The 41411-nt window shown below is 57.6% G+C and carries 41 protein-coding genes and 4 pseudogenes; 23 read left to right on the plus strand and 22 right to left on the minus strand.

Annotated features, from left to right (window positions below):
• The 6 genes from PG5_RS26435 to PG5_RS26460 all read right to left on the minus strand — a co-directional run.
• The coding region (locus tag PG5_RS26435; protein WP_042955758.1) for an aldehyde dehydrogenase family protein at positions 1–737 on the minus strand (737 nt) is incomplete at its 3' end.
• Between the two features lie 74 nt (positions 738–811).
• Positions 812–1639, minus strand: a complete 828-nt coding sequence (gene phnX / locus PG5_RS26440; protein WP_020800134.1) for a phosphonoacetaldehyde hydrolase — start codon at positions 1637–1639, stop codon at positions 812–814.
• Between the two features lie 39 nt (positions 1640–1678).
• On the minus strand, positions 1679–3022 hold the full coding sequence (locus PG5_RS26445; protein WP_042955759.1) for an MFS transporter: 1344 nt from the start codon (positions 3020–3022) through the stop codon (positions 1679–1681).
• Between the two features lie 270 nt (positions 3023–3292).
• Positions 3293–4459, minus strand: coding sequence for a 2-aminoethylphosphonate--pyruvate transaminase (locus tag PG5_RS26450; RefSeq protein WP_020800137.1), 1167 nt, complete (start codon positions 4457–4459; stop codon positions 3293–3295).
• Between the two features lie 261 nt (positions 4460–4720).
• Positions 4721–6112, minus strand: coding sequence for an FAD-dependent oxidoreductase (locus PG5_RS26455; RefSeq protein WP_020800139.1), 1392 nt, complete (start codon positions 6110–6112; stop codon positions 4721–4723).
• Between the two features lie 46 nt (positions 6113–6158).
• A complete protein-coding gene (locus tag PG5_RS26460) occupies positions 6159–6509 on the minus strand; it encodes a RidA family protein (RefSeq protein WP_020800140.1) in 351 nt (116 codons plus the stop codon).
• A gap of 134 nt (positions 6510–6643) precedes the next feature.
• Between PG5_RS26460 and PG5_RS26465 the strand changes: the two genes are divergently transcribed.
• The 3 genes from PG5_RS26465 to PG5_RS26475 all read left to right on the plus strand — a co-directional run bounded on the left by PG5_RS26465 (position 6644) and on the right by PG5_RS26475 (position 8741).
• Positions 6644–7519, plus strand: coding sequence for a LysR substrate-binding domain-containing protein (locus PG5_RS26465; protein ID WP_020800141.1), 876 nt, complete (start codon positions 6644–6646; stop codon positions 7517–7519).
• A 132-nt stretch (positions 7520–7651) separates the two neighbouring features.
• Complete coding sequence (locus PG5_RS26470) at positions 7652–8197, plus strand: chalcone isomerase family protein (RefSeq protein WP_033042024.1); 546 nt, start codon at positions 7652–7654, stop codon at positions 8195–8197.
• Between the two features lie 19 nt (positions 8198–8216).
• Complete coding sequence (locus PG5_RS26475; RefSeq protein ID WP_020800143.1) at positions 8217–8741, plus strand: DUF3833 domain-containing protein; 525 nt, start codon at positions 8217–8219, stop codon at positions 8739–8741.
• 1 nt (position 8742) lies between these two features.
• Here PG5_RS26475 and PG5_RS26480 read toward each other — a convergent pair whose 3' ends face one another.
• From PG5_RS26480 to PG5_RS26505, 6 genes are read right to left on the minus strand one after another with little or no spacing between them, the layout of a single operon-like run.
• On the minus strand, positions 8743–9240 hold the full coding sequence (locus PG5_RS26480) for a DUF2878 domain-containing protein (RefSeq protein WP_020800144.1): 498 nt from the start codon (positions 9238–9240) through the stop codon (positions 8743–8745).
• 2 nt (positions 9241–9242) lie between these two features.
• Positions 9243–10508: a cyclopropane-fatty-acyl-phospholipid synthase family protein gene (locus PG5_RS26485; protein WP_042955760.1), complete on the minus strand. Its 1266-nt coding sequence runs from the start codon at positions 10506–10508 to the stop codon at positions 9243–9245.
• Positions 10495–11286: a DUF1365 domain-containing protein gene (locus PG5_RS26490; protein WP_020800146.1), complete on the minus strand. Its 792-nt coding sequence runs from the start codon at positions 11284–11286 to the stop codon at positions 10495–10497. Before PG5_RS26490 ends, PG5_RS26485 begins: the two co-directional genes overlap by 14 nt.
• A complete protein-coding gene (locus tag PG5_RS26495) occupies positions 11283–12530 on the minus strand; it encodes an NAD(P)/FAD-dependent oxidoreductase (protein WP_020800147.1) in 1248 nt (415 codons plus the stop codon). The genes PG5_RS26490 and PG5_RS26495 overlap by 4 nt, the downstream gene beginning before the upstream one ends.
• Complete coding sequence (locus tag PG5_RS26500; protein WP_020800148.1) at positions 12527–13288, minus strand: SDR family oxidoreductase; 762 nt, start codon at positions 13286–13288, stop codon at positions 12527–12529. Before PG5_RS26500 ends, PG5_RS26495 begins: the two co-directional genes overlap by 4 nt.
• Positions 13285–13707, minus strand: coding sequence for a nuclear transport factor 2 family protein (locus PG5_RS26505; protein ID WP_020800149.1), 423 nt, complete (start codon positions 13705–13707; stop codon positions 13285–13287). Before PG5_RS26505 ends, PG5_RS26500 begins: the two co-directional genes overlap by 4 nt.
• A 299-nt stretch (positions 13708–14006) precedes the next feature.
• Here PG5_RS26505 and psrA point away from each other — a divergent pair, with 299 nt between their 5' ends.
• From psrA to phnX (PG5_RS26525), 4 genes are all read left to right on the plus strand, one after another.
• Complete coding sequence (gene psrA / locus PG5_RS26510) at positions 14007–15098, plus strand: iron-containing alcohol dehydrogenase PsrA (RefSeq protein WP_020800150.1); 1092 nt, start codon at positions 14007–14009, stop codon at positions 15096–15098.
• Between the two features lie 190 nt (positions 15099–15288).
• Positions 15289–16584 (plus strand): MFS transporter, encoded by a 1296-nt coding sequence (locus tag PG5_RS26515; protein ID WP_033044693.1) that lies wholly within the window; start codon positions 15289–15291, stop codon positions 16582–16584.
• A gap of 54 nt (positions 16585–16638) precedes the next feature.
• Positions 16639–17511 carry a LysR substrate-binding domain-containing protein gene (locus tag PG5_RS26520; protein WP_020800152.1) on the plus strand — a complete coding sequence of 291 codons (873 nt, stop codon included), beginning with the start codon at positions 16639–16641 and terminating at the stop codon, positions 17509–17511.
• Positions 17512–17597: 86 nt separating this feature from the next.
• Positions 17598–18425: a phosphonoacetaldehyde hydrolase gene (gene phnX, locus PG5_RS26525; protein ID WP_020800153.1), complete on the plus strand. Its 828-nt coding sequence runs from the start codon at positions 17598–17600 to the stop codon at positions 18423–18425.
• Between the two features lie 83 nt (positions 18426–18508).
• On the opposite strand, the gene PG5_RS26530 is transcribed toward phnX (PG5_RS26525), so the two are convergent.
• A complete protein-coding gene (locus PG5_RS26530; RefSeq protein WP_020800154.1) occupies positions 18509–19453 on the minus strand; it encodes a DMT family transporter in 945 nt (314 codons plus the stop codon).
• A 155-nt stretch (positions 19454–19608) separates the two neighbouring features.
• On the opposite strand from PG5_RS26530, the gene PG5_RS26535 reads away from it, so the two are divergent.
• Positions 19609–20478, plus strand: coding sequence for a LysR substrate-binding domain-containing protein (locus tag PG5_RS26535; protein WP_020800155.1), 870 nt, complete (start codon positions 19609–19611; stop codon positions 20476–20478).
• A gap of 147 nt (positions 20479–20625) precedes the next feature.
• Here the strand turns inward: PG5_RS26535 and PG5_RS26540 are convergent, their stop codons facing one another.
• Positions 20626–21075, minus strand: coding sequence for a hypothetical protein (locus PG5_RS26540; protein WP_042955763.1), 450 nt, complete (start codon positions 21073–21075; stop codon positions 20626–20628).
• Between the two features lie 424 nt (positions 21076–21499).
• Here PG5_RS26540 and PG5_RS26545 point away from each other — a divergent pair, with 424 nt between their 5' ends.
• The 3 genes from PG5_RS26545 to PG5_RS34310 all read left to right on the plus strand — a co-directional run bounded on the left by PG5_RS26545 (position 21500) and on the right by PG5_RS34310 (position 25031).
• Positions 21500–22708 carry an MFS transporter gene (locus tag PG5_RS26545; protein ID WP_020800157.1) on the plus strand — a complete coding sequence of 403 codons (1209 nt, stop codon included), beginning with the start codon at positions 21500–21502 and terminating at the stop codon, positions 22706–22708.
• Between the two features lie 334 nt (positions 22709–23042).
• On the plus strand, positions 23043–24539 hold the full coding sequence (locus PG5_RS26550; RefSeq protein WP_020800158.1) for a DUF1254 domain-containing protein: 1497 nt from the start codon (positions 23043–23045) through the stop codon (positions 24537–24539).
• A 171-nt stretch (positions 24540–24710) separates the two neighbouring features.
• Entirely contained in the window at positions 24711–25031 is a 321-nt protein-coding gene (locus tag PG5_RS34310) for a DUF2513 domain-containing protein (RefSeq protein ID WP_141195528.1), read from the plus strand.
• Between the two features lie 520 nt (positions 25032–25551).
• Here the strand turns inward: PG5_RS34310 and PG5_RS26555 are convergent.
• On the minus strand, positions 25552–25782 hold the full coding sequence (locus PG5_RS26555) for a hypothetical protein (RefSeq protein WP_033039294.1): 231 nt from the start codon (positions 25780–25782) through the stop codon (positions 25552–25554).
• 175 nt (positions 25783–25957) lie between these two features.
• Here PG5_RS26555 and PG5_RS26560 point away from each other — a divergent pair, with 175 nt between their 5' ends.
• On the plus strand, positions 25958–27619 hold the full coding sequence (locus tag PG5_RS26560) for a SulP family inorganic anion transporter (RefSeq protein ID WP_042955764.1): 1662 nt from the start codon (positions 25958–25960) through the stop codon (positions 27617–27619).
• 19 nt (positions 27620–27638) lie between these two features.
• Here the strand turns inward: PG5_RS26560 and PG5_RS26565 are convergent, their stop codons facing one another.
• Together PG5_RS26565 and PG5_RS33885 are read right to left on the minus strand one after the other, a co-directional pair.
• The gene (locus PG5_RS26565; protein ID WP_020800162.1) at positions 27639–27827 is read right to left on the minus strand and encodes a ribbon-helix-helix protein, CopG family; all 189 of its coding nucleotides are present in this window, start codon (positions 27825–27827) and stop codon (positions 27639–27641) included.
• Positions 27828–28084: 257 nt separating this feature from the next.
• A pseudogene (locus PG5_RS33885) lies at positions 28085–28201 on the minus strand (VOC family protein); the annotation flags it as partial.
• Between the two features lie 152 nt (positions 28202–28353).
• On the opposite strand from PG5_RS33885, the gene PG5_RS34320 reads away from it, so the two are divergent.
• Positions 28354–28521, plus strand: a complete 168-nt coding sequence (locus PG5_RS34320; RefSeq protein WP_155943750.1) for a hypothetical protein — start codon at positions 28354–28356, stop codon at positions 28519–28521.
• A 59-nt stretch (positions 28522–28580) separates the two neighbouring features.
• Here PG5_RS34320 and PG5_RS35040 read toward each other — a convergent pair.
• Positions 28581–28746: pseudogene (locus PG5_RS35040) on the minus strand (phenylacetate--CoA ligase); the annotation flags it as partial.
• A gap of 398 nt (positions 28747–29144) precedes the next feature.
• On the opposite strand from PG5_RS35040, the gene PG5_RS26575 reads away from it, so the two are divergent.
• From PG5_RS26575 to PG5_RS26615, 8 genes are all read left to right on the plus strand, one after another.
• Complete coding sequence (locus PG5_RS26575; protein ID WP_371106621.1) at positions 29145–30821, plus strand: phosphoethanolamine transferase; 1677 nt, start codon at positions 29145–29147, stop codon at positions 30819–30821.
• Between the two features lie 90 nt (positions 30822–30911).
• On the plus strand, positions 30912–31145 hold the full coding sequence (locus PG5_RS34325; protein ID WP_020800166.1) for a hypothetical protein: 234 nt from the start codon (positions 30912–30914) through the stop codon (positions 31143–31145).
• A 23-nt stretch (positions 31146–31168) separates the two neighbouring features.
• Complete coding sequence (locus tag PG5_RS35045) at positions 31169–31729, plus strand: hypothetical protein (protein WP_231989904.1); 561 nt, start codon at positions 31169–31171, stop codon at positions 31727–31729.
• Positions 31726–33183: an ATPase domain-containing protein gene (locus tag PG5_RS26590; RefSeq protein WP_020800168.1), complete on the plus strand. Its 1458-nt coding sequence runs from the start codon at positions 31726–31728 to the stop codon at positions 33181–33183. The genes PG5_RS35045 and PG5_RS26590 overlap by 4 nt, the downstream gene beginning before the upstream one ends.
• A 10-nt stretch (positions 33184–33193) precedes the next feature.
• Complete coding sequence (locus PG5_RS35050; protein WP_020800169.1) at positions 33194–33487, plus strand: hypothetical protein; 294 nt, start codon at positions 33194–33196, stop codon at positions 33485–33487.
• Positions 33460–34218, plus strand: a complete 759-nt coding sequence (locus tag PG5_RS26600; protein ID WP_256229003.1) for a HAMP domain-containing sensor histidine kinase — start codon at positions 33460–33462, stop codon at positions 34216–34218. Before PG5_RS35050 ends, PG5_RS26600 begins: the two co-directional genes overlap by 28 nt.
• A gap of 600 nt (positions 34219–34818) precedes the next feature.
• Positions 34819–36126: an OprD family porin gene (locus tag PG5_RS26610; RefSeq protein ID WP_020800172.1), complete on the plus strand. Its 1308-nt coding sequence runs from the start codon at positions 34819–34821 to the stop codon at positions 36124–36126.
• 261 nt (positions 36127–36387) lie between these two features.
• Entirely contained in the window at positions 36388–37209 is an 822-nt protein-coding gene (locus tag PG5_RS26615) for a CmcJ/NvfI family oxidoreductase (RefSeq protein WP_042955768.1), read from the plus strand.
• A gap of 32 nt (positions 37210–37241) precedes the next feature.
• Here PG5_RS26615 and PG5_RS35460 read toward each other — a convergent pair.
• Positions 37242–37341 (minus strand): annotated as a pseudogene (locus tag PG5_RS35460) (LLM class flavin-dependent oxidoreductase); the annotation flags it as partial.
• A 15-nt stretch (positions 37342–37356) separates the two neighbouring features.
• On the minus strand, positions 37357–38247 hold the full coding sequence (locus PG5_RS26620; protein ID WP_020800174.1) for a LysR family transcriptional regulator: 891 nt from the start codon (positions 38245–38247) through the stop codon (positions 37357–37359).
• A gap of 110 nt (positions 38248–38357) precedes the next feature.
• Here PG5_RS26620 and PG5_RS26625 point away from each other — a divergent pair, with 110 nt between their 5' ends.
• Together PG5_RS26625 and PG5_RS26630 are read left to right on the plus strand one after the other, a co-directional pair.
• Positions 38358–39365, plus strand: coding sequence for a zinc-binding alcohol dehydrogenase family protein (locus tag PG5_RS26625; protein ID WP_020800175.1), 1008 nt, complete (start codon positions 38358–38360; stop codon positions 39363–39365).
• 90 nt (positions 39366–39455) lie between these two features.
• Positions 39456–39764 (plus strand): putative quinol monooxygenase, encoded by a 309-nt coding sequence (locus tag PG5_RS26630; protein ID WP_020800176.1) that lies wholly within the window; start codon positions 39456–39458, stop codon positions 39762–39764.
• A gap of 54 nt (positions 39765–39818) precedes the next feature.
• Here PG5_RS26630 and PG5_RS26635 read toward each other — a convergent pair whose 3' ends face one another.
• Positions 39819–40802, minus strand: a complete 984-nt coding sequence (locus PG5_RS26635) for an LLM class oxidoreductase (protein WP_020800177.1) — start codon at positions 40800–40802, stop codon at positions 39819–39821.
• Positions 40803–40813: 11 nt separating this feature from the next.
• Positions 40814–41176 (minus strand): annotated as a pseudogene (locus PG5_RS35465) (hypothetical protein); the annotation flags it as partial.
• Positions 41177–41411: the final 235 nt, after the last annotated feature.

Below are 41411 nucleotides of genomic sequence, written 5' to 3' on the forward strand. Positions count from 1 at the left end.
GAGCCGACCGGGGTCGAGCCAGTGAAGGCGATCTTGGCGATGCGCTTGCTGGTGGCCAGGGCTTCGCCGGCTTCTTTGCCGAAGCCCTGCACGATGTTCAGCACGCCGGGTGGCAGCAGGTCGCCGATCAGCTCGACCAGTACGGTGATGCCCAGCGGGGTCTGCTCGGCAGGCTTGAGCACCACGCAGTTACCGGCGGCCAGGGCCGGGGCGAGTTTCCAGGCGGCCATCAGGATCGGGAAGTTCCACGGGATGATCTGCCCGACCACGCCCAGGGGTTCATGGAAGTGATACGCCGCGGTGTGTTCGTTTATTTCGGCCGAGCTGCCTTCCTGGGCGCGGATGCAACCGGCGTAGTAGCGGAAGTGGTCCACGGCCAGCGGGATGTCGGCATTGAGGGTTTCGCGCACGGCCTTGCCGTTGTCCCAGGTTTCGGTGACGGCCAGCAGTTCCAGGTTCTGTTCGATACGGTCGGCGATTTTCAGCAGCGCTAAAGAGCGGTCCTGCACCGACGTCTTGCCCCAGGCATCGGCGGCCGCGTGGGCGGCGTCCAGGGCTTTGTCGATGTCTTCAGCCGTGGAGCGCGGGAATTCGGCAATCGGTTGGCCATTCACGGGCGAGGTCGTGGTGAAGTACTGACCCTTGACCGGTGCGACGAACTCGCCGCCGATGTAATTGCCGTAACGGGACTTGAAGGAAACGATGGCACCGGGGGTGCCAGGATGGGCGTAGTTCATGGTGGCGTTCTCTTGTTTTTTTTGGATGTGGCCGTCCTTGGGACGGCCACTGTCAATTGCGCAAGCCGACAGGGTCAGGAACCCTGAGGGGTTTCCCCACGTGCCAGGCGTGCATTGATGTCTTCGATGACCGCCGGCAAATCAACGATGGTGTCGATCAGGTAGTGCGGGCGCGAGCCTTCGAACATCTTGACGATGCGCGCGCGTTCCTCGGCCAATGCCTCCAGGGACAAATCCTTGAATTGGTCATAGGTCAGGCCCAATGCGTTGCCGGAGCAGGTCAGCGCCACCGTCCACATGCCCGCGCTTCGGCCTTCGAGAATGCCCGGCCAGGTGTCATCGACCTTCACGCAAGCGGCGACGTCGCTGATGCCCAGGGCAATGACGTTGGCCAAGGCTTGCGCCGGGTGCGGGCGGCCATTGGGCACTTCGTCGGTGGCCACCACGTGGTCAGTGACATAGCCGTTCTGGCGCGCCAGTTCCACGACCTTCTCCATGACCACGGCCGGATAGCCGGAGCAGGAGCCGATTTTCAAGCCCTTGTCGCGCAGGCCGTTGATGGTCTCGAGCGCACCGGGAATCAGCGCCGAGTGCAGGGCGATTTTCTCGATCTGCAGCGGCATGAAACGCTCGTAGAGGGCGGTGACATCATCGTCGGTTGGCAGGCGGCCGTAGACAGCGTGGTAGCGGTCGGCAATCTGTGGCTCGTTGCACAGCGTGCGGATGTGGTCCCACTTGCCCATGCCCATCGGCCCGCGAGCTTCTTGCAGGGACACCGCGACGCCGAACTCGGCAAAGGCCTCGACGAAAATCTGCGTCGGTGCGAAAGAACCGAAATCAACGACGGTGCCGGCCCAGTCCAGAACCACGGCTTGCAACTGAGAAGGTTGTTGGTAATTCATGATGATTGCTCCAGTGATAATTGATAGATGGGTTCGGGTTCAGGAGTTGGTGCCAAGTACGACCGGCTGCACCGGCGTCGAGGACAGCACCGGGCTTTCCACGGTTTTCGGGCGGCTGTTCCAGAAGGGCACCAGCATCAGGCTGGCCAGGAGTGCAGCGCCGGTGAACACCAGGAACACGGTGATGGTGTCGAAGTAACCCGGCAGCAAGCCACCGAGTACGGCACCGACCGAGCCACAGCCATTGACGAAGCCTGCGGCGGAGGCCGCGCCGTCCTTGCTGCCGAAGTCGATCGCCGCCGAGCCGCTGAGCATCGAGTCCGGCCCATAAAGCGACAGGCCCATCATGAACAGCAGGCCGACCACGATGTAGAGGCTGCCGCTTTGCATGGCGGGAACGAACAGCGCAAGACAGGCAGTCAGGATCACCAGGCTTAGGACACAGACGGGAATACGACGGGCGCCGAAATACTTGTCCGAGGCGATACCGATGAGGATTGGTCCGATCAAACCGGCCAGTTCAAACGAGGTGGGGACGATGGCGGAGGCCACCTTGCCAATCTCGGGCATGCGCTCGTAGATGATCACCGGCCCCCACAGGAGGATGGCGTAGCGCGCTGGCTTGAGCATGAAGTAGGCGAGGCCGAGCACCAGCACGGTCCGATTTTTCATCACGGTGCGCAAGCCGGCCCACATGCTTTCACGCGGTACCACGACGTTGCTGACGGGCTCGATTTCGATCTCCACCGGCGGCAGGCCGACGTCTTCCGGCTTGTTGCGTTGCAGGAAGAAGAACAACACCGCCACCACCAGGACCACCACGGCGCTGCTGATAAACGCGAGGCGCCAGTCGTGGTAGTGGTTGTAGGCCCACCAGCCGGCAAACGGCGTGGCGACCAGGCCACCGAAGGCGTAGGAGGTGCTCCAGAAACCCAGCACGCGGCCGCGTTCGCTGGTGCTGAAGAAGCTGCCGACGTTCTTGCACAGCCCCGACCAACCGGTGGACTGGGCGAGACCCTGGATCAGCATGCAGGAAGCGAAAATCGGCAGGGTCGCGTAAGTACCCATCAGCAGCGCGGCCAGCGCCGAGATCACGAGCCCGCTCAGGACCACGACCCTGGGGCCGAAGCGGTCGGAGAAGTTACCCCACAGAAACTGCCCCACGGCATACGCGGTCAGGTAGAGGGCGTCGAGATTGGCCATCATGGCCTTTTCGAGCATGAAGTCCGGGTCTTCGCCAATACCCAGCTTGGCAACGGAAAACGCCTTGCGGGTGAAGTAGAAGGCGGCATAGGCCACCCAGGTGATGAGGAAAACTTGTACGCGCCAACGCTGGAGCGATTTCCAGCCAGTGGCGAGAGGACTTGTAGCGTTCTTGTTCATGGTGTTCTGATCCCGTATGTGGTGCCAGACAGCGCAAATAATGAGTTTTGTTTTTGTTTTCGGTACAGAAAGACTGACCACGCACACGGCATCGATCAGATGGCCGTGAGATGGCATCAGGCTTTAAGCATTAAATTGACGCGATCGCTGACGGCTGCCCGGCTCTGCCTGGCGATCAGTCAGCGAATCCATGTTTAAAAAAAGATCCCTGTCCAAAGGTGCTACCCATTGCACCTGTGCTCGAATTGACAAAGACCTTTAAAGGGGCGGTCAGCCTGCCGGTAGATGCATGTCGACGTTCATCGCCACAAGACTGTCGGCGATGGCGCGCAGCAATTGATGGACGATGTATTCGTCGATCTGGCCGATACAGCCGATGCGGAAACTCTCGGCGACGGTCAGTTTGCCGGGGTAGATGATGAACTGGCGGGCCTTGAGTTCATCGTAGAAGCGCTTGAACTCAAAGTTCGGATGTTCCGGACTGAAGAACGTGGTGATGATCGGCGACAGCCAACGGTCTTCCAGCAACGTTTTGAAGCCAAGCTTGCGCATGCCGGCGACCAGTACATCGCGATTGCGCGTGTAGCGGGCAAGGCGGCCATGCACGCCGCCTTCGGCAGTGTGTTGCTCCAGGGCTTTATGGAAAGCCACGACGCTGTGGGTCGGAGGGGTGAAACGCCATTGGCCGGTGCGCTCCATGTATACCCACTGCTCGTACAGATCCAGGCTCAGGGAGTTGGCGCGGCCTTTGGCGGCCTCCAGCACGGAGCGGCGGATGATGACGAAGCCGAACCCCGGAATGCCCTCGATGCATTTGTTGGCAGAAGACACCACCACGTCGAACGCGATGTCCTTGACCGTCAACGGCACGGCGCCGAAGGAACTCATGGCATCGATGATCAGGCTCTTGCCATGGGCCTTCACCACATCGGCGATTTCGCGCAGCGGATTGAGAATGCCGGAGCTGGTTTCGCAATGGACGATGAAGACGTTGGTGACGTCCGGATTGTCCTTGAGCAGGGCGTCGACTTCCTCGGGCTGCGGCGGCAAGTAGTCGCCTTTGTCCAGGGTGATGAAGGCGCGACCGAGGTACTCCAGGGTCTTGGTGGCGCGTTGGCCGTAGGCGCCATTCATCAGCACCAGCGCTTTACCGTCACGGGGGATGGCCGTGGCCAATGCGGCTTCCACCGAGTAGCTGCCGCTGCCTTGCAACGGCACGCAGGCGAAGCTGTCGTCCGCGACGCCGGCCATGCTCAGCAGGCTCTGGCGAACCTCGGCCGTGACTTGATTGAAGGAAACGTCCCATGAGCCCCAGTCGCGCAGCATGGCTTCCTTGGTGGCCTTGGACGTGGTCAATGGCCCTGGGGTCAGCAGGTAGGGTTCACCCAAGACTGGTGTAGCCAGCGCCTGTGTGGTCGGGAATTCAGCTTTGGTCATGATCTTCTCCGGCGGTGTTGTTCTTGTAGGGGAGTGATGCATGTGCTGATCAAAACATCTGCGGAAAAATAACTGAAATCGATTTATCACATGTCACAAACAAGCTGGGCTTATAAGTGGAAACTGGGCGCATTGATCGATATCGGCACGCCGCAAATCTTCGCTCGCGGCTCAATTGAACGGTTGAAACCAGGAAACCCCGCCTGGCAAGCGCCAGGCAGGGTTGATCACCCAAACAAATATCGCAGACCTGACGCTGCGCTATGCCTTGTCCGACTTGCCCGCCGCCGCGGCGAACTTCGCCAGGCGCACGTCCAGTCGACGGGGGCGCAGGTTGCGGTCCTCGGCGTGCTCTTTGCGGCGAATGGCGTTGCGCACCATTAGCGAGCCCAGGTAGCGGATCGGCTCTGGCGGAAACAGGCCGAGCGGTCCTTGCACCAGCGGCGAGCGTGTCCAGGGGTTGTCCTGCCCCAACACCAGCGATGAAAGGATTTGCCCACCCATATGACAGGGACCGACGCCGCTGCCGGAATAGCCGAAGCCATAAAACACGTTGCCGCTTGCGCCCATTCGGCCGAAGAACGGCAGCCCGGTGACGGAGCGATCGGACGGGCCGTTCCACGTGGCGGCAATGCCGACATCGGCAAAGTCCGGGAAGAACTCGGCCAGGGTCTTGCGCAACAAGCCCTTGTAGGGCGAAGGCTGGTCGAATACTGGCAAGATGCGACCGCCGTAGGCGAAGGTATTGCCACCTTTGCCGAGCATGATCCGGCCGTCTGGGGTGTTGTGGTAGTAGTGCACGAAGATGCGCGAGTCGAGTACGGTGACCCCGTTGGTCAGGCCGATTCGTTCCAGCAGGTCGGGGCGCGGTTCGGTAATGATCATGTCGCTGGAGACGATGGCCACCGAGCGCGAAAACTCTGGAAAGGCACGGGCCATCCAGGCGTTGATGGCCATGACTACGCGCTTGGCCACGACTTTCCCGCCCGGCGTGTTGACGGTGGCCGGCAGCCCGTGTTCGAGGCCGGTCATTGGCGAACCCTCGTGGATCCGCACGCCCAGGTCGAGCGCAACCCGGCGCAGGCCACGCACCAGCTTGCCCGGTTGCACACTGGCCGCCGCCGGTGAGAACCAGCCTTCGACGTGACGGGTTGAACCCGACATGCGTTGCACCTCAGGGAGTGCGCGTTTGGTAAAGGAGTTGATGCCATTGCGCTCCAGCGCCGCGATCACCCCGTCCGTCGAACCGACCTGGGCGCGGTTGGTCGCGGTGTAGAGCGTGCCATCGAGGCGGTAGTCGGCGTCCACCGCGTATTTTTTGCAGAAGGCGCCGATGGCGTAGATGCTCTGCTCCGATTCCTTGACCAGGCGCACAGCCTCTTCGACTCCGAACAAGCGCTCCAGGGTGAAGAACTTGGCCGACCAGGACAGCGCACAACCGCCGTTGCGTCCACTGGCGCCGGCACCGCAGATGTCCGCTTCGACGATGACAACGTCCAGTTCGGGGTTCTGTTCCTTGAGCATGATGGCGGTCCACAGGCCGGTGTAACCACCGCCGACGATGCAGACGTCGGCGTGGGTGTCCTGGCGCAATGGTGGGCAGGGCGTATCGGATTGGCTTTTCAGGGCCTGGTCGAGCCAGAAGGGGCGCATGGGGAGTCTCCGTTCGAAAGGTTGCGGGGTGGCATTCAGGACGCAATCAGCCGCAGGCGGCGACCACGATCATTTCCACGCGCCAACCGGGGTCGATCAGGTTGGCCAGGGTACAAGCGCGTGCGGGGGCATGGCCTTCGGGGAAAAATTCGTCCCAGACCCTGTTGAGCCCTTCATAGTCCTCGCGGTGAGCCAGCAGGATGCGCACCGAAAGCACCCGCGTACGGTCGCTGCCGACACTGAGCAACAGCTGCTCGATAGCGCAGAGAACCTCGTGGGTCTGTGCCTCGATATTGCCACTGAGGTCCGTGGCAACCTGACCCCCGATGTAGAGGACGTTGTCATGCCGGACCATGTCCGAACGGCGTTTTATCGTGGCGAAACGTTCGATTTCCATTAGGCATTCCTGATTGATCCAAGCAGCGGCCCGTTGGCCAAGGCATTTGCGAAATCCATCCTTGCAGTTCATTGTTCATAAATAAAATCGATTTATCGTATGCATGAATAAGTTGAAACTATAGGTAGGCCCCCATGACGATCTCCCATACCCAGCTCAAGGCTTTCCACGCCGTGGCAATCAATGGCAGTTTCACGCGCGCGGCCGAACAGCTCTGCCTGTCCCAGCCAGCGGTGTCCGACCAGGTGCGCAAGCTTGAGGAGTACTACGGTGTGATGGTGTTTTTCCGGGATAAACGCCTGGTGCGCCTGACGGAGGTGGGCGAGCGCTTGTTCGGGCTGACCCAGCGCCTGTTCGATATCAGTGTCGATGCCCACGACATGTTGATGGACTACCGCACCCTGTCGACAGGGACCCTGAACCTGGCCGTGGACGCGCCCGTGCATGTGCTGCCTTACGTCGCGCGCTTCTGTGCTCGATACCCGGGCGTGGATGTGAAAGTGGAAACGGCCAATACCGATGAGGTCCTGCAGCGGCTGTTCGGCCACCAGGCAGACATCGCCCTGCTGGGGCGCAATATCGAAGATGACCGACTGCTCAAGCTGCCCCTGCGCAGCGATCCGATGCTCGCCTTCGTCGCCCATGACCATCCCTGGGCACAACGAACTTCCATCTGCCTCGCCGACCTGGACAACACGCCCCTGGTATTGCGCGAGCAGGGCTCGGTGACGCGACTGTCCCTGGAGGAGGAGATGGCGACGGCGGGCTTGCGCATTCGCAAGGCCATCGAGGTGGAGGGGCGTGAAGCGGCCCGTGAGGCCGTCGCCATCGGTATGGGCGTCGGCGTTGTTTCGGCGGCCGAACTCGGTGCGGATTCGCGGATTCGCGGCTTGCCGATCGTCGATTGCCAGCAACGTTTTACCGAGACCCTGGTTTGCCTGCGAGCGCAGAGTTCCCGGCGCATCCTGACGACGTTCTTTGACATTGTCAGGGAGATGGCAGGGGCGTGATATCCGTGAGGGCTTGAGCTCGTCAGATACCGCCTTTCATTGCTGACCGTAGAGGTTATTAGCTGTACAAAATAAAAATTTGGTATAGCTTTTAAAGGCGTCCCTTGAGTCTTATCGAGGCCTTTGCACGATATGCAGACAGACCGCTTTATCCGCCACGTTGTCTGTCTTGTTCTGATGCTCCAGAGCCCAGGACTGTTGGCTGATTGGCGCGAGGCCCTGCCCGATGCTCGTCGGATAGGGGGCGGCGAGATGCGAATATTCGGTTTTTCCATCTACAGCGCGCAATTGTGGAGCCCACGCCTGCTTGCCGGTGATCTGCCAGGCGCGGATGTGCCTTTTGCGCTGGAGCTGACCTACCGACGCGCGATCAGTCGCGAGGATCTGGTCGAGGCCAGCATCAAGGAAATCCGCCGCCTGTCGCGCACCCCGCCGAATTCGCAATTGATGGCCCGTTGGGAGCGGGAGATGCTCAAGGCCTTTGTCGATGTGCGCGCCGGTGACCGCATCACAGGCGTCTATGTGCCTGCAGAGGGCGCACGTTTTTACGTCGGCGAGAATCTGCGGCATGTGGTGAAGGACGAGGCGTTCGCCGAAGCCTTTTTCTCCATCTGGCTTGACCCCCGAACCCGCGACCCGCAACTGCGCGACCAATTGCTGGGCATCGCCAAACCCTGAAAACATCGAGGAGATATGCATGCTGAGGATATGGCTATTGCTGCTGTGCATCGGCCTTGCAAGTTGTAGTCGGGTGGATGTGCAGACCTACAGTCAGGAAACCCCCAAGCTTGATTTGCGCGAATTTTTCGAGGGGCGGGTTGAAGCCTGGGGAATCTTTCAAAAGCGTTCAGGCGAGGTCACCAAACGCTTCCACGTAGAGATCAATGGCCACTCTGAAGGTAACCGGCTGATCCTCGACGAGTCATTTACGTACAGCGACGGTACTCGGCAGAAACGCTTGTGGACGCTCACCCCGGCCGGACCTGGCCAATGGCGTGGAACCGCTGGCGACGTGGTGGGCGAGGCGCAGGGTGAGGTGGCAGGTAATGCATTGCGCTGGCGATATGTGCTGAGGTTGCCGGTGGACGGCAAGGAGTATGAGGTTCATCTGGACGACTGGATGTACTTGATGGACGAGAACACCCTGATCAATCGCTCGTACATGTCCAAGTTCGACGTGGAGGTTGGCCAGATCACCTTGTTCTTCCGCAAGCAATCTTGAGTCAACGAGCAGGCTGTCCGGCCAGCCAGTGCAATGCCGGCATCAACATCGCCCAAATCAAAGCGAGTATGAGAATGCTGGGCCAGGTACCCAGCGGCAGACCAACATCAGCCAACCTGGCACCTCCCCAGTAAGAGAGAGGCCCGCCAATAGCCCCTAGCAGGCTGCCTATCCACCAAGGGCGCTTTGTCCAGCTCAGGCTGTGACGCAAAGTACTGGCAAAAAGTAGCCAGAGGATTGCCAGCCAGGGCGGCAAAACGAGTGTGGCACCGGGAAACTGGAATACCCCGAGATGCAATAGAGCACTGTCCAGGACCCAGCCGCAGGCTGACACCTTCAACAGATAACGCCACTCATCAGGGGTGTTTGCAATCCATAGCAGGTGTATCGCCAGGCAGGTCATTGCCAGCAGCAACAGCCACGGCCGTTGCGCACCCAGCACACAGGTGAACCAGCCGATCTGGAACAGTCCGGCGTTGAGCAACAACCGGCTTCGCACGTTCACGCCTCCAGGCCGAACGGCTGCGGCCGTGCTCCGGGTTTGGCGAGTAAAAGGTGCGCGGTGCCGATGCTTCGTTCCAGGAAGCCGCCCTCGCAGTAGCACAGGTAAAACTCCCACAGGCGGAAAAACGCCTCGTCATAGCCTAACGCTTCCAGGTTGTGCCGGCTGCGTCGCAGGTTCTCGTGCCACAGGCGAAGGGTGCGTGCGTAGTGAAGCCCGAAGTCCTCCATGTGATGAAGGTTCAGGTCGGTGTCGCGACTGATGGTGTGCAGCATGGTGCTCACCGAAGGCAAGGCGCCACCCGGGAAGATATAGCGCTGGATGAAGTCGACGGTTTTTTTCGCCTGCTCGTAGCGCTGGTCTCGAATGGTGATGGCCTGCAATAGCATAAGCCCGTGTTCCTTGAGCAGGTGCGCGCACTGTTTGAAGTAAGTGGGCAGGAAGCGGTGGCCGACGGCCTCGATCATCTCGATCGACACCAGCTTGTCGTATTGACCCGTCAGGTCACGGTAGTCCTGCAGCAACAGGGTGATGCGGCCTTGCAGGCACTGCTCTTCGATCAGGCGCTGGGTGTAGGCAAACTGCTCACGCGACAGCGTGGTGGTGGTGACCTTGCAGCCGTATCGGGTGGCCGCATAAATGGCCATGCCGCCCCAACCTGTGCCGATTTCCAGCAGGTGGTCGCTGGGTTTGAGATCGAGCTTTTGGCAGATGCGCTCCAGCTTGTACATTTGAGCTTGTTCAAGGCTATCGTTGCTGGACCGGAACATGGCTGCCGAATACATCATGCTGGGGTCCAGCAGGTGTTCAAACAGCGCGTTGCCCAGGTCGTAATGCGCAGAAATGTTGCGTTGCGAGCCTTGGCGTGTGTTGCGGTTGAGCCAGTGCAACGCTTTTGCCAGGGGACGGCGTAGACGTGCCAGGCCGCGCTCCATTCCATCCAGTACGTCGAGGTTGGCAACGAATACGCGAATCACGGCCGTCAGGTCGGGGCTGCTCCAGTAACCGTGGATATAGGCCTCGCCGGCGCCAATTGAGCCATTCACCGCCACCATTGGCCAGAGCGCCGCATTATGCACTTCTATCTCGCCATGCGGTGCCGCGCCAGGCTGGCCGAAGCTCAGTGGCTCTCCGTCGACGATGATGACCAAGTGTCCGTGGCGCAGGTGCGCCAGTTGATGCAAGACGCCTTTTTTCAATACACGGGCGCCTATCCCGTTGGCAGCAGAGCCACACGTTATTGGGGTCAGGCTAGGATTCGTCATGGCGAGACTCCAGGTTTGCGGTGCGGTATTCACCGGCGGCGGGTTGATGGGAAACCAGGGGCAGACGCTTGAGCAGCAGGCGCAGAGCCTGCGAGTAAATGCCGAGCAGGGTCTTGGCGGTCATCCAGGGAAAGTCCAGAAGGTGGCGATGCAGGCTTTGGCGCGTCAGTTCGACGCGCTCCAGACCCAGGCCGGCTTCAAATATTTTTTGCTCACCCTGCCAATCCTGCATGTTCACGTGCAGCGTTTGGCCGGGAGCGGAAAACCGCATGCGGTACTCCAGGTCACGAGGCAGGAAGGGCGAGACGTGAAAGCTCTTGGCGACCCTGTGGCATGACTCACCGGTTGCATGGGTCGGCAGCACATAGTGGTAACGCTCTCGCCAAGGGGTATTGCTGACTTCGCAGAGAATGGCGGCCAGGCTGCCGTCGGATTCGAAGCAGTAAAACAGGCTGACCGGATTAAAGGACAGCCCCCAGCTACGGGGCTGGGTGAGCAGACAGATGCGTCCCTGCGGCGCGTGACCAAGGGCCTGTTCCACGCGCTGGCGCACTGCATCGCTCAGGCTCATACCCTGGCGCGTTGCAAGCGGCAGGTAGTCAGTTTCGCGGAAGGCGAAGGCGGCCCAGCGCGAATGTCCGGCGAACCAGGATAAGGCCAGCACCTGCGATTGTTCCGCCAGATCGAGGTAGAGCATACCCATGCGGTAGCGAAACCCATGGGCGCGCGGCAGCAGCCGTCGGTGGCTGACCCAGCCGCGGTACAGTGCACTGTTCACAGTTTTTCTCCGAAAGCGCTCGCCACGCGCAAGGCGCTTACCACGCCGTCTTCGTGGAAACCGTTGGCCCAGTAGGCGCCGCAGTAGTAGCTGAACTGGGGCCCCTGTAATTCTTGCCAACGCGCTTGTGCGGTCATGCCTGCCTGGCTGTATTGCGGATGGGCGTAGCGGAAGCGGTCGAGGATTTTGCCGGGGTCGATGGCTGCGGTCTGGTTCAGGCTGACGCAAAAGGTGGTGTCGCTGGAAAGCCCCTGGAGGATATTCATGTTGTAGGTGACAGCCGCCAGGTGCTGGGCTGAGCCGCCGAGGCGGTAGTTCCAGCTCGCCCATGCTCGGCGACGGTTGGGCAGCAGGCGGGTGTCGCTGTGCAGCACCACATCGTTTTCGGCGTAATGCAGTGCACCGAGTATCTCTCGCTCGGCTCGGCTGGGAGCGGCCAACAGGCGTAGCGCCTGGTCGCTGTGACAGGCGAACACAACGTTGTCAAAACGCTTGCTTCCTGTCGCACAGTGCAGGGTGACGCCGCCCAGGTCACGTTCCACGCGATACACCGGGCAGTTAAGGTGGATACGCTCGACAAAACCGGCACTCAACGCCGTTACGTAACGGCGCGAACCGCCGCTGACCACACGCCATTGCGGCCGGTGGGTGACGGACAAGAGGCCATGATTTTTACAAAAGCGTACGAAGAACTGCAGCGGAAAACGCTGCATGTCGCCCAGTGACATCGACCAGATCGCCGACCCCATAGGGACGATGTAATGTTCGATAAAACGCTGGCCGTAGCCGTTTTCCCGCAGGTAGGCGCCCAGCGTGGTGTCGGCAGTGATGCGCTGTTCTTCCAGGTCACGTGGGGCTTGGCGGTTGAAACGCAAGATCTCGCGCAACATGCCCCAGAAGCCAGGTGAAAGCAGATTGCTTCGCTGGGCAAACACTTGGTTGAGGTTGCCGCCGTTGTATTCAATGCCGGTGTGCGGGTCCTGGACCGAAAAGCTCATCTCGGTGGGTTGCGAAGCCACGCCGAGTTGATCCAGCAGACGGATGAAGTTGGGATAGGTCCAGTCGTTGAAGACGATAAAACCCGTATCGATGGCATGGCGTTCGCCCTTTACTTCAACGTCAACCGTATGGCTATGGCCACCGATCCAGTCACTGGCTTCGAACACAGTGATGTCGTGTTTGCGGTTGAGCAGGTAGGCGCAGGTCAGGCCGGAAATACCGCTGCCGATGATGGCTATTTTCATGAAGACTCTTCTGTGACCGGACGCGCCATGCGTCTGCCCAGCGTCAGTTGCAGGCGTTGGGGCAATAACGCTAATGCGCGCAGAGCGGCAATGAATGGCCAGGGAAATGCAATGTCCAGGGGACGTTTTTCCAGGCGGGTGGCGATGTAGGAGGCAGCTTTGCCGACCGGCCAACGCATCGGCATCGGGAAATCGTTTTTTTGCGTGAGTGACGTATCGACGAAGCCCGGGCTGACGAGCGTGACGTCGATACCTTCGTGAGCCAGGTCGATGCGTAAGGATTGAAACAGGTAGCGCATTGCCGCCTTTGAGGCGCCATACGCTTCGGCGCGCGGTAACGGCAGGTAGGTCACCGAGCTGCAAACGGCCACCAGATGCGGCCGCTGAGCCTTGCGTAACAGTGGTAGGGCGGCTTCCACGCAGTAGGCGGCGGAAAACAGATTGGCCCGCATCACGCGTTCAATCATGTCGGCTTCAAAGACGCCTGCGTCCACATACTCGCAGGTTCCAGCGTTGAGGATGACCTGATCCAGATGGCCCCAGACTTGCCCGATTCGCTCGCCCATGGCTTGAACCTGGCGTGGATCGGTCAGGTCGCCCGGCAGCAGAAGTACCTGCTGCGGATGACCCCTGTGTAACTTTTCCAGGGCCGTTGCATTGCGTGCGCTGACGGCCAGGAAATGGCCTTGGGCCAATAAAATTTCCGCCAGGGCGGCACCAATGCCGCTACTGGCTCCAGTGAGCCAGATGCGTTTCATGCCAATCTCCCCTTTAGCCAGCCAATCGCGGTTCCCATTAAAGGCAAGTGCTCATAGAGCAGAGCGCCTGCATCAAAGTAGTCGCGATGCTGATACACCTTCTTGTGCCAAAGCAGGTGCGAACAGCCAACCACCTCTATGAGTTGGCCATGGCTCAAGCGGGGATGGCGATAATGCAGGGTCCAGCGTAGATAACCGGCGCCGTCTTGCACCTGGTCATAGCCGTGGAAGGTGAAACCAAGCTCGCTGACGTTGGCATACAGCTCAGTAAAATATTCTTGCAGCGCTGTCAGGCCCTGGATCTCATGGAGCGGATCACTGAAGCGTACGTCGTGACTGTACAGATGCTTGAGGTTGTGCAGATTGCTGCCGTCCAGCGCTGCAAATTCGCTGGCGAAACATCGCAAGAAATCAGCCACGTCGTGTCTCCATTGCAGGCAGGCATGGAATTTCCCCGCCTCTTTTTCTTGTACAGGTGCATTGGGTTTGTATAGTTATTTGAAGAATAGGACGTTGCCTGTACAAGTCAACTTTTTTGTACAACTTTTCTGAGGGGGAGGGATTTTCATCAGTTCATGAGCGCGTCAGGTACCCGCTGCCAACGTTGATCGGCTGGTATCGGCTGAGCCTATGCACACCTGCGAATTATCGATTTGTGCGGTTAACCTCGGGCCGTGAGTATGGCGCCACGTCTTACAACAACAAGTAGAGGACCGCCATGATCGCCCGATTCCATAATCCTGTTGACACTCGTCTGGGCTACAACAGCCTTGTAGAACTTGCCTCGATCACCGAAAACCAAAAAGTTGCCCTGGTGATCTTTCCCGAAGCGCGTGGGTTGGGACTGGTCGATCGCATTCAGGATTTGCTCGGCGAGCGGCTGATATACATCGTCGAAGATGTCCAGCCCAATCCCGATGTCGCTCAATTGCGTGGCACCTATGAGCGCTTCTGGCAGGAAGCGGGCGATTGTCAGACAGTCATCGCCGTTGGCGGAGGCAGCGCCATCGATACGGCCAAGGCATTGATCGTGGGGACGCAGTCGGGTCGCTTCGATGAACTGGTCGCCTTGTTGGCAACGGGCAGGCCCTTTGTTCCAGCCCACAGCAAAGCGCTGATTGCGGTTCCCACCACGGCAGGCACCGGCAGTGAGGTCACCCCATGGGCGACAATCTGGGATACCGAAGGACAGAAAAAATACTCGCTGCACCTGGATTGCACCTGGCCCAAAGTGGCGATCGTCGATCCCGGTCTGATGCTCACTGTTCCAGCGGGTGTCACGGTTTCAACCGGTCTGGACGCGTTGTCTCATGCGCTGGAGTCCATCTGGAACATCAACGCCAATCCGGTTTCGGACACCTTCGCGATCTCCGCGATCGAAGACATTCTTGAGTGCCTGCCGCTGTTGCGGCATGACCTGGGCAGCAAGGAACTGCGTTCACGCATGGCACTGGCCGCGCTCAAGGCCGGGCTGGCCTTTTCCAATACCAAGACGGCGTTGGCCCACTCGATTTCCTACGAAATGACGCTGCGCCACGGCCTGCCCCATGGCATCGCCTGCTCCTTCACCTTGCCCCTGGTCCTGGGCCTTGCTTGGGGACGTGACGAAGCGCGCGACAGGGTCTTGAAACGGGTGTTCGGCAAAGACCTCGACGAAGCGCAGGCACAGCTGCGCAATTTCCTCCACAGCCTCGATGTAAAGACCGAGTTTGCCGACTACGGCGTTACGCAAGAGGAAGCCCGGGAGATGATCGAGTTCGCACTGCAGGGCGCACGAGGCAAGAACTTCATCGGCGCACACGCCGCCTGACACGTGCCCCCAGCTCCCCCCCTGTAGGAGCGAGCATGCTCCGGGCGGCGTTCCGACGATGGTCGTTAACGATAACGCGGGGCACCTGTCAGCCCGCGGCGCTCTCAGGTTCATCGCGAGCATGCTCGCTCCTACAAAGGTGCGCCCTCCGATTCGCCTGGAGGGTACGAACAATAATAAGGAAAAGATCATGAATCGTGCCCAAGCTTTACCGAGTCTGGCAGTCTCCACGTCCTCGTTCCGGGTCGCGCAATGGCGCATGCTGTTGGCGGCGATGTTCTGCTACCTGTTTTTCTACACCGGTCGACAAACGTTCGGTTTCGCCATCCCGGGCATCCAGGCAGAGTTCGGTTTTACCAAGGAACATCTTGGCTGGGCATCGGCTGCCATGTTGTGGGCGTATGCCATCGGCCAGGCAATCAATGGCAATCTTGCCGACAAGTTCGGTGGGCGCCGCATCATGACGGCCGGTGCCGTGTTGTCGTGTGCAGCCAATTGGATCACCAGCTTCGCCGGTAGCTTCGTCGCGCTCATTTTACCCTGGGGCATCAATGGATACTTTCAGGCATTAGGCTGGGCGCCAGGCAGTCGGCTGATCTCCAATTGGTGGAGTACCGGCGAGCGGGGCAAAGTCTATGGTTTTTACGTGTTCGCTGCCGGTTGTGCCTCTGTCCTGTCCTACGTGACCTCAATCGTTGTGCTTGAAGTGCTGCAACTGGAGTGGCGCTGGATCTTCCGCCTGCCGGTTTTGCTGATGCTGGCAGGGGGCATCGTGTTTTACCTGGTGGCGCGCGAGCGACCGCAGGACATGGGCTTCGAGCCGCTCGCCGATACCGGTGTGGCCAATGCCGATGACAAGAATCACGAAGTCGCCCACGGCGAACTCGAAACCTCGGCGCAGCGCTACAAAGCCGTGCTGAAAAACTACCGCTTGATCATCGCTGCAATCTCCCTGGGGTTCCAGAATGCCGCTCGCTACGGTCTTATCGTCTGGGTGCCGGTGCATTTTCTGGGCGCCGACTGGAAAAGCGGCGACAGCCTGATCGATCCCAAGTGGATCACAGTTGCCCTGCCGGTGGGCATGGCCATCGGTGCGCTCAGCAATGGCTGGATCTCGGACAAACTGTTCGGTTCAAAACGCTACCTGGCGATCATGCTCTACATGTTCCTCGGCGCAGGCACCAGCCTGTGGATGTGGAGCCTTGCGCCTCACAGTGCCGTCGGCCTCGTGGCGTTGTTTCTCTGCGGGTTCTTTGTCTATGGTCCGGCGTCGAGTTTCTGGGCACTGTGCCCGGACCTGGTCGGCGCCAAGCGCGCGGGCACCGCGACCGGCATCATGAATTTCTCCTCCTACCTTTTCGCAGGCCTGGCGGAACCGCTGATCGGCAGTATGCTCGACAGTACCGGCAACACGTCGTTGATCTTCATCGTGGTCACGTCTGCCTGCCTGTGCAGCGCAGCGGTCGCCTTGTTCATCAGGCGTTGATTGCTGTTTACACCGGTGTGAATCAGGGCTGCGGCTCAGGAACAGGATCTTTTCATGTACCAGTACCACAAGTGGCTGCGTTCCTTTCATGCGGTGGCCAAGACCGGCAGTTTCACCCTGGCCGCCGAGTACCTGAGCGTTGGGCAACCGACAGTCAGTGAGCAGGTCACGGCGCTGGAAAAGAAGTTTTCCGTGGAGCTCTTTCATCGACGCGGGCGCATCGTCGAGATGAGCTCCGCGGGACACAAGCTGTATGCCATCACCCAGGGTCTCTTTGGCCAAGAGGACGAAGCCGTGCAACTTCTACAGAGTTTCAAGCAACGTAAAACCGGGATGTTGCGCCTGGGTGCCGTCTCGCCGCCCATTGCAATGAACCTGACGTACGAGTTGATGCAGCGGCATCCGGACATTGAGTTGGAAACATCATTCTCGCCGGAAAAAGAGACCCTGGACCGCCTGTTCAATTTCGACATCGACGTGGCCATCCTGGCGCTGTCCGAATTCGACCAGCGTTTTGATACGCAGCTTTATCGGCGTTATCCAATCATTGCCGTCGTGCGCGACGATCACCCCTGGGCTGCGCAGAAGGCGGTGCACGTTGAACAGATCAGCGACGAGAAGTGGGTCCTTCGGGAAAAAAGCTCCCGCACTCGCCAACTGGTGGAGGAGAGTTGCGATCGCCTTGATGTCGACCTGAACTGCGTCATGCAATTGAACAGCCGCGAAGCCATCGTTCACGCCATCGCCAAGGGAATCGGCATCGGGTTCGTATCGGCTGTCGAATACGCCGAAACGCCGGGAACAAAGCCAATCACCTTTGTCGATCATCCGTTTTTCATTGATTACCACCTGTGTTGCCTGGGTATTCGCAGAAACCGGCCGATGATCGCCGAGCTGTTCGATTCCAGTCCGATCCCGGCCACCTGATCGCCTGATCGGTATCAAGCCTCAATAACCTTACCTCCTGGCGACAGGGGGGACGGGCATCCCTTAGCCAAAAATGGAGACTCACCATGCATTATCAACAACCTTCCCAATTGCAAGCCGTGGTCCTGGACTGGGCGGGCACCGTCGTGGATTTCGGTTCCTTCGCACCGACGCAGATTTTCGTCGAGGCCTTTGCCGAGTTTGGCGTCGCGGTGTCCCTGCAAGAAGCCCGCGGGCCGATGGGCATGGGCAAGTGGGACCACATCCGCACGCTGTGCAACGAGCCGCAGATCGCCGCGCGCTACCACGCCGTGTTCGGCCGGTTGCCAACCGACGATGATGTCACCGCCCTCTACGAGCGTTTCATGCCGCTGCAGATCGAGAAAATCGCCCTGCATTCGGCGTTGATTCCCGGTGCACTCGAGACCATCAACGGCCTGCGCGACAAGGGCCTGAAAATCGGCTCCTGCTCCGGCTACCCGGCCGTGGTCATGGAAAAAGTCGTGGAGCTGGCGCGCCAGAACGGCTATGTCACCGACCACGTGGTGGCCACCGACGAAGTGCCCAACGGACGCCCGCACCCGGCGCAAGCCCTGGCCAACGTCATTGCCCTTGGCATCAGCGACGTCGCCGCCTGCGTGAAGGTCGACGACACCTGGCCGGGCATTCTCGAAGGTCGCAGCGCGGGAATGTGGACGGTGGCGCTGACCTGCTCCGGCAATGCATTGGGCCTGACCTATGACCAATACAAAAACCTGTCAGCCGACGAACTGAGCGAAGCGCGATCACGCATTACCCGGATGTTCGAAGGTTCGCGCCCGCACTACCTGATCGACACCATCGTCGATTTGCCGGCGGTCATTGAAGACATCAACGCTCGCCTTGCGCGCGGCGAGGTACCTCAATGCTGCTGATGGTTTTTTGAGTGTTATCGCTACCGGCCTGTTTTGGCGCAACAGGGCAGGCGGGTAGCGTCTGTGGGATTCGCCAGCAGCGGCTACGGCTCGGCATGTTTCACCGGGACCACGCGGTGACGCTTCGCCGCCCAGACCACACCCCCCACCAGCAACACGATCGAGATCACTTCCATCAGGCCAGGCACCCGCTGGCTGAACAGAAAACCGTAGACACAGGCAAACAGCGTTTCGAACACGATCATCTGGCCGCTCAGCGACGTGGCCATTCGACGCGAGCAGGCATTCCATAGCCCATTGGCAAGCCACGAACCACACAGTGCCAGGAACAGGCAGACCCACAGCAAAGCCATCCAGCGACTGCTTTCAACCTGAGCGGGGACCAGGTTCGGGAATAACATCAAGGCGGCGATGCCGAACACGACCGCCACGATACCCGTCACGATGCCCACCAGCGTCGACCATTCGCTGCTGTTGAAATGGCTGTGCTTGAGATAGCGGGCATTGTGGGTGGCGTACCACGACCAGCAGACGACAGCGCTGAAGCCACAGGCCAGGCCGAGTAAACGGGAAGACAGCGAAGTACTCGCCGCCGGCGCGCCTGAGTGTTCCAGGCTCACCGATACGATGCCCAGGAATACCAGCAACAAAGGCAGCTTGAGCTTAGACAGGGGCAGGGACCCTGGATCACCACGCCCCAGGAAGGTAATGGCAACCGGCATCATGCCATTAATCAGGGCGGCCGCCGTCACCCCGCTCAGTTGTACGGAAGCACCCAACAGGGCGTAGTTCAGGACGTTGCCAGTCAATGACAAACGCAACAGCATAAACACATCGTTGCGCGTCAATCGGGCGAGCAGGCTTGATGCAATTGGCAAAGCCAGCAGAAGCGAGATCAGCCCATAGAGGGAAAACCGCACACTGCTGATCAGCACGGCATTGAATTCGGGCAGCAACGAAGGGCCGATAATCACCCCACCCCAGATGGCGCCTGCCAATATCGCAAATACGATCCCACTGTTCATCATCTCGGCTCTGACAGGCTGTTTAGCGGCATTCTAGCCATGGTATATAAGCGCCACCTGCGATAAATATTCGGCCACCCATTCCGCAGGGGAATGTCGGGTCGCAGTCGTCAGCCAGGAGAATCCTCATCAACCGTTATTTGCGTACCTTGCCCCCCTTGGAGACCCTGATCACATTCGAGGCCGTGGGACGGCACAAAAGCTTCACCGGTGCCGCTGGCGAACTGTTCCTGACCCAGAGCGCCGTGAGCAAACAGATGCGCCAGCTCGAGGACGGCATGGGCGTGGCGCTGTTCGAGCGCAAGCCACGGGGTGTCGCGTTGACCGGCGCAGGCGAGGAGCTTCTGATGACGGTCAACATGCTGCTCGCCACGATGTACCAGAGCGTCACGCGTATTCGCAATGTCCATCAGTCCAACGCCGTCTCGGTGCTGGCGACCCATGCCCTGGCCCAGTTCTGGTTGTTTCCCAAGTTGATCGAATTCAACAAGGCGTACCCCGACATCGCCGTGCACGTGCACGCGATCAACGAGTTCGACGAGGCCAGCCTCAATGATTTCGACGTGGGCATTCTCTACGGTTCTGGCCAATGGCCCTCGCTGGACAGCGATTTCCTGCTACCGGAAATCGTCTATGCCGTGGCGCATCCTTCACTGGATGTCTCGGGAATCAAGACGCTGGAACACTTGGCGCAAGCCAACCTGGTGCAGATCGACACCTGCGCCTGGCAATGCCTGGACTGGCGCCAGTGGTTCGGCCACTTTGGCATCGACTACGTGGCGCGGGACAAAGCCCCGGTCTTCAACCAGCTGACATTGGCCTATCGTGCCGTCCAGCAAGGCATGGGTATTGGCCTTGCATGGACGTTCATGGCGGATGAGGCGCTGGCCAAGGGCGAATTGCAGCGGGTTACGCCGTTCGAATGTGTGACCGGCAATGGCGAATTCCTGGTGTCGCTCAAGCATCGCAAGCGCTCTGCCTCTGCCGAGATTTTTCGCCAGTGGCTCCTTGGCTCGCTGGGCGACTGAGCAAGGTACGGCTCAAGGCACCTTGAAGAATTTTTTCAGCGCACGAAGGAATATCGAGATGGGGTGCGCAAGTTAAACACCCACGTGGACACGCTGGACAAAATCGCCACATCCGACGTGTGCCGACTGAAAATGACTACGGGTGGTTCATCGAGTCGCGTGTGCAATATCGCCGCAGAAAATATCGGCGCTGCCATCTTCGGGTGATGTACGCACGACAACCGAGTACTTGCCGGAGAGCAGGTCTGGCAGGGCTATCGGCGCGCTCCTGTAAAAGGTCCAGCCACCGGTGCCAGCGTTGGGTTCAGTGTTGACCTTATCGTTCATGGCGAACGCGGCTGGCCCGGGTTGCTGGCAACTGCCCTTGTTGATGAAAGTGTAGAGGCGCGGCGGCAAGATGGTTCCGTTTGGAACGCCGGTGACGTAGAAATCAAAGTTGGTTTGATTGCCTTCGCCAGTCAATGTGGTCGTGGCCGTATGACCAGGGTTGCGGTGGGTCGCTGCCAAGGGCAGATTCATTGACGGGTGTGATGAACTGGAACAGCCCAAGAGCGTTGCCGTGATCAACAGTGCGGACAGGGGGAGAGAGGGTTTCATTGCCAACCTCCAACAATGGAAGAAGTGCGGTGGTGGGACTATTGGGTATAGCTCAATAACGTCGCATTGCATTCAGGAGCAACTTTTTCTTATGGGTCCTTGAATCCCACCCACGGATTTCCTGATAAACGCCCGCGGTATGTTGCTCGTCAACGGATTGCCGTCGATATCACTCCATCAGCTCGCAGGTAAAACTCAGTTGGTGACTAACAGTTCCGGGCCCAGGTAGTTGTTGATGCCAAGTTGGGACGGTGTGCGCTACGTGAATTGCGCCGCTCTGCCAACCTTACGCACTGGCGACGGCAACGGCCCGCAAGCGGTGCTCAAGCCATGAACCTCGAAAGGAGCCCAGCCTTGCACGGCATACGGTGGCACACTGTCGTTCTCAGTCTTTCCTTCGTACCCATGAGTACAGGATGAAAAAATGAGTAGCGAAAGTCCGCGTACCGGCGCTGAGCGTTCTGGCATTCCCCGCACGATCTGGGCGTTAGGCTTTGTCAGCCTGTTCATGGATCTTTCGTCCGAGATGGTACACAGTCTGCTGCCCGTGTTCATGGTCACTACATTGGGGGCCAGTGCATTGACCGTCGGGGTAATCGAGGGGGTTGCCGAGTCGACCGCGATGCTCATCAAGGTGTTCTCCGGGGCGATCAGCGACTTCATGGGGCGGCGCAAAGGATTGTTACTGCTTGGGTATGGCGTAGCGGCTCTGAGCAAGCCCCTTTTTCCCCTGGCACACTCGGTGGAAGTGGTCTTCACCGCACGCTTTCTGGATCGAATCGGCAAAGGCATCCGGGGTGCACCGCGAGATGCCCTGGTTGCAGATGTGTCGCCGCCGTCAATCCGTGGTGCCTGTTATGGGCTGCGCCAGTCGATGGACACCGTAGGCGCTGTTCTTGGCCCTGCCATGGCCATCGTGCTGATGTTATGGCTTGCCGATATCCAGCTTGTGCTGTGGTTTGCAGTGATCCCGGCAATAGTGGCGGTGGCGCTCATCTTCGTGGGGGTCAAGGAGCCCACGCCTGTCTCCAGGGAGCGAACGTTCCGATCTCCCATTCATTGGCGAGTCCTTCCCGGCTTCTCCCGTGGCTATTGGTGGGTCGTCGTTATTGGCGGCGTCTTTACACTTGCCCGTTTCAGCGAGGCGTTCCTGGTTTTACGGGCGCAGCAGACAGGCCTGTCGGTCGCCTGGGTTCCGCTGGTGATGGTAGTCATGGCCATTTTTTATGCGTTGTCCGCTTATCCCGCCGGCTGGCTGTCTGATCGCATCAGCCGTACGAAGCTGCTGTGCATGGGCATGGGATTACTCATCCTGGCGGATCTGGTGATCGCTGGATCCGGTTCGATCATCACGATGATGCTGGGTGTCGCGTTGTGGGGGCTTCATATGGGATTCAGCCAGGGCATTCTTGCCTCGCTGGTAGCGGATACCGCGCCCATGGACCTGAAGGGAACCGCCTTCGGTATTTTCAATCTGGTCAGTGGTGTATGCATGCTGATCGCCAGCGTTCTGGCGGGTGCGATATGGCAAGGCATGGGCTCAGTCAATACGTTCCTCGCGGGGGCATTGTTGGCCGCGACAGCCCTGTTCTTGCTGATTGCTGTTGAACGCAGCAGGGGTCGAGCAAGCTAGGGCGTAACGCCCTGGCGGATAGCGGATGTCACTGTTTCTTTTTCGCCGGCTTGCCTGCCTTGTCTTTCTTGTCGGATGACTTCGAAAGAGCCGAGGCCGCAGCGGGTTTCCTTTGCTTCGAAATCGACGACCCTCTCCAATTGGGGGGGGAGAAACCAGGGAGCAGGGAGCACAGTGTTTGCTCATCGACAGCGGGTAAAGGCACCCGTGATGCAACAGACCGACCCGGCTTGCGTTTCGTTGAGCGGTTGTAATCGAGTGAGGTCGGTGCATTGCGCAGCCTGATTCGCAACAAGACGATCGATGATCGCTTGGATAATCGAAGGAGAGAGAGATGTCAGGAACCTCCAGGGCACTGGGACAGATACTGCCGATCGCAATGGCTGCGCTGCTCGGCACCGCCGCACCCGTTGTGCTCGCCCAGGCAGAAGCCGTGCCCTCGCAAGCGCTGGTACTGCCTTCAGGGCCAGCCGAAAATACCCGTATTACCGAAGCATACGCTCGCCTGGTGGCGCGTGATGCCTGGTTCTGGGCCTGGCCAATGGTCAACATGTACAATCGGCGCCTGGCTTACGCCAAAGCTCCCGAGCAAGGGCTCATTGGCGGCACGCTGCCAATCGCACCCCACAATCGCCTGACCATGCTCAGCGATTACATCAAGCCGGATCAGCGCTCCATCGCCTGTCCCAACCAGGACGTCGTTTACGGCGCTGGTTACCTGGCGCTCAATGACAGCCCGGTGGTCATCCAGATACCTGACTTCGGCAAACGATTCTGGGTCATTCAACTCTCCGATCTACGCACTGAAAGCATCAATGGCCTGGGCGTAATGTACGGAACCAAACCCGGTTTTTATCTGGTCGTGGGGCCGAACTGGCAGGGTACGGTGCCCAAGGGCATTACCCGAGTGATCCGGACTCAATCCAATGCCGCCTTCGTCGGCCCACGCGTTTTTCAAGATGACACGCCGCAGGACAGGCAAGCGGTGCAAGAGGTCATCCAAGGCATCAACGTCTATCCAGTCGCCGAATACGACGGCACTATGAAACGCCAGGACTGGCGAAAGCTGCCGGTCTTCCCGAAGCGCGATGACGCCAGGGGCGAAACCCGCTGGGTGCGTCCCGACGTCTTTTTCGATCAGTTGCCGGCCGTATTGGACCTGGCACCGGCGGTGGCTGGAGAGGCGGCGCGTTATGCGCAAGTATTGGCCGTGATCGCCGCTGCGCAGAAAAATCCGGAATTGAAGCAGGCGATGATCGACGAGGCGGAAAAAGCCGATCGGGAACTGATCGACCCATTGCTACAGTTCCGCAACTGGGGCATTGAGCTACCCCATCACTGGTCCACCATCACCAATGGGGCACACTTTGGCACCGACTATTTCACACGCACCGCCGTGGCGAAGTCGAACATCCTGGTGAATGCACCCAACGAGACACGGTACTTCTATCAAGACCTCGATGCAGCCGGCATGCGTCTCAATGGTGCGACTGCTTACACGGTCACCTTCGCGAAAGGACAATTGCCGCCAGTGAAGGGCTTCTGGTCGCTCACTGCGTATGACTCTGCGCACTTTTTTGTGCCCAACCCGCTCAACCGTTACTCGCTCGGCACGAAAAACCAGGATCTGAAGACCAATGCTGACGGCTCGCTGACATTCTATGTACAGGCCGAGTCGCCAGGCGCGGACAAGGAAAGTAATTGGCTACCGGCACCGAAAGGGGCGGACTTCTCCCTCTTCCTGCGAGCTTATTGGCCGGATGATGCAATTACGAAGGGCCTCTGGACACCCCCGGCAATCGAAAAGCGTGCAGTCGATACCTCCAGCTGACAGATCGCCAGCGAGCGGGAGAAATCCCGTTCGCAGAGGCGATTTTTTTTCAACAGTGGGTTGGTCGTCGCAGGTCTTAAGACTCAGGAGCCAAGCCGGATTTTTTGTTTCTATAAGCAATTCGATAAGAATAGAATCGAACCAAAGTAGTTAATTTCTGTGGGGTGCAATGTGAAACGAGACAACACGCTGATTTTTGGAGTTTTGTCGTGCATTGAATCCAGCCTGATATCCGTTGGGTCTTCATATTCGGAAATTACGCATCAGCTTGAACACGACTATGGCATCTCTGATGATAGTGAGCATCTTGGAGATTTCCAAAGAAGCTTGGAGTATCAGATGGAGATCCTCGAAGATGCTGGATTCGTGAAGAAATACTCAGAACACTACGATACTCCGGACAATATTTTTTATCGTTTGACGTGGGCTGGACACGATTATCTCGATGACAGAAGAACGGCTGGTTGCTTAGTCACGCGGCTTGTCACTTAAAGACCCCGTTATCATTCAGATGAAAAGCTTAAGCGTATCTCGTCAGGACCACATGTGACTTTGCTTCCCAGTGTGGGATATCAAGATAGGCCAACGAGTACGAAATGTGGTTGACTTACTGAAGTCGTATCCAGGCACACGCGCCATCGACAGTAGCTTTTTAACGATGCTCGCCTTCCATGCTGGCTACCCCTGCGAAAAATGATCTGGGTTGCACCCTGGGCATAGCCCACGATGAAACCATCTAGTTGCTGTAAAAATTGGTTTACAACGGGGCTAGCGAATCCACTGTGATTCAAGGTGCGTTGACGATGTCGCCCAAGGTGAAATGGACCTTATCGCGCCCACTGTTCTTGGCCGCATACAGCGCCTTGTCGGCTTCGTTGAGCCAGTCTGCGGCGTCGGTCATTGGCCACCCGCCAAGCGCGGTATCAAATAGCCATGCAGGGTCTAGTTCGACCTGCCTGTGCCCAGTCAACTATCACTGACATGATTATGTCTCCAAGGCGTGATCCAAGGGTTAAAAGTGGATTTCAGCGGTCTTGAGGCCCAGGTCTCGAAGCTCGGCGATCAAGTCATCCAGATGCCCAAAAGACTCGACCTCCTCGTTGTCATCAACCAAGAAATAACTCCTGCCAGCGTCCTTCTTGAAGAACACTATCCACTCCTTGGGGTTGGTCGGGTTTGCGATCACATGGGTGTCGAAGGTCACGCCTTCGGCATGTTTGGTTTGCACAGTTTTACGATTCATGTCTGTCACCACGCTACGCGCGCTCTCAAAATTCTCTATTTGCAGTGCATGCCCGCCCAGCTCCATCTGAGCTTTCACTATAAACATCTCCAGCCGCTCGAAGCAGTGGACCTAGGGCATTTGAATTATCACTGTATGTTAATATTATGCACATGCATCCACTGAGGGGCTAGCCATGATTGCGATAGGTGAGGCATGGAAGGCGGGGTTGTTGGGGCGAGGGCACTGGCTTCGCAATATGGTGTCTGGCGTGATCGTCGGGGTCGTGGCGCTCCCTCTGGCAATGGCGTTTGCCATTGCATCTGGCGTCAAACCTGAGCAAGGCATTTACACCGCAATCATCGGTGGTCTGCTGGTTTCACTCTTTGGGGGAAGCCGCTTGCAGATTGCCGGACCTACAGGTGCGTTCATCGTGATTCTGGCGGGGGTCACGGCCAAGCATGGCGTTGACGGACTGCAAATCGCCACGATGATGGCGGGGGCCATCTTGTTATTGCTGGGGATGGCACGGCTCGGTGCGATCATCAAGTTTATCCCCGACCCGGTGATTGTCGGATTCACCGCGGGCATCGGTGTGATCATCTGGGTCGGGCAGTGGAAAGACTTTTTCGGATTACCGACGATCAGTGGAGAGCATTTCCATGAAAAGCTCTGGCATCTGCTACAGGCCCTGCCGGATCTTCACATGGTCACCACCCTGCTGGCGCTACTTAGCCTTTTCCTGGTCATCACCGCGTCCAGAATTCCCGGTCTCAAACGGGTGCCTGGGCCGCTGGTCGCAATGGCGGTCGCTACAGCAATACAGTCAACCTTTCATTTCGAGGGGGTAGCCACGATTGGCAGTGCATTCGGTGGTATACCTCAAGGCTTGCCAGCGTTGAGCCTGCCTGAAATCACGCCGTCCCGCGTCATCGATTTGATTGGTCCGGCGTTCACTATCGCCATGCTTGGAGCAATCGAATCGCTGCTGTCCGCGATGGTGGCCGATGGCATGGCGGGCACCAAGCACGATTCCAATCAGGAGCTGATCGGTCAGGGGGTCGCCAACCTGGTCACACCATTGTTTGGCGGCTTTGCAGCTACCGGGGCCATTGCCCGTACTGCAACCAATATCCGTAACGGCGGCACGAGCCCGCTGGCCGGCATTACGCATGCGGTCACCTTGGTGCTTATTGTTCTGTTCCTGGCACCTCTAGCCTCAAACATCCCACTGTGCGCCCTGGCTGCCATTCTATTCGTGGTCGCATACAACATGAGCGAGTTGAAGCACTTCAAACGCATGGTCCAACGAGCCCCACGCGCAGACGTATCCATCCTGCTCATCACTTTCAGCCTCACGGTGTTCAGTGACTTGGTGATCGCCGTGAATATCGGCGTCATTCTTGCGATGCTGCACTTCATGCGCCGCATGGCCTCATCGGTGGAAGTGCAACAGGTCGTGGAGCACGAGCTTGAAGAAGAGCTGAGGACCAATGGCCATACTCGCCTACCGCCAGGGCTTTTGATTTATACGATTGAAGGGCCATTGTTTTTTGCTGCGGCCGAGACCTTCGAGCGTGTGATAGCTCAGACCCACACTGACCCAAACCTGCTGATTATCCGTCTGAAGCGCGTACCGTTTATGGATATCACGGGCTTGCAAGTGTTGGAGGAGGTTATTCAGCAGCTGCACAAGCGGCATATCGTGGTGAAGCTCTGCGAAGCGAACACGAAGGTGCTCAACAAGCTCGATAGGGTGGGTATCCTGCAAGAAATTGGTCTGGAGCATTACCACGCCGACTTCAACACTGCGTTGGCTGAAGCTGTCAGTCATGTAGAGGGTACGCCGACTCTCTAGAGACTACTGTCCGTCGTAGTTATGACTTGGTGCTGGTGGCATGCTTGCTCTTGGTCGAATAGCTGGCGCCGTGAGTGTCCAGGTAGTCACGAATCAGTTGGCGGACCACCTGCGAAGACGTCAGGTCTTGTGCTGCACAGAGGTCCTCGAAAGCTTTTTTCTTGACGGGATCAATGAGCACGGTGAGGCGCGCAGTCTTGCTTTCCATGGGGTATTCAATCGCTCAAGTCGCTGGATGTTAATCAAATTGTAATTGCCTTGTCCGGTGCTGTCACTGTTGCGGCGGTGGGTTGTTCGGTACCTCGACTTAACACACTGGAAAGCCCGCTCAAAAGGCGCTCTGGTATGAGCGTCTCCCGCGGGCTGTGGATTCAACCGGCTGCCCGCTACACAAAAGGTGGAACAGGGTCACCGGCAAACTCGCGAAGTAACCATGTTCCTATTTAAGCGCAGCGCCAATGCGGCTTACGCGGCCTTGAAGCAGTAAGCGGCCAGCTTGTTACCGTCCAGATCCCTCGCGTAAGCCGCATAAGCGTTAGGCGCCCAGCCTCGCGGACCCGGTGCACCTTCGTCGGCGCCGCCACTGCCAGCGGCGCGCAGCGACAGTACGAGCGGCGCCATGCGCAAGCGGTCGAGCACTTTGAAACGGAGTGGGGCGGGGGTGCTGCCGGCGCGCTACCTGGCGGCCTATGGCGCTCAATTGTCCAGCAACACCGCGCACGCACCTGGCGGCTATGGCTCAGTGGCAACAGCAATGCGGCTTCGATGACCCGACCAAAGCGTCGCGGGTACGTGATGTCTTGCGTGGCATTCAGGCGCTGCGTCCGCAACCGATCAAGCAGGCGCAAGCGCTGCAGTTACAGCGGCAGAGGCGTACATCGAGGGTCTGGGCGGGTAACTGACTGCCGATCAGTTGGCTATGCGGTTGCGCGCGCGCGGGACCAGACGTTGCTCCTGCACAGTTGTCGCGTAGATCGCTGTTGCACGTAAAGGGAAATTTCGCCGGGTCATCGAGGGATTCGAGGTCGTCGGGGGCGCACCGGCTTCGGCGAAACGCTTTCGATAAAGCGCAAGTTTTCGAAGGCATGACGGAGGCTCCAGCGCAAACGACTTAGTTGGTGTTGACGTGGCCGTTTTCATGTAATCAAGCGAAATTAGCGAATTTATAAGAAGCCTGATTGATTATTTATATAAGGGGCTGTCTCCGATTTCCTGGGCACTATTGCTGTGCAAGCACAGATTGCAACGTCAGTTCGAACCCTGCACGCCGTCGAACTTGATTGTATAACGGCCATCAAGGTAGGTCGCGGGCTGCTTCTTCATTTGCCCCAGAATGCCTGGGGTAACAGTGTCAAGCCTTGCGGCGCCTGGAGGGTTAGCGTGCCCTCGAGGGCTCTGCAAGTTGGATTTTTCGCGACAAGCTTGCTGGCAATAGCCGAGACTCGCTACGTTTGGTCGCCAAAGGAGAGAATATTTTTAACAGGATACAGCGAGCGCGCCAATTGGAGCTACCCTCTGAGGAGGCATGTGGGTGTCCTGCGAGAATAATTATCAAATGAAAAACTCCGCCAAAATTATCGATTACTCATCTAAAATACTAAAAGCAGAATGGCCAAATTTAGTACTGTGGTCATATCTGCTTTCACCGTTGATTGTTAGAACGCTAACAAACTATCAATACTCTAAAATTGATTTGTTGGTCTTTTACACCCTTGGCATGTCGGTGTTGTGGCTTTTGGCGATTAGATTTATTTCATCCAATCAATTCAAAGTTCACATCATTCTGCTGCCATTTTATTTGCTGGCAGCTGTTGATCTCTTTTTGGTTTTAAATTTCAACTCGAAATTAACAGCGGCCTATATGTTTATTGGCTTGACAAACCATAAGGAAGCCAGCGAATTTTTACCGACCTATTGGCAGTCCATCAGTATCGTTTTGGTGATCTTTGTTATTTGCTATGGGGCTGGATTAATAGGCCTGCATAAGCGCGAATTATATAAAAACAAAGGTATTTTTGTTCTGGTTGTTAGCGCCTTGCTAGTGGGGTATGGGGCGTATTTTTATAAAACCGTCAAACTTAATTCTCTCGGGAAATCTGCAGTCATGGATCTCCTTGCAAAAGATCAAAGCACGCCAGTAGGTTATTTGTCGCAAATGGCCCTTACTGCAAACTTGTATTTGGGGACGGAGAAACTTATCAAGCGCCGTCGAGAATCTGATGTAAAAATAACCAGCATGTCGGATCAATCAAATATAGAAACCATTGTTTTTGTGATCGGTGAGTCATCACGGCCGCACAACTGGTCCCTCTACGGTTATAACAAGGAAACAACCCCAAATCTCGGTAAGCAGGCGGGGATTTTCAAGTTTAATAATATTTGCACGACAGCCCCATATACCTCGTTCGCGGTTCCTTCAATGCTGAGTCTTGAGCCTATATGGGATTGGGAATCCATTGTATCAACCAAATCATTGGTGAGTATATATCGCGCAGCCGGGTACATGACCTATTGGTTGTCTGTACAGGAGGTTGATAGTTTTGGAGGAATAATTCCACAAATAGCTGCAGAGGCACAGTACCGTCAATATTTCGAGAGAAGCTATGATGGAGCATTAATTTCAGAATATGAAAAAATACTGAAAAAAAGCGATACAGAAAAGAAAGCCATATTTATTCATGTCAAGGGTAGTCATTTTGAGTATTCACGCCGATACCCAGAACATTTTGATAAATTCCAGCCGTCAACAAACAGCTTCAAGGACAAAATTACCGCAGAATATGATAACAGTATTTTATATGCGGACTGGCTATTAAGCGCAATTATTGATCAATTGAAGTTAAGCAAAAAACCATCTGTCTTGTTTTATTCATCGGATCATGGTGAAAACATGATGGATGACAGTCGAGGGCTCTTGGGTCATGGAATTGGCAATAAATATGACCTCCCGGTTTCGGCATTTATCTGGGCGTCCGATAATGTTTCAAGCCAGCAATCGCTCAAGCTTTTAAAGCTGAGGGAAAGAGAGAGTCAGAAAATCAGCATATCATCCTTGCCACATACTCTTTTAAATATCACTGGGGTTTTCACGAGTCGGTATAAAAGTCCGGATGATTTATTAAGTGATGATTTTGTGTCGTCGAAGTGTCCACATCTGCTCGGCGCAGGCTATGTTCCATCGTTTGATTTTGACACCCATTAAATAGCCCTCGCTGAACAACGCGCAAGGCGTTGATCCATCAGGTTGACTTCCTGCGTTTTTGAGTAAGCCTTCCTCTCCAGTCGCGGCGGCATGGCGGACGCCCATGCCGCTGGTGCCTTGAACCTTGCCGAGAGTGACCACGCGATGAAACCCACTTTGCTACTGCTGTCGCGCTTGCCCGATAGTTTCAACATCCGCCTGCGCGAGCATTTCGACTGCCACTCGTATTCGCTGCTCAACGAAAAGGATTGGCAGAGCAGTGGCTTTGCGAGCCCAGGCGTTCGGTATGAGCATTGCGTATACGGGGCGCACGCCAAAGGCTGATGTGCCCTATCGCTGGTGTAACGATGTACAAGCACTGGCGGCATGATCAACGCGGCGGTGCTGGCAATGGGTATGCCGCGTCTGATAAGCGCTTGATAGTCAGCAATAGGGTGTACCATCAAACCCTGTCCATCGGAAACCATTTAGCCATGTCCGCGCTAAGCGAAGAGAGCCGCCAGATTGTAGCTTCTCTGGCGCACCGGATTGGCGCCAACGCTGACATTGCAGCGATCGCGCGAGCGATTGTTTCAACCTTGCAGGGTATGGACGCCGCCCTCACGCCCATCATTGGTCACCAAGGCGGGGCTGCGCTTTATCGGCGCAGCCTTCAACTGTGCACCTCCCGGGATCCGCGCCTGGCCGGTATCTATGATCGTGCACAGGTTACGTTTGATTTGAATGCTCTCAAGCAGGTCCTCCTTGAACAAAGCGAAGCCGATGCGTTGCTCTTCGGTGAAGTGATGTTGATCACCTTCTATGAATTACTCACCACACTTATCGGGTCCTCGCTTACTGCAAGGTTGCTTCGCGACGTGTGGGAACCTCCTTTGAGCGACACCCCCTCGCAGGAAAACTCGCCATGAGCACCAAAGTGACTATCAACCGCCTGGCCACCGGCGTGCCAGGATTGGACGAGGTGCTGGGCGGTGGTTTGCCGGAGTTTTCGTTCAACCTGATTGCCGGCCCGCCTGGCTGCGGCAAAACCACCCTGGCGCAAATGATGTTTGCCCTGGCGACGCCTGATCGCCCCGCGTTGTTCTTTACAGTGCTGGGCGAGCCGCCGCTGAAGATGCTGCGATATCAGCAGCAGTTCGACTTTTTTGACAACGAAGCGATCAACCGCTCGATCCGCTACATCAACCTGGCTGACGACACGCTGGCCGGGGACCTGGACGAAGTGTTGCGCCGGATCGTCAACGAGGTAGAGATTCATTCACCGGCGCTGGTGTTCGTTGACTCTTTCCGATCGGTGGTACTGGCCAGCCAGACCCGCAACAACCCCAACAACAACCTGCCGCAGTTCGTTCAGCAACTGGGCATGCTAATGACCACCTGGCACGCGACGACCTTCCTGATTGGCGAGTACTTCACCGAAACCGAGACCAACCCGATTTTCACCGTGGCCGATGGCCTGATCTGGCTGCGCCAGAGTGTTCAGCGCAACTCCATGGTGCGCAAGATGGAAATCATGAAGATGCGTGGCCAGCCAACCTTGCCGGGGCTGCACACCTTCCGCATCGCCACCTCGGGCATCAAGGTCTTTGCGCCGGCTGCTTTCAACCCTGTTGAAGCGCCACTGGAGTTTCCGCTCCAGCGCCTGAAAATGGGTGTGCCGCAGCTCGACAGGATGCTGGGAGGCGGTCTGCCTCGGGGTTACTCGTTGTTGGTGGCCGGGCCGTCGGGTTCGGGCAAGAGCATACTGGCGGCCGCCTTCCTTGCCGAAGGTGCGCGCAATGGCGAAACCGGTGTGATCGCGGTGTTCGAGCAACGGCCCAATCATTCGCAGAACGCGACCCTCGCAACGCTGATTCGGAGCGGTCAGGTCGGCCTGGTCGACAGCCGCGCCCCTGATTTATCCATCGATGAAATCGTGCACTTGTTGTTGGGCGAAATTACCCGATTGAAAGCGACCCGCGTGGTCATCGATTCATTGTCGGGGTTCGAACTCGCGCTGGCACCGACGTTCCGCGAAGATTTCCGTGAATCCCTGTCGCGAATGGTCACGGCCCTGACGAGCGCCGGCGTCAGCGTGCTGATGACCTCGGAACTGGAAGACCGCTATACCGACCTGCGTTTCAGCCCTTACGGAACAGCGTTTCTCACCGACGCCATCATAGTCCAGCGCTATATCGAAGTGGAGAGCCGTCTGTTGCGCATCATGGCCGTCGTCAAAGTGCGAGCGAGTGCTCATTCCGATGAGCTGCGCTTGTACCAGATTGACGATAACGGATTGCAGATTGGCGAAATGTTGTCTGACCAGGAAGGCCTGCTCGGCGGACGGCCTACCAGGCGGCGTTTGGGCAAAGACCACGGGTGAATAAACCATCATGAATGAGGCCAATGGCAAGAACGAGCAGGCGCTGGTCAACGCCGCTCGTGAGCTGTTCCTGCTTGGCCAGAAAACCGTCGAGGCGCGCGCGGCGCTCGCGGCCTTGCACAAGGAACTGAACGACGCCAACGCCCAGCTCGCCGATAACCAGCAGCTCGAACAACTGATCGAGGCCAATCAGCAATTGGTCCTGGCGATCCTTTTGGCACAGTCCGATGCAGAAAAACCAGAACGCACACAGCAGAGCAGCGGCTGTACCTGGAAATGCGCGAAGCCAACGAGCAGTTGGTGATCGCCGCGCTCAGCGCACAACACTTGCAAGCAGCTGCTGAACAGGCGCTGGAACAGCAACGCAAAGTCCTGACGATGGTGGCCCACGAGCTGCGCAATCCCCTGACGCCCATCAGCATGATCGCCGGTCGACTGGTGCGGGTGCCCAGTGAGGAGCTGCCGCGCATGCAGAAGTTGATCGAAGGTCAGGTGCAGCACATGTCCCGATTGGTGGAGGATCTGCTCGACGTCGCCCGCGCCAGCTCCGGCAAGTTTCATCTCGATTGCAGCGTTGTCGATATGACGCAGATCATCCACGAAGCGAAAGACATCTGCACACCCGTCATGATCTCTCACCAGTTGCAGTTCAACTCAGATCTGCCTGAATGCGCGTTGATGGTGAAGGGTGACCCTCTGCGGCTGATTCAAGTTCTTGGCAATTTGCTGGGCAATGCCGCCAAATACACGCCGGCGGGCGGCACCGTCTGCCTTTCGGTGACCGCCGAGGACGGCGTGGTGAAGATAAGCGTCCGCGATACCGGCATTGGGATTACCGCCAAGGCATTGCCGTTCGTTTTTGAGCCCTTTGTGCAGGACGTTCACGCGGTGGGGTTTAACGGGGCGGGCCTGGGCATTGGTTTGACGGTGGTGCGAGAGTTGGTCGAAGCTCACGGTGGCACAGTGACTGGCCACAGTGCAGGAGATGGGGAGGGGAGCGAGTTTGTGGTGACATTACCGTTGCTCAACCATTAACTTCTTATTGACGCCATCTGGAGGTTTAGCATTTGGAGATCTCCACCTATCCCTGACCGGCAATGCTGTCGGGGCCCAGCCTCGAAAATCAGACGCTAGGGCAAATTTTCCGACCCCAGTGCAGAACTCCATCTCCCCAGGCAAGGCGCTTCCTGTGCCTTTCTCACACACTCGGCTCTAACGCTATCGCGCTGTATAACAACAAGAGCCGCGAAAAAATGACCAGTTTCCCATCTGCTACCGAAAGCCAGATCGGCCATATCGGCGCCCGTCAGACCCGAGTCGAGGACGCCGCATTGTTGCGCGGCCTTGACTGCTACGCCGACGACGCTGCGATCCCTCCTGGACAGGGGGCAATTCGTTTATCCATTTAAATTGTTTAAACGCCTGTTTCTGGCTGTTTTTGATTAACGAACTAATCGCTCAGGCCACTGGCTCATTTATCTAAATGTGCCATGAGTGTTCAGCATAATAAAATCGCGCGCCATTTATCGGTCTGGTTAAATTAATTTAATACCGTTCCCTTGTATGCGTTGCGTTGAGCTGAAAGATTTTGCGTTGCTTCTATTACTTGAAAATAACAAATGGAGCGCTATATAAGTGAGTCGAAAAAAAATTGCTGCGAGTTCGTTGTTTCTTAGTGTCACCCTGAGTGCCCAGGCGCATGCTGACTTCCTAAGTGATAGCAAAGCCACCTTGGGAATGAGAAACTTCTATTTCAATAACGACAACCGCGATGGCGTTGCCGCCCCTTCCAAAACCGAAGAATGGGCGCAGGGTTTCATGTTGGACTTCAAATCGGGCTATACCGATGGAATAGTTGGTTTTGGTGTCGATGGCCTGGGGTTGCTGGGGGTTACCCTGGACAGCGGCAAAGGACGGCATGTCGGCAGCACCATGATGCCTTCTGACAGTGACAACCGTGCCGTCGACGAGTGGAGCCGGCTGGGGCTGACCGGCAAAGTCAAAATGTCGAAAACTGAATTTCGCTACGGCACTTTGATTCCGAAACTCCCAATTCTGGTCGCCAACGATGGGCGCGTGCTTCCACAAACTTTCGAGGGCGGTCAAATCACTTCGAGCGAGTTCAAGGGGCTGACCTTGACTGGAGGTCGGATCGAACATGCAACAGGACGGGGTTCGACCGATCAGACGGGGTTGGCCGTTGCTGGTGGTACGCGTGAAAGCAATCAGTTTGACTTCGCCGGGGGCGATTGGAACGTCACCAAGGATCTGACAGCCCAGTACTACTACGCCAACCTCGATAACTACTATAAACAGCATTTTTTGGGATTAATTCACACCCTGGCGCTCTCGGACAATCAGTCCCTTAAAACCGACCTGCGCTACTTCAACACTGACTCCTCAGGTGCAAATAGCGCCGGTACGTCAGGCTACAGAATGAGTGGCTACACCAAAAACGGTGATGGAGAGATCGACAACCGTACCTGGAGTGCCGCGTTGATTTACACACTGGGTGGCCACGCGATTACTGCGGGGTACCAAAGTGTGTCGGATGGCAGCAACTTCACTCAACTCAGTCAGGGTAGCCTGGTAGACAAGGGCGCCGGTGGAGCAAGCATGTATCTGTATACAGACCGCCTGATCCAAAGTTTCGCCCGCGCAGGCGAGCGCACAGTTTTCGGTCAGTACGCTTACGACTTCGCCGCTCTGGGTGTCCCTGGCCTGAAAGGCTCGGTCATGTACCTCTCCGGCGATAATATTAAAACGACGTCAGGCGACAACCAAAAGGAATGGGAAAGAGACATTAGCCTGGACTACGTCCTTCAGTCCGGAGCGCTCAAAGGCGTCGGGTTCGGCTGGCGTAACGGCAAGTCCAACAGCGAAGCGGCTCGTAACGTAGATCAGAATCGAGTGTTTGTAAGCTATAGCATTCCGCTTCTCTAACGAGTGTCCACCTCGTCACCTGGACGACCCGGCCGCCACGAACTCGCGCCCTGGGCGCGGGCCTGGAGTCCGACGCTCCAGTCCTGGAAAAGCTGGTCGTCGGTGCCGAGGTGAGAGATTTCTAGCGGTCGGGGATCATGCACCTCGGGGAGCATTTGAAAGTGTCCGTTCGAAGGCATACGATCGAGAGTCTACTTGCAAGCTTCAGCGCCGCCACGGGGACACCACGCCGGATGCGGTCAGCAGACCGGGAGGTGTTACTTGAAGTGCACAACTGATATGCCCGCCAGTGTCATCACGACACTTACCTACCTGGTCAAGCACGATGCAAAGCCCTACGTGCATACCGAAGCTCTGACTGGTGATAGTGAACCGCACTACTTTGCTGAGCAGGAGGAGCGCGAGGTCCCCATACACAACGGTCGTCCCTTGGCAGACAGCCTTTCTCTGGACAAACAGGGGTTTGAACTGCATCGGCGGGATACGGTGGTTGACGACCTCTACGACGATACCTCAGTGGAAAGCGTCTACTATGACGAGGTCAAGGCCTTGATCATGGAGTTGACGGGCGCGAGCCGGGTCGTCATTTTCGACCACACCAGGCGCAGCGACGCCGAGCGACGGGGTATTCGCGGCCCAGCCAGCCGTGTGCATAATGACTACACCGAGCGCTCGGGGCCTGAGCGTATCCGCGACGCGCTGGGCGGGGATCAGGCCGTCACACTGGCAGCGGTCCCGGTGGCCCAGATCAACCTCTGGCGTCCGATGAGCGGGCCCGTCAAGCGCTCGCCGCTGGCCGTGCTGGACGCCTCGACGCTCGACCCCGACGACCTGCTGGCCACCGACTTGGTCTATCCGGATCGTATCGGTGAGATCTACCACCTGGCCTACAATCCGCACCAGCGCTGGTACTATTTTCCGGACATGCGCCGTGACGAAGTCTTGCTGATCAAGGGGTATGACTCGCGTCACGACGGCCGAGCCCGCTTCACGCCCCATACCGCCTTCCGGGACCCAAATACGCGGCCGGGAGCCCCACCGCGCGAGAGTATCGAAGTTCGCACCCTGGCCTTCTTTGATTAAGTTTTTGCCACCTGGCGGATTGCTGATCCACCCTCACCGCACGTCACGCCGAGTAACAGGCGGCCATCACTGAGCTGATCGACACTGGTTACGGCCTTGGTGGTGTGCAGGGGGATTGCGGATTGGCATCAATCGCCGTCATTCGGTTCAACGGGGCTCCAGAGCAGAAAACTGGCCCCTCAACCACGTATAAAGCTGAGAAACCGCAGGGCTGATCTGCTTGCGATGTGGGCACACCAGGCTCAACGGTGAAGCTTCCCCGGGATAATCCGGCAGCAGCACAAGCAGACGCTCTGCAGCGATATCTGCACTGACATCCAGCCAGGATTTGTAGGCGATACCTTCACCCTCCAATGACCAGCGCCGCACGACATCGGCGTCGTCGCTGAACAACGGTCCTGAAACCTGCACGGTTTGCCCGCCCAGGTTCCACTTGTCGTAGACCCGGCCATTTTGCCAATAGAGCAGGCAGGGATGCTTGCTCAAGTCATCCGGCGTTTGGGGAGCACCGCAGCGTTGCACATACTCCGGCGAGGCAACCAGCACCCGCTGGTTCCACGGTGCAAGCGGCAGTGCCACGTAGTTGGCGTCTTCATTCGGGCCGTATCGAATCGCCACGTCCACCGGGTCGCGAAACAGATTGGCCATCTGGTCCGACAGGAAAAAACGCAACGTCAATTCCGGATGCTGACGGCGGAACAGCGTCAACCACGGCAGCAGTATGTTGCGCCCCAGATCGGACGGCGCTGTCACTTGCAGTACGCCCCGCAGCGTGGCGTTCTCACCGCGCAGGTTTTCCTTGCCTTGCTTCAGGGTTTCAAGCACTGCGTGGGCGGTGGGCAGATATTGCTCGCCCTCGGCAGTCAATCGCAGGCTGCGAGTGGTGCGGGCGAACAGTCGCACGTCCAGTTCGCGTTCCAGACGTTTGATGGCGGCCGCGACCTGACCAGGCAGCAAGTCAACCTCCAGCGCCGCTGCGGTGAAACTGCCCAGCGCGGCGCTGCGGATGAATAAACCAAGATCATCGATGCGGATCATTTTCACTCCTGCAGTGAAAGTGTTGGCGCATTCTGCTTGTTTTTCTTTGTACATGGGAAGTCGAAGATGGCCGCAAGTGAATGCACCAACCCTTCAGACAGCGAGTGTCCATGAAAGCCATCACCTTTACCGAACACGCCTTGCCCATCGACAATCCACAAGCATTGATTGATATCAACCTCCCGATGCCCACGCCTGGCCCACGGGATCTGCTGGTTGAAGTTCGCGCGGTATCAGTGAATCCGGTCGACACCAAGGTGCGCGCCGGAACTTTCACAAAAGAACCGAAAATCCTCGGCTGGGATGCCACAGGCATTGTCCGCGAGGTCGGCTCTGGAGTGACGCTGTTTCAGCCGGGCGATGAAGTGTTCTATGCCGGCTCGATTGCCCGCACCGGCAGCTACAGCGAATTCCATTTGGTCGATGAGCGGATCGTCGGGAGCAAGCCTCGTTCATTGAGTGCAGCCGATGCGGCCGCGTTGCCGTTGACCTCGATCACTGCATGGGAATTGTTGTTTGACCGGCTTGGTGTCGTCGAGGGTTCGGGGGAGGGCAAGTGCCTGTTGATCACTGGAGCGGCTGGCGGCGTCGGTTCGATGCTGGTGCAACTGGCCCGACAGTTGACCCGCCTGACCGTCATCGGAACTGCCTCACGCCAGGAAACCGCTGATTGGGTGCGGCAGTTGGGGGCGCATCACGTGATCGATCACAGCCAGCCACTGCTCGCACAGTTGCAAGCGCTCGACGTGCCGCAGATCGACTATGTCGCCAGCCTGACTCACACCGAACAGCACTTTGCACAACTGATCGACGTGCTCAAGCCGCAAGGGCGTCTGGGTGTGATTGACGATCCCGAAAGCCTCGACGTGATGCCACTCAAGCGCAAGTCGCTGTCGTTGCATTGGGAGCTGATGTTCACCCGCTCGCTGTATGAAACCCCGGACATGATCAACCAGCATCACCTGCTCAACCGGGTCAGCGCTCTGATTGACCAAGGTGTTCTGCAAACCACCGTGGGCGAGCACTTCGGTGCGATCAATGCGGCAAACATGCGTCGTGCCCATGCGCTGGTCGAGAGCGGCAAGGCCCGGGGCAAGATCGTTCTCGAAGGTTTCTGATTTCACTCATCCATCAGGCGGGCTCGCTTGTGGGCCCGCTGAACTGCCCGCGGCATCACTTTCCATTTTTTTATTGTTGGAGCGTTGACGGTGAATACGTCCAGTAACGTGTTGGTATCGATTGCCGTGCTCAAGGCCAAAGCAGGCAAAGAACAGGCATTGAAACAAGAATTGCTGGCGCTGGTCGAGCCGACTCGCGCAGAGCCGGGCAATCTCGACTATGTGTTGTTCAAGCTGCGTGACGAGCAGGGCACGTTCTACATGCGCGAGGCTTTCAGGGATCAGGCGGCGCTGGATGCGCATTTTTCGATGCCGTACTTTCAGCGCTTTGCCGCGACGGTAGATGACCTGCTCGAAGAGCCGTTGCAACTGATATTCCTTGAACAGGTATCAGCCTGATGTTTCAACCTGTTGAACCATACCGCCTCGGCCGGCAAGGAAGCGGCCGGCCTATCAATTCTCTTCAGGAAGCGGCTGTACTCCGAATTGCGGAACGATGTGAGTACCCAGCTCCTCAATGACTTGCGCAGCAGGGCGCTTTCCGTATTTGAGATTCAGGATAACGTGGTCCACTCCGATTTCCTCAAGCGACTCCAGCAAAAACCGGAGATGGTAGCGTCCAAGTTTGAACCCCAAATGAATGCGAGTGGGTGGCGTGGACGGATTCTCATCGAGGTCGATGTAAAGCGACTGAGTGAAGGGCTTATAGACGGAGCCACATTGCTTCATGACCTCCAGCCGCCAATCTTCCACGATCAGTCGCTGCATGTTCGGTATACGTGGATAGTTGATCCATCCGACGCTTTCGCGCGCGATCCAGTCCAGTGACTGGCGACTATTGCCGGTCACGAGCATTGGAATGACTTGGGTTGTGGGTTTCGGAATGAGGTCTGCGCCGCGCATCTCACCACTGCTCCAGCGGATGGGTTCAAAGCTGGTGCTGTGGGCTTGGCGAATCACCTCGTAGTGTTCTCGAAAGATTTCTCCGCGTCTTTCGGGATCGACGCCAAAAGCCGAAAACTCCACTGGGCGATCGCCGGAAGCTACCCCCAGAATCAAGCGACCTGCGCTCAACTGATCGACGCTGGCCGACGCCTTGGCCGTGTGCAGAGGATGGTGTAGAGGGATGGCAATGGAGGCAGTGCCAAGCGCTATCTCCGACGTATGAGCGGCCATATAGCCCAGGTAAACCCAGGGGTCGAACAGTTGGCCAACATCGCCGAAACCAGGGTCCCGAAGCGGCACGTCGCGGAACCAGAGCGCGCAGAAGCCCAGCGCCTCTGCTTGTTTGGCCAGTGCGACCTGGTTGAGCATGCTCGGAGTGTCCCCATCGAAGGCCTCCAAAGGAAAGAACAATCCAAGGCTCAAATGACCCTGAGTGAAGGTTCGGCTGAACCCTCGATGCTGCTGGTAAGGAATCGTGCTCGGCCGATACATACTAATCTTCCTCAATGGGAGAACGTGAACAGCGCCCCTATTTCCAGAGGTGCTGCGGCATCGGTCGCTTGAGAACGACAGGTGGGGTAGTGCGTGTAGCCTTCCCGTTGCGCCTTACATGCTGGTCGGGTCGACCGGATTGAGGGGCCAGTTGCTGGCGATACGCGAGGCAGGTCCGGATTTGGCGAAGAGCGGACGGTAGAAGGAAATCAGATCGCTCCAGCCCGATACATCATCTGAGCACAGGCTCGGGGATCATTTAACAAGCGTAGGCGGTTTTGCAGTGAACCACCATGTTTGTTGTCACGACGATTGGTGTGGGCGCAAATGAACGGGCTCACGAGGTAGCCGTTCGCGCAGTGCAGTTCGACACCGTGTGATCGATCCCGAGCAATGGATTCCAGACCATGCTTTTGCCTTGAACGATTCTGGGCGGCCCGGAGAGTGAGTGGTTTTTCTATAGAGAGTCCCAATGATCAGCTGAAGTCACTCCGCGTTTAACGCCCTACAGGATCTGGTGCGTCTGATTCAGGAGGCACCGCAAACCAGAGTGCTCTGGGCGATCCGGGGTAATTCTCTTGAGCGCATTCTGGGGGGGGGGGGGGGGGG

This window comes from Pseudomonas sp. G5(2012) (assembly GCF_000408945.1).
Taxonomy (GTDB): domain Bacteria; phylum Pseudomonadota; class Gammaproteobacteria; order Pseudomonadales; family Pseudomonadaceae; genus Aquipseudomonas; species Aquipseudomonas umsongensis.

What these genes read in the sequence shown, in the direction of transcription:
- PG5_RS26515 (WP_033044693.1), top strand. Translation starts at nt 15,289, where the DNA reads ATGAATCGTGCCCAAGCTTTACCGAGTCTGGCAGTCTCCACGTCCTCG.
- PG5_RS26550 (WP_020800158.1), top strand. Translation starts at nt 23,043, where the DNA reads ATGTCAGGAACCTCCAGGGCACTGGGACAGATACTGCCGATCGCAATG.
- PG5_RS26460 (WP_020800140.1), bottom strand. Translation starts at nt 6,509, where the DNA reads ATGGAAATCGAACGTTTCGCCACGATAAAACGCCGTTCGGACATGGTC.
- PG5_RS26445 (WP_042955759.1), bottom strand. Translation starts at nt 3,022, where the DNA reads ATGAACAAGAACGCTACAAGTCCTCTCGCCACTGGCTGGAAATCGCTC.
- PG5_RS26465 (WP_020800141.1), top strand. Translation starts at nt 6,644, where the DNA reads ATGACGATCTCCCATACCCAGCTCAAGGCTTTCCACGCCGTGGCAATC.
- PG5_RS35050 (WP_020800169.1), top strand. Translation starts at nt 33,194, where the DNA reads ATGAATGAGGCCAATGGCAAGAACGAGCAGGCGCTGGTCAACGCCGCT.
- PG5_RS26575 (WP_371106621.1), top strand. Translation starts at nt 29,145, where the DNA reads ATGTGGGTGTCCTGCGAGAATAATTATCAAATGAAAAACTCCGCCAAA.
- PG5_RS26530 (WP_020800154.1), bottom strand. Translation starts at nt 19,453, where the DNA reads ATGATGAACAGTGGGATCGTATTTGCGATATTGGCAGGCGCCATCTGG.
- PG5_RS26520 (WP_020800152.1), top strand. Translation starts at nt 16,639, where the DNA reads ATGTACCAGTACCACAAGTGGCTGCGTTCCTTTCATGCGGTGGCCAAG.
- PG5_RS34325 (WP_020800166.1), top strand. Translation starts at nt 30,912, where the DNA reads ATGGCGGACGCCCATGCCGCTGGTGCCTTGAACCTTGCCGAGAGTGAC.
- PG5_RS26555 (WP_033039294.1), bottom strand. Translation starts at nt 25,782, where the DNA reads ATGAATCGTAAAACTGTGCAAACCAAACATGCCGAAGGCGTGACCTTC.
- PG5_RS26600 (WP_256229003.1), top strand. Translation starts at nt 33,460, where the DNA reads ATGCGCGAAGCCAACGAGCAGTTGGTGATCGCCGCGCTCAGCGCACAA.
- PG5_RS26500 (WP_020800148.1), bottom strand. Translation starts at nt 13,288, where the DNA reads ATGAAACGCATCTGGCTCACTGGAGCCAGTAGCGGCATTGGTGCCGCC.
- PG5_RS26590 (WP_020800168.1), top strand. Translation starts at nt 31,726, where the DNA reads ATGAGCACCAAAGTGACTATCAACCGCCTGGCCACCGGCGTGCCAGGA.
- phnX (WP_020800153.1), top strand. Translation starts at nt 17,598, where the DNA reads ATGCATTATCAACAACCTTCCCAATTGCAAGCCGTGGTCCTGGACTGG.
- PG5_RS26620 (WP_020800174.1), bottom strand. Translation starts at nt 38,247, where the DNA reads ATGATCCGCATCGATGATCTTGGTTTATTCATCCGCAGCGCCGCGCTG.
- PG5_RS26475 (WP_020800143.1), top strand. Translation starts at nt 8,217, where the DNA reads ATGCTGAGGATATGGCTATTGCTGCTGTGCATCGGCCTTGCAAGTTGT.
- PG5_RS26635 (WP_020800177.1), bottom strand. Translation starts at nt 40,802, where the DNA reads ATGTATCGGCCGAGCACGATTCCTTACCAGCAGCATCGAGGGTTCAGC.
- PG5_RS35045 (WP_231989904.1), top strand. Translation starts at nt 31,169, where the DNA reads ATGTACAAGCACTGGCGGCATGATCAACGCGGCGGTGCTGGCAATGGG.
- PG5_RS26545 (WP_020800157.1), top strand. Translation starts at nt 21,500, where the DNA reads ATGAGTAGCGAAAGTCCGCGTACCGGCGCTGAGCGTTCTGGCATTCCC.
- PG5_RS26455 (WP_020800139.1), bottom strand. Translation starts at nt 6,112, where the DNA reads ATGCGCCCCTTCTGGCTCGACCAGGCCCTGAAAAGCCAATCCGATACG.
- psrA (WP_020800150.1), top strand. Translation starts at nt 14,007, where the DNA reads ATGATCGCCCGATTCCATAATCCTGTTGACACTCGTCTGGGCTACAAC.
- PG5_RS26560 (WP_042955764.1), top strand. Translation starts at nt 25,958, where the DNA reads ATGATTGCGATAGGTGAGGCATGGAAGGCGGGGTTGTTGGGGCGAGGG.
- PG5_RS26470 (WP_033042024.1), top strand. Translation starts at nt 7,652, where the DNA reads ATGCAGACAGACCGCTTTATCCGCCACGTTGTCTGTCTTGTTCTGATG.
- PG5_RS26485 (WP_042955760.1), bottom strand. Translation starts at nt 10,508, where the DNA reads ATGACGAATCCTAGCCTGACCCCAATAACGTGTGGCTCTGCTGCCAAC.
- PG5_RS26540 (WP_042955763.1), bottom strand. Translation starts at nt 21,075, where the DNA reads ATGAAACCCTCTCTCCCCCTGTCCGCACTGTTGATCACGGCAACGCTC.
- PG5_RS26495 (WP_020800147.1), bottom strand. Translation starts at nt 12,530, where the DNA reads ATGAAAATAGCCATCATCGGCAGCGGTATTTCCGGCCTGACCTGCGCC.
- PG5_RS34320 (WP_155943750.1), top strand. Translation starts at nt 28,354, where the DNA reads ATGGCTCAGTGGCAACAGCAATGCGGCTTCGATGACCCGACCAAAGCG.
- PG5_RS26450 (WP_020800137.1), bottom strand. Translation starts at nt 4,459, where the DNA reads ATGACCAAAGCTGAATTCCCGACCACACAGGCGCTGGCTACACCAGTC.
- PG5_RS26565 (WP_020800162.1), bottom strand. Translation starts at nt 27,827, where the DNA reads ATGGAAAGCAAGACTGCGCGCCTCACCGTGCTCATTGATCCCGTCAAG.
- PG5_RS26625 (WP_020800175.1), top strand. Translation starts at nt 38,358, where the DNA reads ATGAAAGCCATCACCTTTACCGAACACGCCTTGCCCATCGACAATCCA.
- phnX (WP_020800134.1), bottom strand. Translation starts at nt 1,639, where the DNA reads ATGAATTACCAACAACCTTCTCAGTTGCAAGCCGTGGTTCTGGACTGG.